The sequence below is a fragment of the Simplicispira sp. GW247-4R2A genome, assembly GCF_059424465.1.
This window is the reverse complement of sequence record NZ_JBWKZM010000005.1, coordinates 39,635-95,968: the sequence shown is the minus strand read 5'-3', so window position 1 is coordinate 95,968 and position 56,334 is coordinate 39,635. Positions and strand designations below refer to the sequence as shown.

General features: G+C 60.9%; 47 protein-coding genes, 6 tRNA genes and 1 CRISPR repeat array (1 of these 54 running past the window's edge). Of the genes, 40 read left to right on the top strand and 13 right to left on the bottom strand.

What is annotated here, in order from left to right:
• The 6 genes from AC07ZH_RS05490 to AC07ZH_RS05465 all read left to right on the top strand — a co-directional run.
• A protein-coding gene (locus AC07ZH_RS05490; RefSeq protein WP_119110011.1) for a F0F1 ATP synthase subunit B crosses the window boundary here: on the top strand, positions 1-73 show its final stretch. 398 nt of this gene lie to the left of the window's left edge; the window shows 73 of its 471 coding nt (coding positions 399-471); its start codon lies off the left edge, out of view; the stop codon is at positions 71-73.
• A 9-nt stretch (positions 74-82) separates the two neighbouring features.
• On the top strand, positions 83-625 hold the full coding sequence (locus AC07ZH_RS05485) for a F0F1 ATP synthase subunit delta (protein WP_119110012.1): 543 nt from the start codon (positions 83-85) through the stop codon (positions 623-625).
• A gap of 47 nt (positions 626-672) precedes the next feature.
• The gene (gene atpA, locus AC07ZH_RS05480; RefSeq protein WP_495198883.1) at positions 673-2,226 is read left to right on the top strand and encodes a F0F1 ATP synthase subunit alpha; all 1,554 of its coding nucleotides are present in this window, start codon (positions 673-675) and stop codon (positions 2,224-2,226) included.
• A gap of 32 nt (positions 2,227-2,258) precedes the next feature.
• Positions 2,259-3,143, top strand: coding sequence for a F0F1 ATP synthase subunit gamma (gene atpG / locus AC07ZH_RS05475; protein WP_119110014.1), 885 nt, complete (start codon positions 2,259-2,261; stop codon positions 3,141-3,143).
• A 47-nt stretch (positions 3,144-3,190) separates the two neighbouring features.
• Complete coding sequence (gene atpD, locus AC07ZH_RS05470) at positions 3,191-4,597, top strand: F0F1 ATP synthase subunit beta (RefSeq protein ID WP_119110015.1); 1,407 nt, start codon at positions 3,191-3,193, stop codon at positions 4,595-4,597.
• An 81-nt stretch (positions 4,598-4,678) separates the two neighbouring features.
• A complete protein-coding gene (locus AC07ZH_RS05465) occupies positions 4,679-5,098 on the top strand; it encodes a F0F1 ATP synthase subunit epsilon (RefSeq protein ID WP_119110016.1) in 420 nt (139 codons plus the stop codon).
• 125 nt (positions 5,099-5,223) lie between these two features.
• On the opposite strand, the gene AC07ZH_RS05460 is transcribed toward AC07ZH_RS05465, so the two are convergent.
• From AC07ZH_RS05460 to AC07ZH_RS05450, 3 genes are read right to left on the bottom strand one after another with little or no spacing between them, the layout of a single operon-like run.
• Positions 5,224-5,748 carry a TPM domain-containing protein gene (locus AC07ZH_RS05460; RefSeq protein ID WP_495198882.1) on the bottom strand — a complete coding sequence of 175 codons (525 nt, stop codon included), beginning with the start codon at positions 5,746-5,748 and terminating at the stop codon, positions 5,224-5,226.
• A gap of 2 nt (positions 5,749-5,750) precedes the next feature.
• Positions 5,751-6,629, bottom strand: a complete 879-nt coding sequence (locus AC07ZH_RS05455) for a TPM domain-containing protein (protein WP_495198881.1) — start codon at positions 6,627-6,629, stop codon at positions 5,751-5,753.
• A gap of 33 nt (positions 6,630-6,662) precedes the next feature.
• Entirely contained in the window at positions 6,663-7,256 is a 594-nt protein-coding gene (locus tag AC07ZH_RS05450) for a LemA family protein (RefSeq protein ID WP_495198880.1), read from the bottom strand.
• A 145-nt stretch (positions 7,257-7,401) separates the two neighbouring features.
• Here AC07ZH_RS05450 and AC07ZH_RS05445 point away from each other — a divergent pair, with 145 nt between their 5' ends.
• Positions 7,402-7,929 carry a DUF2946 family protein gene (locus tag AC07ZH_RS05445; RefSeq protein ID WP_495198879.1) on the top strand — a complete coding sequence of 176 codons (528 nt, stop codon included), beginning with the start codon at positions 7,402-7,404 and terminating at the stop codon, positions 7,927-7,929.
• Positions 7,930-8,028: 99 nt separating this feature from the next.
• Here AC07ZH_RS05445 and AC07ZH_RS05440 read toward each other — a convergent pair whose 3' ends face one another.
• On the bottom strand, positions 8,029-8,898 hold the full coding sequence (locus tag AC07ZH_RS05440) for a c-type cytochrome (protein WP_495198878.1): 870 nt from the start codon (positions 8,896-8,898) through the stop codon (positions 8,029-8,031).
• A 139-nt stretch (positions 8,899-9,037) separates the two neighbouring features.
• Here AC07ZH_RS05440 and AC07ZH_RS05435 point away from each other — a divergent pair.
• The 20 genes from AC07ZH_RS05435 to AC07ZH_RS05340 all read left to right on the top strand — a co-directional run bounded on the left by AC07ZH_RS05435 (position 9,038) and on the right by AC07ZH_RS05340 (position 30,133).
• Positions 9,038-9,113 (top strand) — tRNA-Arg (locus AC07ZH_RS05435).
• 140 nt (positions 9,114-9,253) lie between these two features.
• Positions 9,254-9,339: transfer RNA gene (locus AC07ZH_RS05430), tRNA-Tyr, on the top strand.
• 65 nt (positions 9,340-9,404) lie between these two features.
• A tRNA-Gly gene (locus AC07ZH_RS05425) sits at positions 9,405-9,478 on the top strand.
• Between the two features lie 31 nt (positions 9,479-9,509).
• Positions 9,510-9,584, top strand: a tRNA-Thr gene (locus tag AC07ZH_RS05420).
• Between the two features lie 78 nt (positions 9,585-9,662).
• A complete protein-coding gene (gene tuf, locus AC07ZH_RS05415; RefSeq protein ID WP_119110021.1) occupies positions 9,663-10,853 on the top strand; it encodes an elongation factor Tu in 1,191 nt (396 codons plus the stop codon).
• A gap of 8 nt (positions 10,854-10,861) precedes the next feature.
• A tRNA-Trp gene (locus tag AC07ZH_RS05410) sits at positions 10,862-10,937 on the top strand.
• Between the two features lie 84 nt (positions 10,938-11,021).
• Entirely contained in the window at positions 11,022-11,405 is a 384-nt protein-coding gene (secE, locus tag AC07ZH_RS05405; protein WP_119110151.1) for a preprotein translocase subunit SecE, read from the top strand.
• Positions 11,405-11,998 carry a transcription termination/antitermination protein NusG gene (gene nusG, locus AC07ZH_RS05400; RefSeq protein ID WP_119110022.1) on the top strand — a complete coding sequence of 198 codons (594 nt, stop codon included), beginning with the start codon at positions 11,405-11,407 and terminating at the stop codon, positions 11,996-11,998. The genes secE and nusG overlap by 1 nt, the downstream gene beginning before the upstream one ends.
• 119 nt (positions 11,999-12,117) lie before the next feature.
• Positions 12,118-12,549: a 50S ribosomal protein L11 gene (gene rplK, locus AC07ZH_RS05395; protein WP_119110023.1), complete on the top strand. Its 432-nt coding sequence runs from the start codon at positions 12,118-12,120 to the stop codon at positions 12,547-12,549.
• Positions 12,550-13,245 carry a 50S ribosomal protein L1 gene (gene rplA / locus AC07ZH_RS05390; protein WP_495198877.1) on the top strand — a complete coding sequence of 232 codons (696 nt, stop codon included), beginning with the start codon at positions 12,550-12,552 and terminating at the stop codon, positions 13,243-13,245.
• A 228-nt stretch (positions 13,246-13,473) separates the two neighbouring features.
• Positions 13,474-13,980 carry a 50S ribosomal protein L10 gene (gene rplJ / locus AC07ZH_RS05385; protein WP_495198876.1) on the top strand — a complete coding sequence of 169 codons (507 nt, stop codon included), beginning with the start codon at positions 13,474-13,476 and terminating at the stop codon, positions 13,978-13,980.
• A 42-nt stretch (positions 13,981-14,022) separates the two neighbouring features.
• A complete protein-coding gene (rplL, locus tag AC07ZH_RS05380; RefSeq protein WP_119110026.1) occupies positions 14,023-14,400 on the top strand; it encodes a 50S ribosomal protein L7/L12 in 378 nt (125 codons plus the stop codon).
• A 271-nt stretch (positions 14,401-14,671) separates the two neighbouring features.
• The gene (rpoB, locus tag AC07ZH_RS05375; protein ID WP_495198875.1) at positions 14,672-18,784 is read left to right on the top strand and encodes a DNA-directed RNA polymerase subunit beta; all 4,113 of its coding nucleotides are present in this window, start codon (positions 14,672-14,674) and stop codon (positions 18,782-18,784) included.
• Between the two features lie 77 nt (positions 18,785-18,861).
• Positions 18,862-23,091: a DNA-directed RNA polymerase subunit beta' gene (gene rpoC / locus AC07ZH_RS05370; RefSeq protein ID WP_495198874.1), complete on the top strand. Its 4,230-nt coding sequence runs from the start codon at positions 18,862-18,864 to the stop codon at positions 23,089-23,091.
• 329 nt (positions 23,092-23,420) lie between these two features.
• Entirely contained in the window at positions 23,421-24,806 is a 1,386-nt protein-coding gene (rsmB, locus tag AC07ZH_RS05365) for a 16S rRNA (cytosine(967)-C(5))-methyltransferase RsmB (RefSeq protein WP_495198873.1), read from the top strand.
• Positions 24,807-24,924: 118 nt separating this feature from the next.
• Positions 24,925-25,428, top strand: coding sequence for a DUF4390 domain-containing protein (locus AC07ZH_RS05360; protein ID WP_495198951.1), 504 nt, complete (start codon positions 24,925-24,927; stop codon positions 25,426-25,428).
• On the top strand, positions 25,425-27,719 hold the full coding sequence (locus AC07ZH_RS05355; protein ID WP_495198872.1) for a sensor histidine kinase: 2,295 nt from the start codon (positions 25,425-25,427) through the stop codon (positions 27,717-27,719). The genes AC07ZH_RS05360 and AC07ZH_RS05355 overlap by 4 nt, the downstream gene beginning before the upstream one ends.
• Before the next feature lie 34 nt (positions 27,720-27,753).
• Positions 27,754-28,437, top strand: coding sequence for a response regulator (locus tag AC07ZH_RS05350; protein ID WP_119110031.1), 684 nt, complete (start codon positions 27,754-27,756; stop codon positions 28,435-28,437).
• Between the two features lie 52 nt (positions 28,438-28,489).
• Positions 28,490-28,565, top strand: a tRNA-Phe gene (locus AC07ZH_RS05345).
• Between the two features lie 314 nt (positions 28,566-28,879).
• Entirely contained in the window at positions 28,880-30,133 is a 1,254-nt protein-coding gene (locus AC07ZH_RS05340; RefSeq protein WP_495198871.1) for an Hsp70 family protein, read from the top strand.
• 131 nt (positions 30,134-30,264) lie between these two features.
• Here the strand turns inward: AC07ZH_RS05340 and rsmI are convergent, their stop codons facing one another.
• Positions 30,265-31,206, bottom strand: coding sequence for a 16S rRNA (cytidine(1402)-2'-O)-methyltransferase (gene rsmI / locus AC07ZH_RS05335; RefSeq protein WP_495198870.1), 942 nt, complete (start codon positions 31,204-31,206; stop codon positions 30,265-30,267).
• Between rsmI and AC07ZH_RS05330 the strand changes: the two genes are divergently transcribed.
• From AC07ZH_RS05330 to AC07ZH_RS05320, 3 genes are all read left to right on the top strand, one after another.
• Positions 31,206-31,601 carry a YraN family protein gene (locus tag AC07ZH_RS05330; RefSeq protein WP_495198869.1) on the top strand — a complete coding sequence of 132 codons (396 nt, stop codon included), beginning with the start codon at positions 31,206-31,208 and terminating at the stop codon, positions 31,599-31,601. The genes rsmI and AC07ZH_RS05330 overlap by 1 nt on opposite strands.
• 79 nt (positions 31,602-31,680) lie before the next feature.
• Positions 31,681-32,268: an SIS domain-containing protein gene (locus tag AC07ZH_RS05325; RefSeq protein ID WP_119110035.1), complete on the top strand. Its 588-nt coding sequence runs from the start codon at positions 31,681-31,683 to the stop codon at positions 32,266-32,268.
• Positions 32,265-32,921, top strand: a complete 657-nt coding sequence (locus tag AC07ZH_RS05320) for a BON domain-containing protein (RefSeq protein ID WP_119110036.1) — start codon at positions 32,265-32,267, stop codon at positions 32,919-32,921. Before AC07ZH_RS05325 ends, AC07ZH_RS05320 begins: the two co-directional genes overlap by 4 nt.
• Before the next feature lie 15 nt (positions 32,922-32,936).
• Here the strand turns inward: AC07ZH_RS05320 and AC07ZH_RS05315 are convergent, their stop codons facing one another.
• The 4 genes from AC07ZH_RS05315 to AC07ZH_RS05300 form a co-directional block, all read right to left on the bottom strand.
• Positions 32,937-33,851 (bottom strand): NAD(P)-dependent oxidoreductase, encoded by a 915-nt coding sequence (locus AC07ZH_RS05315; protein ID WP_495198868.1) that lies wholly within the window; start codon positions 33,849-33,851, stop codon positions 32,937-32,939.
• Positions 33,852-33,916: 65 nt separating this feature from the next.
• Entirely contained in the window at positions 33,917-35,053 is a 1,137-nt protein-coding gene (locus AC07ZH_RS05310) for a PilT/PilU family type 4a pilus ATPase (protein ID WP_495198867.1), read from the bottom strand.
• A 101-nt stretch (positions 35,054-35,154) separates the two neighbouring features.
• Positions 35,155-35,787, bottom strand: coding sequence for a cyclic nucleotide-binding domain-containing protein (locus AC07ZH_RS05305; RefSeq protein ID WP_119110039.1), 633 nt, complete (start codon positions 35,785-35,787; stop codon positions 35,155-35,157).
• A 69-nt stretch (positions 35,788-35,856) separates the two neighbouring features.
• Positions 35,857-36,900, bottom strand: a complete 1,044-nt coding sequence (locus AC07ZH_RS05300; protein WP_119110040.1) for a type IV pilus twitching motility protein PilT — start codon at positions 36,898-36,900, stop codon at positions 35,857-35,859.
• Between the two features lie 38 nt (positions 36,901-36,938).
• Between AC07ZH_RS05300 and AC07ZH_RS05295 the strand changes: the two genes are divergently transcribed.
• On the top strand, positions 36,939-37,652 hold the full coding sequence (locus AC07ZH_RS05295) for a YggS family pyridoxal phosphate-dependent enzyme (RefSeq protein WP_495198866.1): 714 nt from the start codon (positions 36,939-36,941) through the stop codon (positions 37,650-37,652).
• Position 37,653: 1 nt separating this feature from the next.
• Here the strand turns inward: AC07ZH_RS05295 and AC07ZH_RS05290 are convergent, their stop codons facing one another.
• Positions 37,654-38,217, bottom strand: coding sequence for a DUF3617 domain-containing protein (locus tag AC07ZH_RS05290; RefSeq protein ID WP_495198865.1), 564 nt, complete (start codon positions 38,215-38,217; stop codon positions 37,654-37,656).
• An 80-nt stretch (positions 38,218-38,297) separates the two neighbouring features.
• The gene (locus AC07ZH_RS05285; protein ID WP_495198864.1) at positions 38,298-39,575 is read right to left on the bottom strand and encodes an Nramp family divalent metal transporter; all 1,278 of its coding nucleotides are present in this window, start codon (positions 39,573-39,575) and stop codon (positions 38,298-38,300) included.
• Positions 39,576-39,746: 171 nt separating this feature from the next.
• Between AC07ZH_RS05285 and AC07ZH_RS05280 the strand changes: the two genes are divergently transcribed.
• The 5 genes from AC07ZH_RS05280 (at position 39,747) to cas3f (ending at position 47,249) form a co-directional block, all read left to right on the top strand.
• Positions 39,747-40,883, top strand: a complete 1,137-nt coding sequence (locus AC07ZH_RS05280; protein WP_495198863.1) for an aminotransferase class V-fold PLP-dependent enzyme — start codon at positions 39,747-39,749, stop codon at positions 40,881-40,883.
• A gap of 65 nt (positions 40,884-40,948) precedes the next feature.
• The gene (locus AC07ZH_RS05275; RefSeq protein ID WP_119110045.1) at positions 40,949-41,371 is read left to right on the top strand and encodes an FKBP-type peptidyl-prolyl cis-trans isomerase; all 423 of its coding nucleotides are present in this window, start codon (positions 40,949-40,951) and stop codon (positions 41,369-41,371) included.
• A 9-nt stretch (positions 41,372-41,380) separates the two neighbouring features.
• Positions 41,381-42,664 (top strand): DUF445 domain-containing protein, encoded by a 1,284-nt coding sequence (locus AC07ZH_RS05270; protein ID WP_495198862.1) that lies wholly within the window; start codon positions 41,381-41,383, stop codon positions 42,662-42,664.
• 101 nt (positions 42,665-42,765) lie between these two features.
• Entirely contained in the window at positions 42,766-43,758 is a 993-nt protein-coding gene (gene cas1f, locus AC07ZH_RS05265; protein WP_495198861.1) for a type I-F CRISPR-associated endonuclease Cas1f, read from the top strand.
• Complete coding sequence (gene cas3f / locus AC07ZH_RS05260) at positions 43,755-47,249, top strand: type I-F CRISPR-associated helicase Cas3f (RefSeq protein WP_495198860.1); 3,495 nt, start codon at positions 43,755-43,757, stop codon at positions 47,247-47,249. The genes cas1f and cas3f overlap by 4 nt, the downstream gene beginning before the upstream one ends.
• Before the next feature lie 5 nt (positions 47,250-47,254).
• Here the strand turns inward: cas3f and AC07ZH_RS05255 are convergent, their stop codons facing one another.
• Both AC07ZH_RS05255 and AC07ZH_RS05250 read right to left on the bottom strand, forming a co-directional pair.
• Positions 47,255-47,566: a HigA family addiction module antitoxin gene (locus AC07ZH_RS05255; RefSeq protein WP_119110049.1), complete on the bottom strand. Its 312-nt coding sequence runs from the start codon at positions 47,564-47,566 to the stop codon at positions 47,255-47,257.
• 54 nt (positions 47,567-47,620) lie between these two features.
• The gene (locus AC07ZH_RS05250) at positions 47,621-47,902 is read right to left on the bottom strand and encodes a type II toxin-antitoxin system RelE/ParE family toxin (RefSeq protein WP_119110050.1); all 282 of its coding nucleotides are present in this window, start codon (positions 47,900-47,902) and stop codon (positions 47,621-47,623) included.
• Between the two features lie 145 nt (positions 47,903-48,047).
• Between AC07ZH_RS05250 and csy1 the strand changes: the two genes are divergently transcribed.
• Genes csy1 through cas6f form a run of 4 tightly spaced genes read left to right on the top strand, consistent with a single transcriptional unit; the run spans position 48,048 to position 52,163 of the window.
• Complete coding sequence (csy1, locus tag AC07ZH_RS05245) at positions 48,048-49,415, top strand: type I-F CRISPR-associated protein Csy1 (protein WP_495198859.1); 1,368 nt, start codon at positions 48,048-48,050, stop codon at positions 49,413-49,415.
• Positions 49,412-50,488: a type I-F CRISPR-associated protein Csy2 gene (csy2, locus tag AC07ZH_RS05240; protein ID WP_495198858.1), complete on the top strand. Its 1,077-nt coding sequence runs from the start codon at positions 49,412-49,414 to the stop codon at positions 50,486-50,488. The genes csy1 and csy2 overlap by 4 nt, the downstream gene beginning before the upstream one ends.
• Positions 50,489-50,544: 56 nt before the next feature.
• Complete coding sequence (gene csy3, locus AC07ZH_RS05235; RefSeq protein WP_495198857.1) at positions 50,545-51,573, top strand: type I-F CRISPR-associated protein Csy3; 1,029 nt, start codon at positions 50,545-50,547, stop codon at positions 51,571-51,573.
• Between the two features lie 14 nt (positions 51,574-51,587).
• Positions 51,588-52,163, top strand: coding sequence for a type I-F CRISPR-associated endoribonuclease Cas6/Csy4 (gene cas6f / locus AC07ZH_RS05230; RefSeq protein ID WP_495198856.1), 576 nt, complete (start codon positions 51,588-51,590; stop codon positions 52,161-52,163).
• A gap of 128 nt (positions 52,164-52,291) precedes the next feature.
• Positions 52,292-56,284: a CRISPR direct-repeat array (repeat unit 28 nt; unit sequence GTTTCCTGCCGCGTAGGCAGCTCAGAAA).
• Between the last annotated feature and the right edge of the window lie 50 nt (positions 56,285-56,334).

The following is a 56,334-nucleotide window of genomic DNA, read 5'->3' as shown; positions in this document are numbered from 1 at the left end:
GCAAATCCTGCGCAAGGAGGTCGATGCCGGCGTCCACGCAGACCTGCTTGGCCGCTTGAAGACCGAACTGTAAGGGGCAACCATGGCCGAAATTGCGACCATTGCACGTCCCTATGCGGAAGCGCTGTTCAAGGCTTGCACCGACCAGGGCGAGGGCGCTTCACGCGCTGCGCTCGACTGGGTGGACCGAATTGGCTCCGTTGCCGCTAGCCCTGCGCTGCTACAACTTGTTGGCAATCCCAAGGTCACATCGGAGCAGATTTTTGATGTGATGTCCGGGGTCGTGGGTGTGGCGCTTCCAGCACTGGCGCAGAATTTTCTGCGCACCGTGATCGATAACGGCCGCGTGGAAGCGCTGCCGGAGATCGCTAGCCAGTTTCGCGCCTTGGTCAATCGCCTGAGAGGCTCTTCCGATGCGGTGGTCTACAGCGCCTTCGCCATGGACGCCTCGGCCTTGAGCGACCTCGGATCCACGCTGGAAAAGCGTTTTGCTCGCAAGCTGAACCTGAGTGTGCAGCGCGACGAATCTCTGATTGGTGGCATTCGCGTGGTGGTGGGCGACGAAGTGCTCGATACCTCGGTCAAAGCCCGTCTTGAACAAATGAAAGCCGCCCTTACCGCCTGAAGTGCGTTCTGGGGCCCTAGGCAAACCAACGAAAGAAGGAAAGAGTCATGCAACTCAATCCCGCAGAAATTTCCGAGCTGATCAAGAGCCGCATTGAAGGTCTCGCGGTCGGTTCCGATATCCGCAACCAAGGCACTGTGGTGTCCGTGTCGGACGGTATCGTGCGCATTCACGGCCTGTCGGACGTGATGCAGGGCGAAATGCTCGAGTTTCCCGCTACGGCCGATGGCACGCCCACCTATGGACTGGCGCTGAACCTTGAGCGCGACTCGGTCGGCGCCGTGGTTCTGGGTGAGTACGAGCACATCTCTGAAGGCAATACCGTCAAGTGCACGGGCCGTATTCTGGAGGTGCCTGTAGGCCCCGAGTTGATCGGCCGCGTGGTCGATGCGCTTGGCCAGCCGATTGACGGAAAGGGTCCGATCAACGCCAAGATGACCGACGTGATTGAAAAAGTCGCGCCTGGCGTGATCGCACGCAAGTCCGTGGACCAGCCAATGCAGACTGGCTTGAAGTCGATTGACTCCATGGTGCCTATCGGCCGCGGCCAGCGCGAACTGATCATTGGCGACCGCCAGACCGGCAAGACCGCGGTGGCGATCGACGCGATCATCAACCAGAAGGGTCAGAACATGACCTGCGTGTACGTTGCGATCGGCCAGAAGGCTTCGTCGATCAAGAACGTGGTGCGCGCACTGGAGCAGGCCGGCGCAATGGAATACACCATCGTCGTGGCTGCCTCCGCTTCCGAATCTGCTGCCATGCAGTACGTGTCGGCCTACTCCGGCTGCACCATGGGTGAGTACTTCCGCGACCGCGGCCAGGACGCTCTGATCGTGTACGACGATCTGTCCAAGCAAGCTGTGGCCTACCGCCAAGTGTCCTTGTTGCTGCGCCGTCCACCAGGCCGCGAAGCCTACCCCGGCGATGTGTTCTATCTCCACAGCCGTCTGCTTGAGCGCGCAGCGCGCGTGAACGACAAATACGTCGAAGATTTCACCAAGGGTGCTGTGAAAGGCAAGACCGGTTCGTTGACGGCGCTGCCTATCATCGAGACGCAGGCTGGCGACGTGTCCGCTTTCGTGCCGACCAACGTGATCTCGATCACCGATGGCCAGATCTTCCTGGAAACCTCGCTGTTCAACGCGGGCGTTCGCCCTGCCATCAACGCCGGTATTTCGGTCTCGCGTGTGGGTTCTTCGGCCCAGACGAAGATTATCAAAGGCCAGTCCGGTGGTATTCGCACCGACTTGGCCCAGTACCGTGAGCTGGCTGCGTTTGCGCAGTTCGCCTCCGATCTGGACGAGTCCACCCGCAAGCAGCTCGACCGGGGCGCCCGTGTGACCGAGCTGCTCAAGCAAGCGCAATACAGCCCGCTGCCCATCAGCCTGATGGGTGCTTCGCTGTTCGCCGTGAACAAGGGTTTCATGGACGACATCGAAGTCAAACAGGTTCTGCCATTCGAGCATGGCTTGCATGGCTGGCTGAAGGACAAGCATGTTGCCCTGTTGGCCAAGCTCGAAGAGAGCAAGGCCCTGGACAAGGATGCTGAGGCCGAACTGACTGCTGCTGTGAGCGCATTCAAGAAGACCTTCGCCTGATTGTTTTCCACCTGACGAACTAGGAGCCATCGATGGCAGCAGGCAAGGAACTACGCACCAAGATCAAATCGGTGGAAAACACCAAGAAGATCACCAAGGCCATGGAGATGATCTCCGTGTCCAAGATGCGCAAGGCGCAGGAGCGTATGCGCGCCGCCCGTCCGTACAGCGAGAAAATCCGCAACATCGCCAGCCATCTGGGCCAGGCCAACCCCGAGTATGTGCACACCTTCATGAAGGCCAACGACGGCAAGTCGGTGGGCTTCATCGTGGTGACCACCGACAAGGGGTTGTGTGGTGGCCTCAACACCAATCTGTTGCGAGCCTTGACGGTCAAGCTGCGCGAGACGCAAGCCGCCGGCAAGACCGTTCAGGCGGTGGCTATTGGCAGCAAGGGACTGGGTTTTCTCAACCGTGTGGGTGCCAAGGTGGTGGCGCATGCGACGCAGCTTGGCGACAAGCCGCATCTGGACCGGCTGATCGGGCCGGTCAAGGTCTTGCTTGATGCCTACGTCAAGGGCGAAGTAAGCGCGGTCTACCTGTGCTACAACGATTTTGTCAGCACCATGAAGCAAGAGCCCACGGTGCGACCTTTGCTTCCGTTGTCGGCAGCGGCGATGCACGAGGAAAGCAAGGCCAGCGGGACGCAGCATGGCTGGGACTACATCTACGAGCCTGATGCGCAGAGCGTTATCGATGAGTTGCTGGTGCGCTATGTCGAGGCACTGGTCTACCAGGCCGTGGCAGAAAACATGGCTTCCGAACACGCGGCGCGCATGGTAGCCATGAAGGCCGCCACTGACAACGCTGGCAACGTGATCGGCGAACTCAAGCTGGTCTACAACAAGACCCGCCAGGCCGCGATCACCAAAGAGTTGTCTGAAATCGTGTCCGGCGCGGCCGCGATCAGCGGCTGATCACCGTGCCCACAGCACCGCAAGATTCAAATTTACTGGAGCAAAAAATGGCTCAAGCCCAAGGAAAAATTGTTCAATGTATCGGCGCCGTGGTGGACGTAGAGTTCCCCCGGGACCGCATGCCGCATATTTACGACGCGCTCAAGCTCGAAGGCACGGCGCTCACGCTCGAAGTGCAGCAGCAGCTTGGCGACGGCATCGTGCGCACCATTGCGCTCGGCTCATCTGACGGCCTGCGTCGCGGCCTGATGGTGTCCAACACCGGCAATCCGATTACGGTTCCCGTGGGCAAGGCCACGCTGGGCCGCATCATGGACGTGCTTGGGACGCCTATTGACGAGCGCGGCCCGGTGAGCGACGAGCTGACGGCCTCCATCCATCGCAAGGCGCCCACGTACGACGAACTGAGCCCTTCGCAGGAACTGCTGGAAACCGGCATCAAGGTGATCGACCTGATCTGCCCGTTTGCCAAGGGCGGCAAGGTGGGTCTGTTCGGCGGTGCTGGTGTGGGCAAGACCGTGAACATGATGGAACTCATCAACAACATCGCCAAGGCGCACAGCGGTCTGTCGGTGTTCGCCGGTGTGGGGGAGCGTACCCGCGAAGGCAACGACTTCTACCATGAGATGGCCGACTCCAAAGTGGTGGATCTCGACGATCTGTCGAACTCCAAGGTGGCCATGGTGTACGGCCAGATGAACGAGCCCCCGGGCAACCGTCTGCGCGTGGCATTGACAGGTCTGACCATCGCCGAGTCGTTCCGCGACGAAGGCCGCGACGTGCTGTTCTTCGTGGACAACATCTACCGCTACACGCTGGCCGGTACCGAAGTGTCCGCACTGCTGGGCCGTATGCCTTCCGCCGTGGGCTACCAGCCGACGCTGGCCGAGGAAATGGGCCGCCTGCAAGAGCGTATCACCTCCACCAAGGTGGGCTCGATCACCTCGATTCAGGCCGTGTACGTGCCTGCGGACGACTTGACCGACCCCTCGCCTGCCACCACGTTCGCTCACTTGGACTCGACCGTGGTGCTCTCGCGTGATATCGCTTCGCTCGGTATCTACCCCGCCGTGGACCCGCTGGACTCCACCAGCCGCCAGCTCGATCCGCTGGTCGTGGGCCAGGACCACTACGACACCGCGCGCGCCGTGCAAGGCACGCTGCAGCGGTACCGCGAGCTGCGCGACATCATCGCCATCATGGGCATGGACGATCTGGCGCCTGAGGACAAGCTGGCCGTGGCCCGCGCCCGGAAAATTCAGCGCTTCCTCTCGCAGCCTTTCCACGTGGCCGAAGTGTTCACGGGTTCGCCGGGCAAGTACGTTCCGCTGTCCGAAACCATTCGTGGTTTCAAGATGATTGTGAATGGCGAGTGCGACCACCTGCCTGAACAAGCCTTCTACATGGTGGGCGGCATCGACGAAGCCATCGAAAAAGGCAAGAAGATGGCGTAAGAGAGGGCAGGGCCGACCTTCCTCCGGAGGGCAGCCCGTCTTTCTTGCTTCCGCTTTTTGACGATTTCCAAAGGAATTCAGATGGCCAACACCCTACATGTCGACGTTGTGAGTGCCGAAGAGTCCATCTTTTCCGGTGAGGCGCGGTTTGTGGCCTTGCCCGGCGAAGCGGGCGAGTTGGGCGTTTACCCACGCCACACGCCGCTGATTACCCGCATCAAGCCGGGCTCGGTGCGTATTGAAATGGCCGATGGCAGCGAAGAATTCGTTTTTGTCGCCGGTGGCATTCTTGAGATTCAACCCGATTGCGTTACCGTCCTGTCCGATACGGCTGTGCGCGGCAAGGATCTTGATGACGAGAAGGCCAACAAGGCCAAGGCCGCTGCCGAAGAGGCGGTGAAGAATGCCAAGAGCGAGCTCGATCTGGCACGCGCACAGTCTGAACTGGCCATCATGGCCGCACAGATTGCCGCTTTGCGCAAGTTCCGCCAGAAGCGCTGAGCAGCGCCGGAGCGAACCCCCGCCACACAAAAGAAAACCGCCCAAGGGCGGTTTTCTTTTGTGTGGCAATAAATGCGTAAAAACAGGCATTGACGCTTACCCATATGCCTGAGAAGCTACTCTTTTTATAGCGCGTCAGAGGCAATGACGGGCGTATCCGGTAGCTCGTTGTCGGTACGTGCCAAGCCTGCACAGTGTGTCTCCAGCAACTCGGACACCTCGTCGATCGCCTGGTTGAGCGCCTCTTCAAAGCGTTCCGACCGAAGCGTCTCGGCCATGCGCGCGATCAGCGCACTCCATACCGGCATCGGCACCTGGCGTGCCAAGGCGCGGTCCGCCACGATCTCGATGGAGCGTTCGGCGAGCAGTAGGTAAATTAAAACGCCGTTGTTGTGCTCGGTGTCCCAGACCCGAAGGGAGCCGAACAAGCTGATGGCCCGTTCCCGGGCGCGCGCATCGCGCCACACATAACGCCAGGGAAGTGATGCCTCCAGACAAATGCGAATTTGGCCGCTGTGGCGTGTTTCACTCTGCGCCACGCGGGCCGCGAGCCGCTGCATGGCGCCACCACACAGGCCTCGTGGCAACCGGCCGCTGCCAAGCCACTGGTGCTTGAGAAGTCTTGCCAGGCGATCGAATAAGCTGCCCATGCTCACCAGTCCCCTGACGCGCCGCCGCCGCCGAAATCACCGCCACCGCCCGAAGAAAATCCACCGCCAGACGAGGAGCCGCCGCCACCCCAATGGGAGCCGCCTCCTCCGCCAACCCATGGCGATCTGCTTGCGCCGGTGACAAGCAGGACGAACAGCGCGGCACCGATCGCTGCCAGCAGCGAGACCAAGAGGCTCGCCCCAAACACAAAAATAGCCAAACCCGTGCCTGCACCCAGCAGCAGTGCCCCGAGGCGCTTGCCAAACAGGGCACTCACTATTTGGCTTGCACCCAGTACGGCAAAAAGCACGATGCCACCTATGTCCAGCCAACTCGACTGCGCGGCCGGGGCCGATCCGCCAGGCGCTGGCTCGGGCAGAGGCTCGCCCGCAATACGCGCGGCAAGCTGGTCAATTGCAGCATTGAGACCGCCAGCAAAATCGTTATCGCGAAACTTGGGCTTCATGGCCTGGTCGATGATGCGGGCCGCAGCCAGGTCGGGAATCGCGCCCTCAAGAGCCTTGGCCACCTCGATGCGCATCTTCCGGTCCCGCTTGGCGACGACGATGATCAAGCCGTCGCCCACGTCAGGCCGGCCAATTTTCCAGGTGTTGCCGACCCGATTGGCAAACGAAGCGATGTCTTCTGGTGCCGTGCTGTCCACCATCAGCACGACCAGTTGCGTGCCTTCGCGCTTTTCAAGCTCGGTGAGCCGAGCTTCCAGGCTGCCAGTCTGCGTCGCGTCCAGGGTGTTTGTCTGATCGAGCACATGGGCTGTGAGAGCGGGGACGGGCAGCAGTGCCTGCGCCCAACCAGAAAGCGGTGAAAATGCTATTAAAAAAATAGCTGCTAGCGTATACCTTATAAGCGCTAGAGGCATATTTTCTTTAAATTTCGTCGCCAAGCCGCGGAGTTATTTCTTCGGCGCCGAGAAATCCACGACAGGCGGCTGCGAGATCTGCGCTTCGTTCTGTACAGCGAAAGTCGGCTTTGCCTCGTAGCTGAACACCTTCGCTGTAAGGTTGGTGGGGAAGCTGCGCGCCAGCACGTTGTACTGCTGCACGGTCTGGATGTAGCGGTTGCGGGCGATGGTGATACGGTTTTCCGTACCCTCCAGTGTCACGCGCAGATCGCGAAAGGCCTGGTTCGCCTGCAAGGTCGGGTAGCGCTCGGAGACTGCCATCAACCGCGACAAAGCGCCAGACAGTTCGCCCTGTGCCTGCTGGAATTTGGCGAATGCTTCGGGGTTGTTGAGTGTTTCGGGTGTGGCTTGAATGGAAGTGGCCTTGGCACGCGCTTCAATTACCTTGGTGAGCGTGTCCTGCTCGAAGTTCGCTTCGCCCTTCACGCTGGCAACGATGTTGGGCACCAGGTCGGCCCGGCGTTGGTACTGGTTGAGAACCTCGCTCCAGGCGGCCTTGGACTGCTCATCCAGTCGCTGGAAGTCGTTGTAGCCGCAGCCGCTGAGCGCGACCACCGTGAACATCAGAATCAAAAAACGCTTCATGGGTATGCGCGCCGGCCCAAGAAGGCGGAAATGCCACAGCTGCGGCGCTGTGAAATTGTGCCGCAACACAGGCGTGCAGCGAGGGAAATATTTCAGCGGGTGTCTCCATGCGGATCGCCCGCGACCTGCAGTGCAAAATCGTGGCATGGACACTATCGTGCGACAGGCCATGGCAAAGTGGCCCAACGTCCCAGCGTGCTACGGCTGGCTTGGGCTCGATGCGCGCGGACACTGGTACCTGCGCGATGACGAGGTGCAGGCCAAAGGCAACTTTGCACAAAGCAAAGGTTCATGGCTGCGCCATGAGAAGCTGCTGGCGTTCATTGGCCGCAATTACCAGGCCGATGCGTGTGGCCTGTGGTACTTCCAAAACGGCCCCCAGCGCGTGTACGTAGAACTCGAGTGCGCTCCCTGGGTTTGGCGCCTGCTGCCAGACCTGCAGTTGCAGTCGCAGATTGGTAGCCACTTACTCGGCACGAAATGCGTGCTGGATACAGAAGGCCGGGTGTATCTGGAGACTGCCGCCGGGCTGGGCCTCGTCCACAGCCTGGATACCGGGCTGGTTGCCGATGCGCTTGAACGTGGCGCGTGGGAGGTGGAAGAAGTCCCCACCGAGAGCTTGCCAGACCGGTATGGTTTTGTGCTCAGCCCGGAACAGGCGCAGCGCCGTTGACAACGCCTGGCGGCGTGGGGCCGAGGCGCCCATGCGGGCAGGCGAAAAAAAGCCGATCACTGATGGATCGGCTTTCTTTGGGTGCCGTAAAGCAAGCGTCTATTTCGCTGCCGCGGTCATGAAATCCACGGCAGCATGAACATCCGCGTCCGATGCACTGGAGCCGCCGCGCGGGGGCATGGCCCCTTTGCCGTTGATCGCACTGTGATAGAGCGCCTCAATGCCGGTCTGCAAGCGGGGCGCCCAGGCGGCCTTGTCACCAAACTTGGGAGAACCTGCCGCACCCGTCGCGTGGCAGGCCTGGCAGGTTTGCTTGTAAAGCGCTTCCCCTGCACCACTTGCAGAAGCGACGACGGGCTTGGCGGCAGCCGCGTTTGAATCTGCGGTCGCAGGAGGTGTGCCGGCAGTGTCTGCCTGTGGCGTGGCAGCAGCGGGCGCCGCTGCGCCTGCACTGCTGGCGGGTGCGGCACCCTTGGCGTCCGCAGGCTCGGCAAACTTCGCACCCGCAGCATTGGCCATGTACACCACAGCTCTGCCAACTTCCGTATCGCTGAAATTGCCACCACCTTGCGGCGACATGGCGCCTTTACCAGTAAGCGCCGAATGCAACAGCGCTTCATAGCCAGTCTTGATGCGTGGCGCCCAGGCGGCGGTATCCTGGAACTTCGGAGAGCCCGCAGCACCCGTTGCGTGGCAGGCGGAGCACTGTGCCTTGAATACCTCTTCGCCCGTTTTCAACGGGCGATTGGCATCGCGAATTTCGACCGACCCCACCTTTTGGATGCGCAATGCGATGGCCCGCTCCGGATTGGCGGATCCTGCCGAAGGAACATCTGCCGAGCTGACGAACATCGCGAGTGCAATGATCGTGAACACAGGGGCGACAAAGCCGAGCAGCACGGCGACCAGCAACTGCTTGGGATTCTTGATGGGCCCCGTGTGGGCTTGTGTGGAGTGTTGCTCGCTCATTTCTTCCTCAAAGTGGCCAAACGGGTCTTGATCTAGATCGTCCAATTATAGGTGCGTGATGCCTTGCACGCTGGCATGCACGTCACGCGAGCCAGGCTGTGTGATAATCATCGGCTGCGCCCAGGCGGGTGCAGCGAGCGCGGCTGTAGCTCAGTGGATAGAGTATTGGCCTCCGAAGCCAAGGGTCGTGGGTTCGATCCCCGCCAGCCGCACCAGCGTTTTCTAGCGCTTGCCAGAGTGGGCGTATCTCGTTGACGCCGTCTTCGCAGAGAGGCGTTTTTCCTGAACCATTTTTTTCATCAAATGGGCATGCTTGATCGGGAGTTCGAAAAAAGGCTATAATTTAAGACTGCGTGGAGGAGTGCCCGAGTGGCTAAAGGGGGCAGACTGTAAATCTGTTGGCGTACGCCTACGCTGGTTCGAATCCAGCCTCCTCCACCAACTGTGATCATGAAGCAGGGTCCTGTTTTCGGTTGCTGTCTTGCCGGATGGTCAGGGTTGCTATCGCGGGAGTAGTTCAATGGTAGAACCCTAGCCTTCCAAGCTAATGACGCGGGTTCGATTCCCGTCTCCCGCTCCATGATTTTGTTGGTTATGTATTTGTGTTAGTTGCCCATGTGGCTCAGTGGCAGAGCACTCCCTTGGTAAGGGAGAGGTCGCGGGTCCGATTCCCGCCATGGGCACCACTTGATTTCTGGATGCGGTTGCGGTTGGTGCGCCGATGTCCTCTTGTTTTGTTGTAGATTTTTTTCGGAGTCGGAAAAATGGCAAAAGGAAAATTCGAACGTACCAAGCCGCACGTCAACGTCGGCACGATCGGCCACGTGGACCACGGCAAGACGACGCTGACGGCGGCGATTGCCACCGTGCTGTCCGCCAAGTTCGGCGGTGAAGCCAAGGCCTACGACCAGATCGACGCGGCTCCGGAAGAAAAGGCCCGCGGCATCACGATCAACACGGCTCACGTGGAATACGAAACGCAGAATCGCCACTACGCCCACGTGGACTGCCCTGGCCACGCCGACTATGTGAAGAACATGATCACCGGTGCCGCCCAGATGGACGGCGCCATCCTCGTGTGCTCGGCCGCTGACGGCCCAATGCCCCAGACGCGCGAGCACATCCTGCTGGCCCGCCAGGTCGGCGTGCCCTACATCATCGTGTTCCTGAACAAGTGCGACATGGTCGACGACGAGGAACTCCTCGAACTCGTCGAAATGGAAGTGCGCGAACTCCTCGACAAATACGATTTCCCTGGCGACGACACCCCGATCATTCGCGGCTCCGCCAAGCTCGCCCTGGAAGGCGACAAGGGCCCTCTGGGCGAGCAGGCCATCATGAAGCTCGCTGAAGCCCTGGACACCTACATCCCCACGCCTGAGCGTGCCGTGGACGGCGCCTTCCTGATGCCCGTGGAAGACGTGTTCTCCATCTCCGGTCGTGGCACCGTGGTCACGGGCCGTATCGAGCGCGGCGTCATCAAGGTCGGCGAAGAAATCGAAATCGTCGGCATCAAGGACACCGCCAAGACCACCTGCACCGGCGTGGAAATGTTCCGCAAGTTGCTCGACCAAGGCCAAGCTGGCGACAACGTCGGCCTGCTGCTGCGCGGCACCAAGCGCGAAGACGTCGAACGCGGCCAAGTGCTGTGCAAACCCGGCTCGATCAAGCCGCACACGCACTTCACCGCTGAGGTGTACGTCCTGTCCAAGGACGAAGGCGGCCGCCATACGCCGTTCTTCAACAACTACCGCCCCCAGTTTTACTTCCGCACGACGGACGTGACGGGCGCGATCGAGTTGCCTGCCGACAAGGAAATGGTCATGCCTGGCGACAACGTGTCGATCACGGTCAAGCTGATCAACCCCATCGCCATGGAAGAAGGTCTGCGCTTTGCTATCCGCGAAGGCGGCCGCACCGTCGGCGCGGGCGTTGTTGCCAAGATCATTGCTTAAAGCAACTTAGGGGTATAGCTCAATTGGCAGAGCGTCGGTCTCCAAAACCGAAGGTTGTAGGTTCGATTCCTACTGCCCCTGCCACCTGATACGGTGGTATTCAAAGCCCGCTACACAATGGCGGGCTTCGGCGTCTTAGGCGATGCTGGGTTTGATAGGAAAAATGGCATGGCCACTTCACAAATAGAAACTGTCAGTACTGGTGTTGACAAGGCTAAGCTGGCCTTGTCTGTTGTGTTGTTGCTGGCTGCTTTGGCGGGGTTTTATTTTCTTGCCAAGCAAGGGGCCATGGTCCAATGGAGCGTGCTCCTTGGTGGACTGGTGTTGGCGGTTGGGGTTTTTCTGGTTTCCGAGAGCGGGAAGCGATTCATTGCTTTTTGCCGAGATTCCTATCGGGAAGTCAAGAAGGTCGTTTGGCCGACCCGCAAGGAAGCCGTCCAGATGACTATGTATGTATTCGGTTTCGTCGTGGTGATGGCATTGTTTCTTTGGTTGACCGACAAGACGCTCGAATGGGTTTTTTATGACCTGATTCTGGGTTGGAGGAAGTAATGACAGTTTCGGCCGATATGGAAGGTGTGAGTGCCTTGGGAACCGCCGATGCTGGCAATCCCGAGCTTCGCTGGTACATCGTGCACGCCTACTCCGGCATGGAAAAAGCTGTTGAGCGAAACATTGCCGAGCGCATCGCCCGCGCCGGTATGCATGCCAAATTTGGTCGTGTATTGGTGCCGACTGAAGAAGTGGTGGAAATGAAGAGCGGACAGCGGAAAACCACGGAGCGGCGCCTGTTTCCTGGGTATGTGTTTGTCGAGATGATCATGGATGACGAGTCCTGGCACCTGGTAAAGCACACCAACAAGGTGACCGGTTTCGTCGGGGGCGCCAAGAATCGGCCAGCTCCCATTTCTGAAGCCGAGGTGCAAAAAATCGTCAGTCAGATGCAAGAGGGCACCGAAAAACCCCGGCACAAGACGGAATTCATGGTGGGCGAACTGGTTCGCGTGAAGGAGGGGCCTTTTACCGATTTCAACGGATCGGTGGAAGACGTCAATTACGAGAAGAATCGTCTGCGCGTCTCCGTGATGATTTTTGGGCGCTCCACCCCAGTGGAATTGGAATTTGGTCAAGTCGAAAAGACCTAAATTGGTATTGGCGCGGTTGCACTTTTCGGCTCGGTGCAATTGTTTATCGAGAGCTGTAAACCCCGGGGAGCCAAGTCTGCACAGCAGACCACGGCGCATGCACCCGCAAGGAGTAAACCATGGCGAAGAAAATCGTCGGTTTTATCAAGCTGCAAGTACCAGCTGGTAAGGCCAATCCCTCACCACCGATTGGTCCAGCACTGGGTCAGCGCGGCCTCAACATTATGGAGTTCTGCAAGGCATTCAATGCGCAGACCCAAGGTGTCGAGCCTGGCCTGCCTCTGCCGGTGGTCATTACCGCTTTTGCGGACAAGAGCTTTACCTTCATCATCAAGACGCCGCCCGCAACGGTTTTGATCAAGAAGGCCATTAAGCTCGACAAGGGTTCTGCCAATCCGCTGAGCACCAAGGTTGGCAAGATCACGCGCGCGCAGCTCGAAGAAATCGCCAAGACCAAAATGAAAGACATGAACGCTGCCGATCTTGACGCAGCAGTTCGTACCATTGCTGGCTCTGCCCGTTCGATGGGTGTGACCGTGGAGGGCGTGTAAATGGCCAAGCTCACGAAAAAGCAAAAAGCTCTCCAGGGCAAGATCGACAGCACCCGTCTATATCCTTTGGCAGAGGCGTTGAGTCTGGTCAAAGTGGGTGCTACGGCAAAATTTGATGAGTCCATCGATGTGGCCGTGCAACTCGGTGTCGACGCGAAGAAGTCTGACCAAGTGGTCCGTGGCGCTGTCGTCCTGCCAAACGGTACCGGCAAAACGACGCGGGTCGCAGTGTTTGCCCAAGGCGCCAAGGCCGAAGAGGCGAAGGCCGCCGGAGCCGACATCGTCGGTATGGACGATCTGGCTGCCATGGTCAAGGCGGGTGATATGCCTTTTGACGTCGTCATTGCTGCCCCCGATGCGATGCGCGTCGTTGGTACCCTCGGTCAGATTCTGGGCCCACGCGGGCTGATGCCCAACCCGAAGGTGGGTACCGTCACTCCCGATGTGGCAACCGCCGTGAAGAACGCCAAGGCCGGCCAGGTCCAGTTCCGTGTGGACAAAGCAGGCATCGTGCACAGCACCATTGGCCGCCGTTCGTTTGACGATGACAAGTTGCAAGGTAACTTGGCCGCTCTGATCGACGCGCTGGCCAAGGCCAAGCCCGCGACCAGCAAAGGGCTGTACTTGCGCAAGGTGGCGGTCTCTTCCACGATGGGCGTGGGTGTCCGCGTCGATACGCAATCGATCGCGGTCTGAAGAAATGTCCAGGTGGGCTGAATGCCTGTCTGAACCGGTGGGCTGCGTGCATTTCCATGCACGCAGGCCATCCAAGACCGCTGGCGTGCAAAGGTGCACTTAAATCCCTTAGGGGCCAGCGCAGATGGCGATCCCGCTGCATAGGGTTTGAACCTGAACAGTTGGTCGCTGCAACCAGAGTGTGCTGTTTGGCCTTTCGGCTGAGTGGCACTTTTTAAGGAGTAGACCTTGAGTCTTAATCGCAGTGAGAAAGAAGCGGTCATCAGTGAAGTGACCGACCTCGCCGCAAAAGCTCAAACGCTTGTGCTTGCGGAATACCGCGGCATCACGGTCGCCGACATGACCAAGTTGCGTTCCGATGCGCGCAGCAAAGGCGTTAGCCTGAGTGTTCTCAAGAACACCCTGGCCCGCCGCGCTGTTGCCGGAAGCAGCTTTGACGTGGTTGCCGACCAGATGACCGGTCCGCTGATCTATGGCTTCTCCGAAGACGCCGTGGCTGCCGCGAAAGTGGTGGCCGACTTCGCGAAAACCAACGACAAGTTGGTCATTCGCGGCGGCGCATTCGGTGGCAAGGCCCTGGACGTGAATGGCGTGAAGCAACTCGCCAACATTCCTTCGCGGGAAGTGTTGTTGGCGCAGGTGTGTGGGCTGTTGATGTCGCCAATTTCCCGTACCGCAGTGGTGCTGGGCGCGCTGGCGGCGAAAAAAGGCGAGAGCGAAGCTGTGGCGGCCTGAAGCCCCGCAGTCGTTCAACCAACCAATTGTTAGGAAATCAAAATGGCATTCGATAAAGACGCATTTTTGACCGCGCTTGACGGCATGACGGTCCTGGAACTCAATGAGCTGGTGAAAGCCATTGAAGAGAAGTTTGGCGTGAGCGCCGCCGCAATGGCGGCCCCTGCTGCGGGCGGTGCTGGTGCTGGTGCTGCTGCTGCCGAAGAACAGACCGAATTCAACGTGATGCTGCTCGAAGCCGGCGCCAACAAGGTGTCCGTCATCAAGGCCGTGCGCGAAATTACGGGCCTGGGCCTGAAAGAAGCCAAGGACGTGGTCGACGGCGCTCCCAAGGCAGTCAAGGAAGGCATGGCCAAGGCCGACGCCGAAGCCGCCAAGAAGAAGCTGGAAGACGCTGGCGCCAAGGCCGAGCTCAAGTAAGCTCGCCCTCTCATGGGCTGGGGTGCTCCGAAAGGAGCCCTCAGCCTTTTGGCGCTTCTGGGCGCCAGGCAGAGTGCACCAAAAAACAACGGCGCCGTTGTTTTTTAGTGTCTTCTGACGAACCCGACAGCAGAAGACGCCTTGGTTCGGGCGATGTGCAACGCATCGCTGTCCGCCATGGTTGGTAGTGGCCAACCGCCAAGCCTGCAGTGCCGCGCGCTGCAGGTCCTACGTCGCAGACCCAGGACTCAAGTCTTTTCCCGGAGATCTCATGGCCTATTCCTTTACCGAACGCAAGCGAATCCGCAAAAGTTTCGGCAGCCGCGACAGCGTGCTCGAGGTTCCCTACCTGCTGCAGATGCAGAAAGACGCGTATACCGCGTTCCTTCAAGCGAATGTATCGCCAAAGAAGCGTTCGATAGAAGGCTTGCAAGCGGCTTTCAACGCGGCCTTTCCGATTGTCTCGCACAACGGTTTCGTGGAAATGAAATTCCTCGAATACAACTTGGCTAAGCCCGCCTTTGATGTGCGCGAGTGCCAGACACGTGGCCTGACCTTTGCGTCGGCCGTCCGTGCCAAGGTGCAACTCATCATTTACGACCGTGAGTCTTCTACGCCCCAATCCAAGGTGGTCAAGGAAGTGAAAGAGCAAGAGGTCTATATGGGCGAAGTTCCGCTCATGACCGACAAGGGCTCGTTCATCATCAACGGTACCGAGCGTGTCATCGTCTCGCAGTTGCACCGCTCGCCTGGCGTGTTTTTCGAGCACGACAAGGGAAAAACGCACAGCTCGGGCAAATTGCTTTTCTCGGCGCGCATCATTCCTTACCGCGGTTCCTGGCTCGACTTCGAGTTCGACCCCAAAGACATTCTTTATTTCCGCGTGGACCGTCGGCGCAAGATGCCAGTCACGATTCTGCTCAAGGCCATTGGCCTGAACCCCGAATCGATCTTGGCAAACTTCTTTGTCAACGACAACTTCCGCTTGATGGACAGCGGGGCACAGATGGAATTCGTGCCCGAGCGCCTGCGCGGCGAAGTGGCACGTTTCGACATTACGGACAAGTCTGGAAAGGTAGTCGTCGCCAAAGACAAGCGCGTGACTGCCCGTCATACCCGTGAACTCGAAGAGAGCAAGACCACGCACATCAGTGTGCCCGAGGACTTTCTCATCGGTCGCGTGATCGCTCGCGCGATCGTCGATCCCGATACTGGTGAGATCCTGGCCAAGGCCAACGAAGAGATCACCGAAGCACTGCTTAAGAAGCTGCGTTCCTCGGGTGTGCAGGAATTGCAGTGCATCTACACCAACGAACTCGATCAAGGCGCGTACATCTCGCAGACCCTGCGCATTGATGAGACCGTTGACGAGTTCGCTGCCCGTGTTGCCATCTACCGCATGATGCGCCCCGGCGAGCCGCCGACCGAAGATGCCGTGCAGGCACTGTTCCAGCGCTTGTTCTACAACCCTGACACCTACGATCTTTCGCGCGTCGGGCGCATGAAGTTCAACGCCAAGATTGGCCGCGATGAGTCGACCGGCCCCATGGTTCTGACCAACGAGGACATCCTCTCCGTGGTCAAGATTCTGGTGGATCTACGCAACGGCAATGGCGAAGTGGACGACATCGACCACCTGGGCAACCGGCGTGTGCGTTGTGTCGGCGAGTTGGCCGAGAACCAGTACCGTACCGGTCTGGCGCGCATCGAGAAGGCGGTGAAGGAGCGTCTGGGCCAGGCCGAGCAGGACCCGCTCATGCCGCACGATCTGATCAACTCCAAGCCGATTTCTGCGGCTCTCAAGGAGTTCTTCGGTGCTTCGCAGCTCTCGCAATTCATGGACCAGACCAATCCGCTGGCCGAAATCACCCACAAGCGCCGCGTGTCGGCTCTCGGCCCGGGCGGTCTGACGCGCGAGCGTGCAGGCTTTGAAGTGCGCGACGTGCACGTCACCCACTACGGCCGCGTGTGTCCTATCGAAACGCCTGAAGGCCCGAACATTGGCCTGATCAACTCGCTTGCTCTGTATGCGCGTCTGAACGAATACGGTTTCATCGAAACGCCGTACCGCCGCGTGATCGACGCCAAGGTGACCAATGAAATCGATTACCTGTCGGCGATTGAAGAAGGCAAGTACATCATTGCACAAGCCAACGCGACCCTGAGCGACGATGGCCGTTTGACCGGCGACTTGGTGTCTGCTCGCGAAAAAGGCGAGTCAATTCTGGTCGGCGCAGAGCGTGTGCAGTACATGGACGTGTCGCCCGCGCAGATCGTGTCGGTGGCCGCGTCGCTCGTTCCGTTCCTGGAGCATGACGACGCCAACCGCGCACTCATGGGCGCCAACATGTCGCGCCAGGCCGTGCCTGTGCTGCGTCCAGAAAAACCCATGGTGGGCACTGGCATTGAGCGCGTGGCCGCGGTGGACTCCGGCACTGTGGTTACTGCGACCCGCGGTGGCGTAGTGGACTACGTAGATGCAACCCGCATCGTGATTCGCGTGAACGACGCTGAGGCGGCCGCAGGTGAAGTGGGTGTGGACATCTACAACCTCATCAAGTACCAGCGCTCCAACCAGAATACGAACATCCACCAGCGACCCATCGTCAAAAAGGGCGACAAGCTGACCAAGGGTGACGTGATCGCGGATGGTGCCTCGACCGATCTGGGTGAGATCGCCATCGGTCAGAACATGCTGATCGCCTTCATGCCCTGGAACGGCTACAACTTCGAAGACTCTATTTTGATCAGTGAACGCGTCGTCGCCGAAGACCGCTACACCTCGATTCACATCGAGGAGCTCGTGGTCATGGCGCGCGACACCAAGCTAGGGGCCGAGGAAATCACGCGCGATATTCCTAACCTCTCTGAGCAGCAGCTCAACCGTCTGGACGAATCCGGCATCATCTATGTGGGTGCCGAAGTCATGCCTGGCGATACGCTGGTGGGCAAGGTCACGCCCAAGGGTGAAACCACGCTGACACCGGAAGAAAAGCTGCTTCGCGCCATCTTTGGCGAAAAGGCATCGGACGTAAAAGATACGTCGCTGCGTGTGGATCAAGGCTCGCAGGGCGTGGTCATTGACGTCCAAGTGTTCACGCGCGAAGGCATTCAGCGCGACAAACGTGCCCAGCAAATCATTGATGATGAGCTCAAGCGTTTCCGTCTCGACTTGAACGACCAACTGCGCATCGTGAGCGACGACGCCTTTGCGCGTCTGGAAAAACTGCTGATTGGTCGCGTTGCCAATGGCGGCCCGCAAAAGCTCGCCAAGGGCAGCAAGATCGACAAGGCGTATCTCGATGCGCTCGACCGCTTCCACTGGTTCGATATTCGCCCCGCCGAAGACGACGTGGCGAGCCAGTTGGAGAGCATCAAGAATTCGCTTGAGCAGACGCGTCACAGCTTTGACCTTTTGTTTGAAGAAAAGCGCAAGAAGCTCACGCAAGGCGACGAATTGCCCGCTGGCGTGCTGAAGATGGTGAAGGTGTACCTGGCTGTCAAACGTCGTCTGCAGCCGGGGGACAAGATGGCCGGTCGCCACGGTAACAAGGGTGTGGTCTCGAAGATCACCCCAGTGGAAGACATGCCGCACATGGCGGATGGCACGCCTTGCGACATCGTGCTCAACCCACTGGGCGTTCCTTCGCGCATGAACATCGGGCAGGTGCTGGAAGTGCATCTGGGCTGGGCTGGCAAGGGCATCGGCCAGCGTATTGGTGACATGCTGCAGCGGGAGGCGGCTACGGTAAAGATTCGGCAATTCCTTGACAAGGTCTACAACAGTGCCGGTCGCAAAGAAGACCTGGAGAAGATGTCGGACGACGAGATCCGTGCCATGGCGCAGGAATTGACGAGCGGCGTCCCATTTGCCACTCCTGTGTTTGATGGGGCGACCGAGCAGGAAATCCTCGACATGCTGAAACTCGCGTATCCCGAAGAGATCGCGAAAGAGAAGGGTCTGACAGCAACACGCACCCAGGCGCAGCTGTACGACGGCCGCACGGGCGAGGCGTTCGAGCGCTTCACTACGGTGGGTTACATGCACTACCTCAAGCTGCACCATCTGGTGGACGACAAGATGCACGCACGCTCGACCGGGCCGTACTCGCTGGTGACGCAGCAGCCGCTCGGCGGCAAGGCGCAGTTCGGCGGCCAGCGTTTCGGCGAAATGGAAGTGTGGGCGCTGGAAGCCTATGGCGCTGCCTACGTGCTGCAGGAAATGCTGACGGTGAAATCCGACGACGTCCAAGGCCGTACCAAGGTGTACGAGAGCATCGTCAAGGGTGAGCACACCATTGAAGCGGGCATGCCCGAATCGTTCAACGTGCTGGTCAAGGAAATCCGCTCGCTGGGCCTCGACATGGAACTGGAACGCTCCTGAACGCCAAGCTCCTGTCGTGCGGGCCGAATGCGCAGCGTATGCGCCGGCCCGTCCCAACCGTTTAAGGAAAGAGTCATATGAAATCCCTACTCGACCTGTTCAAGCAATTCACGCCCGACGAGCATTTCGATGCCATTCGCGTCGGCATGGCCTCGCCCGAGAAGATCCGTTCCTGGTCTTTCGGCGAGGTGAAGAAGCCCGAGACCATTAACTACCGCACCTTCAAGCCTGAGCGCGACGGTCTGTTCTGTGCCAAGATTTTTGGTCCGATCAAGGACTACGAATGCCTGTGCGGCAAGTACAAGCGCCTCAAGCACCGCGGTGTCATCTGCGAGAAGTGCGGCGTTGAAGTCACGCAGACCAAGGTGCGCCGTGAGCGCATGGGCCACATCGACCTGGCCGCTCCGTGCGCCCACATTTGGTTCCTGAAGTCGTTGCCGTCGCGTCTGGGCCTGGTGCTCGACATGACGCTGCGCGATATTGAGCGCGTGCTGTACTTTGAAGCCTATGTGATCACCGATCCCGGTATGACGCCGTTGAAAAAGCGCGACATCATGTCTGAGGATGACCACGACGCGAAGCGCAAGGAATACGGCGATGAATTCGTCGCCAAGATGGGTGCTGAAGGCATCCGCGACCTGCTGGAATCGATCGAGATCGACTCCGAGATTGAGCGCCTGCGTGGTGACCTGACCGGTTCCGAAGTCAAGGTCAAGAAGAACGCCAAGCGCCTGAAAGTGCTTGAGGCGTTCAAGAAGTCGGGCATCAAGCCCGAATGGATGGTGCTGGAAGTGCTGCCCGTGCTGCCGCCGGACCTACGTCCGTTGGTGCCACTCGATGGTGGCCGCTTCGCCACGTCCGACCTGAACGACCTGTACCGCCGCGTCATCAACCGCAACAGCCGTCTGCGCCGCTTGCTGGAACTCAAGGCCCCTGAAATCATTGCGCGCAACGAGAAGCGCATGCTGCAGGAAGCCGTGGACTCGTTGCTGGACAACGGCCGCCGTGGCAAGGCCATGACGGGCGCCAATAAACGCGCCCTGAAGTCGCTTGCTGACATGATCAAGGGCAAGAGCGGCCGCTTCCGCCAAAACTTGCTGGGCAAGCGCGTGGACTACTCGGGCCGGTCGGTCATCGTGGTCGGCCCGACACTCAAGTTGCACCAGTGCGGGTTACCGAAGCTGATGGCGCTGGAGCTGTTCAAGCCCTTTATCTTCTCGCGCCTTGAAGCCATGGGTATTGCGACGACGATCAAGGCGGCCAAGAAGGAAGTCGAATCCGGCACGCCGGTGGTCTGGGACATCCTGGAAGAGGTGATCAAAGAGCACCCGGTCATGCTCAACCGTGCACCTACGCTGCACCGGCTGGGCATTCAGGCGTTCGAGCCCATCCTGATCGAAGGCAAGGCCATTCAGCTGCATCCCCTTGTTTGCGCAGCCTTTAACGCCGACTTTGACGGCGACCAGATGGCGGTGCACATTCCGTTGTCCGTGGAAGCACAGATGGAGGCACGCACATTGATGTTGGCGTCCAACAACGTGCTGTTCCCCGCTTCGGGTGAACCCTCCATCGTGCCGTCGCAAGACGTGGTGCTCGGCCTGTACTACGCTACGCGCGAGCGCATCAATGGCAAGGGCGAAGGACTTATTTTTGCCAACGTTGGTGAAGTTCAGCGCGCATTGGACGCGCGTGAGGTGGAACTCGCGGCGAAGATCAATGTGCGCATGACCGAATGGGTCAAGAACAAGACCACGGGCGAGTTCGAGCCCAGCACCAGCATTGTGGAAACCACCGCAGGCCGTGCCTTGCTGTCGGAAATTCTGCCCAAGGGGCTGCCGTTTTCGAACATGAACAAGGCGCTCAAGAAGAAGGAAATCTCCAAGCTGATCAACGTGTCCTTCCGCAAATGTGGCCTGAAGGAAACAGTGGTGTTTGCCGACAAGCTGCTGCAAAACGGCTTCCGCTTGGCGACGCGCGCCGGCATCTCGATTGCGATCGAAGACATGCTGGTGCCGCCTCAGAAGGCCGGCATCATTGAGGCAGCGGAAAAAGAGGTTAAGGAGATCGAGCAGCAGTACGTCTCGGGTCTGGTGACCTCGGGTGAGCGCTACAACAAGGTGGTGGACATCTGGGGCAAGGCCGGTGACGAAGTCTCCAAGGTCATGATGCAGCAGCTGGCCAAGCAAAAGACCATCGACCGCCATGGCAATGAAGTGGATCAGGAGTCATTCAACTCCATCTACATGATGGCCGATTCGGGCGCGCGCGGTTCTGCCGCCCAGATTCGCCAGCTTGCCGGTATGCGCGGCCTGATGGCCAAGCCCGATGGTTCCATCATCGAGACCCCTATCACGGCGAATTTCCGTGAAGGCCTGAACGTGCTTCAGTACTTCATCTCGACCCACGGCGCTCGAAAAGGCCTGGCTGATACGGCATTGAAGACCGCCAACTCTGGCTATCTCACGCGCCGACTGGTCGATGTGACGCAGGATCTGGTGGTTACCGAAGAGGACTGCGGTACCTCCAACGGCGCCTTCATGCGAGCCATTGTCGAGGGCGGCGAGGTCATCGAATCGCTGCGTGACCGCGTACTCGGCCGCACTGTTGCCGAGGATGTGCTGCATCCGGAAACCCGTGCAGTGCTGGCAGTCGCTGGCCAGATGCTGGAAGAAGACCTGATCGAAGAGCTGGAAGCTGCAGGCGTCGATGAAGTCAAGGTGCGCACGGCGCTGACCTGCGAGACACGCTTTGGCCTGTGCGCATCCTGCTACGGCCGCGACCTGGGCCGTGGGGGTCTCATCAACCTTGGCGAAGCGGTTGGCGTGATTGCCGCACAGTCCATCGGTGAACCTGGTACGCAGCTCACCATGCGGACGTTCCACATCGGCGGCGCCGCTTCCCGTGCGGCCATTGCGGCCAGTGTGCAAGCCAAGTCCAATGGCGTCATTGGCTTCAACGCCACCATGCGCTATGTGACCAACTCGAAGGGTGAGTTGGTGGTGATTTCCCGCTCTGGCGAAATCACGATCCACGATGAGCATGGTCGCGAGCGCGAGCGCCACAAAGTGCCGTACGGCGCGACGCTTGCCGTGAAAGCAGACCAGCAGGTCAAGGCAGGCTTGATTCTGGCCAACTGGGATCCGCTGACCCGCCCCATCATTACCGAGTTCGCCGGCAAGGCGCAGTTCGAGAATGTCGAGGAAGGCCTGACCGTGGCCAAGCAGGTGGACGATGTCACCGGCCTGTCGACATTGGTCGTGATCGACCCCAAGCGCCGCGGCTCGGCCAAGGTGGTCAAGCCCCAGGTCAAGCTGATCGATGCCACGGGCAACGAGGTCAAGATTCCTGGAACGGATCACTCGGTGACCATTGGCTTCCAGATCGGGGCACTGATCCAGGTGCGCGACGGTATGGATGTGGGCCCTGGCGAAGTGCTGGCCCGGATTCCTATCGAAGGCCAGAAGACACGCGACATTACCGGCGGTCTGCCGCGCGTGGCCGAACTGTTCGAGGCGCGTACGCCCAAGGACAAGGGCACGCTGGCTGAAGCCACGGGTACTGTCTCGTTCGGCAAGGAAACCAAGGGCAAGATCCGCCTGCAGATCACCGATCCGGAAGGCAAGGTCTGGGAAGAGCTTATCCCCAAGGAAAAGAACATCCTGGTGCACGAAGGCCAGGTGGTGAACAAGGGTGAGTCCATCGTTGACGGCCCGGCCGATCCGCAAGACATCCTGCGTCTGCTGGGCATTGAAGAGCTCTCGCGCTACATCGTTGATGAAGTGCAGGACGTGTACCGTTTGCAGGGCGTGAAGATCAACGATAAACACATTGAAGTGATCGTGCGCCAGATGCTGCGCCGCGTCGTGGTCGAGAATTCTGGCGATTCGAACTACATCGCCGGCGAACAGGTCGAGCGTTCGGAGATCCTCAACACCAATGAGGCGTTGCAGGCTCAGGACAAGCTGCCGGCGACGTACACCAACCTGCTGCTGGGTATCACCAAGGCATCGCTGTCCACCGACTCGTTCATCTCGGCAGCGTCGTTCCAGGAAACGACGCGCGTGCTGACCGAAGCGGCCATCATGGGCAAGCGCGACGAACTGCGTGGTCTGAAGGAAAACGTCATTGTCGGCCGCCTGATTCCAGCCGGTACTGGCATGGCCTACCACCAGGCGCGCAAGGTGAAGGACGCTATGGATGATGCAGAGCGCCGAGCCATCGCCGAAGCGGAAGCTGAGGAAATGGCCGGTGCTACCGAGACCGAATCGGTCGAGGGCGCTGGCGACGACGCAGCAGCTGCTGACTAACTGTCGGTCGCGGTGGGGGTTCTCACCCTTGCCGTGTCAAACTTCGATCCCGGCCTGCCCTGAATGGACAGGCCGGGATTTTTTCATGGCAAGTCGGCCCTGCTGATGGGTATCCGCGCCGATGACGCTTTGCATCCTAGTGTCGTGAGTTGGAAGTTCGTTTCAGAAAGCTGCCGAGAATCGCCGCCATGCCGCGTTGCAAATCCTCGCGATAGCTCCGGCTATCGCTGTGGTTTGCGCCTTGCCTGACGACGATTTCGACAACTTTCACTTTTTCAACCTACTTCCAACTCACGACACTAGCCAATTTGCAGGTTGAAGGAAACACCATGAAGCCATCGGCGACGACCGATTCGGATCAGACCCCCGCTGCCGGTACGCGCTCGGGCAGCCTGAGTGCGCTGCTGCAGCTTGCTGCAAGCGGCCTGCTCCAAATACGCAAAGGGCGTTCTGGCGCCGTAGCGCTTGACGGCGCCGCGCCTGGCTTGCGTCCAGGCGCGCAGGCCCTCCTGTACCACGTGCTGCGCCACTTGGGACTGGCAGAGGCGCTGCGCAGTCGACTTGCACCGCGCACGCCACCGCCAGCGGCCGACGCTTTGCTCTGCACAGCGCTCGCGCTGGCCGCGGCACCCGAGGACATGCCCTATGAAGGGTTCACGCTGGTCAACCAGGCAGTGGAGGCTGCCAAAGGTGATGTCGCCACACGCAAGCAGGCCGCGTTTATCAATGCCTGCTTGAGGCGATTTTTGCGCGAGCGCGATGCCTTGCAGGCTGCCGTAGCAGCAGACCCCATTGCACGATGGAACCACCCGCGCTGGTGGATTGCCCGCATGCAGAAGGAGTGGCCGGACGATTGGCAAAACGTGCTTGCTGCCAACAACTCCCAAGCACCCATGGTGCTTCGAATTAATGAGCGAAAAACCACACTAGCGCAATACATGAAAGCGCTTGAAGCTATCAATATGAGAGCGATTGCGCAGCCGCCTCATGCCGTGGTACTTGAGCGCGCCGTACCCGTGCACCACCTCCCCGGTTTTCCAGAAGGTGTGGTGTCGGTGCAAGACCTATCGGCACAGAGAGCCGCGCCCTTGCTGCTTGCAGGCTTCCCTCCCGGTGCACCGCTGCGGGTGCTTGATGCCTGTGCAGCGCCTGGAGGAAAAACTGCACACTTGCTTGAGTGCACCGGACCCAGCGCGCAAATCCGCGTTACCGCGCTCGATATAGACCCAGTCCGCTGCGAGCGCATCGAGCAGAACTTGTCCCGTATCGGGCTGCAGGCGCAAGTACTGGCGCACGACGCCGCCAGACCGCAGGATTGGTGGCAGCAGTGTTGCGCGGGGGAGCCCTTCGATGCCATATTGCTGGATGCGCCCTGTACGGCGTCAGGTATCGTGCGGCGCCACCCCGATGTCCGCTGGCTGCGCCGGGAATCTGATATTGCGCAGCTTGCCCAAGTTCAGGCGCGGCTGCTTGAAGCGCTCTGGCCTCTCGTCAAGCCGGGTGGGCGCATGCTGTATTGCACTTGCTCCGTCTTCCACGCCGAGGGTGACGATCAGATTAAATTGTTCCTTGCCCACAACAGCGACGCGCGCCTGTTGCCCTCGCCCGGCCATATCCTGCCTGCTGCGGCAGACAGTCGCAACGGGCTCCCCGACAATGTGCACGGGGGACAGGATGGGTTCTACTTTGCCTTGCTACAAAAAATGGAGCGTTAATTTGCGTCTCGTGCGTGCAAGCCGTCTGTTGCGAGCATTTGTTTGGCTGCTGTGGTGTGCTGCCGCTACGGCGCTTGGGCCCCTCGCGCATGCGCAGGGCGCGCCAGCCGTGGCGCATATGGAGGTTGAGCGAAGTCTGGAGGGCCTCTTCCTGAACGTTTCCATGGAGTTCGGCTTGCCTTCGCTCGTGCAGGAAGCGTTGCAGCAGGGCATTCCCATGACTTTTGTGGCCGATGCCGAAGTCACGCGATCGCGTTGGTACTGGTCTGACGAGAAGGTTTCCTCAGTGCAACGCTTTTTGCGCCTGAGCTACCAGCCGCTGACCCAGCGCTGGCGCTTGAATGTGTCCTCGGCGCCGTTCAGCACGTCTGGTCTTGGCGTGTCGGTGGGGCAATCCTATGACCAGCTCTCCGATGTGCTCGCCGCAATGCAGCGGATTGCACACTGGAATATTGCCGACGCGCAGGTGCTGGATGCAGGCACCCCATACCGTGTTCACTTTCGCTTCCAATTGGATATGTCGCAGTTGCCGCGCCCCTTGCAAATTGGTGCCCTCGGCCGATCTGGCTGGAACCTGACCATTGCACGGACCGAGCGGGCCCCCGCCCTGGTCACGCCATGAGTACCGGCGTGGACTTGTCCCCTCGCTCGCGTGCTACTCAGCCATCGCGCGCAGCGCGCTGGGCGATTGGGGTGGGTGTTGCCATCACCGCCGCCATCGCCCTGGTGTTGATGTTCCTGCTCACACTTTCCACCAACAACCGCGCCCTATACGAGCGCAATTACAGCTGGTTGTTTGCCGTCAATGTCGTGGTGGCGGTGGCGTTCCTGGGCCTGCTGGCATGGATCGTCGCGCGCCTCGCGCTGCGGTTGCGCCGTGGCAAGTTCGGCAGCCGCCTGTTGGTGAAGCTTGCCGCCATCTTTGCCTTGGTTGCGTTGGTGCCGGGGGGCCTGATCTATGTCGTGTCGTACCAGTTCGTCTCGCGCTCCATTGAGAGCTGGTTTGACGTCGAGGTGGAAGGTGCGCTCAATGCGGGCGTGAGCCTGGCCCGCACCACGCTGGAAATGCAGTCGACCGAAGCGGCCTCGCGCACCCGTGCCGCTGCCGTGCAGCTCGCGCAAGTGCCCAACGCTGCCGCTGGACTGGTGCTGGAGCGCATTCGCGACCAGTTGGGCGCCAGCGATGCTGCGCTGTGGAGCAGTTCAGGGACTCTGCTGTCGATCGTTGGCCAGTCGCGATTCCGCCTGGATGCCGAGCGACCGAGTGCACAGCAGCTGCGTCTGGTCCGCCAGCAGGGGGCCTGGTCGCAAATCGAAGGGCTGGACGACTTGGGTGACCATGCCACACCACAGGCCTTGCAAAACATCCACGTGACCGCAATAGCCGTGGTCCCTACCACCAGCCTGGGTCTGTTTTCGGCCGAACCGCGCTATCTGCACGTGACGCTTCCCCTGCCGGCGGTGCTGGTGGGCAATGCGGTGGCTGTCCAGGAGGCGAATCGCGAATACCAGGAGCGCTCCCTGGCCCGCGGGGGGCTGCGTCGCATGTACATCGGCACATTGACCCTGAGTCTGTTTCTTGCGGTGTTTGGCGCAGTGCTGCTGGCGGTGCTCCTGGGCAACCAGCTTGCGCGGCCCTTGCTGGTGTTGGCCGAAGGCGTGCGCGAGGTCGCCCAGGGCAACCTTAGTCCGAAGGCGTCGCTTCAAGGCAGAGACGAGCTGGGAGGCCTGACGCGTTCTTTCGCCTTGATGACTCAGCAACTCGCCGATGCACGTGCTGCAGTGCAGAGCAGCATGCTGGCGGTGGACACGGCGCGCGAGCGTTTGCAGACGATTCTCGACAACCTTACTTCTGGGGTGATCGTGATGGATCCATCCGGGCGTGTGCAATCGTTCAACCCTGGAGCTGAGCGAATACTGCATGTGCCTTTGATGCCTGTGCTGGGGCATACGCTGGGGGAACTGCCGGAACTGGTGGAGTTTGACCGGGCGGTGCAGCGCCAGTTTGACAGCTGGCTGTCGCAACGTGACGGGGCGGGGCCGGCGCATTGGCAGCAAACTTTCGAGTTGCACGCTTCGCCTGATGGCGCTCAGCAGCACGCTACGAGCCTCGTCGCCAGGGGAGCCGGCATGCCAGAAAACGCCAGGTTGCTGGTGTTTGAGGACATTACCGAAATCGTTTCCGCACAGCGCGCACAAGCCTGGGGCGAGGTGGCGCGCCGATTGGCCCATGAGATCAAGAACCCGCTGACGCCCATTCAGCTATCGGCCGAACGAATGGAGATGAAGCTCTTGCCCAAGCTGGCAGCGTCTGATCAGGCCATGCTCGCCAAATCCGTCAAAACTATTGTTCAGCAGGTGGAGGCCATGAAGCGGCTGGTGAACGAGTTTCGCGACTATGCGCGCCTGCCCTCGGCAGACCTGCAAGCGCTGGATCTCAATGCGCTGGTGCGGGATGTACTGCACCTCTATGAGCCCGGTGACGTGCGTGTGCCGGTCCATGCCAGGCTTGATCCGCAGTGCCCGCCCATCCTGGGCGATGCGCAGCAATTGCGCCAGGTACTGCACAATTTGGTTCAAAACGCGCAAGATGCAACCGAGCAGATGCTGGCATCCGACCCACAGACAGAGCGAGCAGTCCTCCTGACCACTTCCTTTACCGCAGAGTCAAAGCGCGTACAGCTGGCGGTGCTGGATCAAGGGGCCGGTTTTCCGCCGCATATTCTCCAGCGTGCGTTTGAGCCCTACGTGACAACCAAGGTACGCGGAACGGGCTTGGGACTCGCCGTTGTCAAGAAAATTGCCGACGAGCACGGGGCAGCAATCAAGCTGGCCAACCGTGAACAAGATGGGCGAATATGTGGCGCGCAAGTGTCGCTATCATTTGCGACTGTGCAAACGGCGGCGACGTGAGGTTGGCACGCTGCAGATTCAAGGCATTTCCCACATGGCAAACTTATTGGTGGTCGACGACGAGCTAGGCATTCGGGATCTTCTTTCCGAGATTCTGAATGACGAAGGCCACAGCGTCGATCTGGCAGAAAACGCAACGCAGGCGCGCATTGCCCGCAACGCCAACGACTACGACTTGGTGTTGCTCGACATCTGGATGCCCGACACCGATGGTGTTTCACTGCTCAAGGAGTGGGCGGCGACCGGCCTCCTGACCATGCCCGTCATCATGATGAGCGGTCACGCGACCATTGACACGGCAGTGGATGCGACGCGTATTGGTGCTTTTGCTTTTCTGGAAAAGCCCATTACCTTGCAAAAGCTGCTCAAGGCAGTCGAGCAAGGATTGGCGAGGCACGCCTCGCGTACAGCGCCATCGGTGGCGGTCGTATCCGCCGCTACCGTTTCAGCACCTGCACCGTGTGCCGATCTCACCGTTCCGCAGCTTGCTGCAAGCATGGAGATGGATGCGGGCCCACATGCACACCAAGGCTTTGATCTTGACCGCCCCTTGCGTGAAGCGCGCGATGGGTTTGAAAAGGCCTATTTCGAATTTCACCTTGCACGCGAAGGCGGCTCCATGACACGTGTAGCGGAGAAGACAGGACTTGAGCGCACCCACCTCTACCGCAAGCTGCGCCAACTGGGCGTGGATTTGGCGCGCGGGAAGCGCAATTAGTTGCCGAACATGGCGGAGGCGTCAAGATTTCGAAGCTATAATTTAAGGCTTAGGCCCGGTAGCTCAGTCGGTAGAGCAGAGGATTGAAAATCCTTGTGTCGGCGGTTCGATTCCGTCCCAGGCCACCAGTCAGTATGCGCCCCAGCGCCCGAAAGGGTTCTGGGGCGTTTCTACATTTCCCTCGTGTTTCTAAAAAACCAATGGGCAGATAGATTGCTGGCTCACAGCTTGTTTATTGCCTCAATGGGCTGCATACAGCGGCAGCATCTTGTTGCTAGAGCTTTCATAGGCGTGGCAACACCGCGGCTTTTCATGCAGTGGGCGATGCATTGCCAGCCAAAAGCCGCTCGGTTTGCGAGTGGCAGCTGGCCTGCTTATTGCTGCGCCCTTGCTGCCGAATGCGGCGGCAATTTCACTTATTCAACACACCGTTGCGCTTCTCATGCCTCTTTTGAAGGAAACCACCCTGGGGATTGACTTCGGTACCTCCAACTCGGCGATGGCCGTGCGCCATGCCAGCGGGCCAGCGCGAATGCTCGCTTTGGAGGGCACTGCCCACACGCTGCCAACAGCGCTGTTCTTCAATGCTGAAGACCACCGTACCCATTTTGGGCGCGATGCGGTCGGGCAGTATCTGTCGGGCACTGAAGGGCGGTTGATGCGCTCGCTTAAAAGCCTGCTGGGCAGTGCCTTGCTGCAAGACAAAACGGCGGTGCACAACAGCTTGGTGAGCTATCAAGACATCATTGGTCTGTTTTTGCGCATGCTGGCGCAAAAGTCCCTTGAAGTGCTGGGAGGCATGCCTGGGAGGGTGGTGATGGGGCGTCCGGTGCATTTTGTGGATGGCGAGGACACCCGTGACCGGCAGGCCGAAGAGGCACTGCGCCAAGCGGCGCTGGCGGCAGGTTTCGAGAACGTGTCGTTCCAGCTTGAGCCCATTGCAGCCGCGCTGGACCATGAGCAGCGCATCACGCGGGAGTCCCTGGTGCTGGTTGTGGACATTGGCGGTGGCACGTCTGATTTCACGGTGGTGCGTCTGGGACCCGAACGCATGCGCTACACCGACCGCCGCCGCGATGTATTGGCCACCACGGGGGTGCACCTAGGCGGCACGGACTTTGATCGCCGCCTCAGCCTGGAGCTGCTCATGCCGCTGCTGGGGTTTCGCCATCTGGGACCTACCGGGCGCGAGGTGCCAAGCAGCGTATTCTTTGATCTCTCGACCTGGCATCTGATCCAGTGGCTGTACGCCCCCAGTGCCCTGCGTGATGCCCAGAAATTGCGAGCCGATTACACCGATGCGCGCCTGCATGGGCGGCTGATGCAGGTGCTCAACGAGCGCCTGGGGCACCGCATGGCCAATACGGTGGAGCTGGCCAAGATTGCCGCCTCCATGGACGGTGCCGATGCGCCCATGCCGCTGGATTGGATCGAGCCGGGGCTCGGTGCTGCGGTCACGGCCCAGGGGCTGGGGCATTGCCTGGCACAGCCGCTTCAACAGGTGGTGGCCTGCGCCCGTGAATGTGTGCAACTGGCTGGATTGGGTCCGCAGGGCCTGGACGCCATCTACCTCACGGGCGGCTCTTCGGCCTTGCGGCCACTGCGCCAAGCCTTGAAATCTGCGTTCCCTGACACGCCGCAGGTCGAGGGTGACCTGTTTGGTGGCGTGGCAGCGGGTTTGGCGGTTTCGGGCTGAAGAACCTTGCAACCGTCCGGTGATGGCGGCGGTGAACGAGCGGCGCGGGTGGCTCAAGGGCGCGAAACACTACTAAATAGATAGCTGTTAGCGCTTATGAACAAAGCGCTAGAGGCTATTTTTGATGAAATTCAGCTCGCCTCGCCGTCTGGCGTGGCACCGTCACGTTTCCATTGCAGGGCCGTGTCGTACAGCGTATTGCGCGATGCCCCCGTAATCTCGGCCGCCAGGCGCACGGCGGTCTTGAGGGGAAGCTCCTGCAGCAGCAGGCGCAGCACCTGCAGGTTTTTGCCGTCGTCGCTGGCCACTGCGGTGGGGTGCAGCAGGACTACAAACTCACCTCGGGAGCGCTGGTGTGAGCCCTCCAGCCATGCCGTCAGCGCCTGTGCGGGCTGGGTGGTGATTTCTTCAAACTGTTTGGTGAGTTCGCGCGCCAATGTCACCGGGCGTTGGCCCAATACCGCCAGGGCCTGGGCCAGTTCGCCGATGCGGTGGGGGGCCTCCAGCAGCACCACGCAGCGGGCCTCATGGGCCAGTTGCTGCGCAATCAGGGTGGCGCGTTCGGCGCTCTTGGCGGGCAGGAACCCGGCAAACACAAAACCGTCTTGTCCGCCACTGTGTGCCACGGCGCCGGCAGCACTCAGCGCGGTGGTAATGCTGCTGGCGCCGGGCAGGGGCACGGCGCGCAGCCCGGCAGCCTGCACCGCAGCGACCAGGCGGGCGCCAGGGTCGCTGATGGCTGGCGTTCCAGCGTCGCTGACATAGGCCACACGCTGTCCCTGCTGCAAGCGCGCAATCACAGTTTGGGCACCCTCCTGCTCGTTGTGCTGGTGCAGCGCCAGCAGCTGGGCGCCGGTTTTCTCAATGCCGTAGCTGCGCAGCAAGCCTTGCGTGTGCCGCGTGTCCTCGCAGGCGATGCTGTCTGCCAGTTGCAGCACGTGCAAGGCGCGCAAGCTGATATCGGCCAAATTGCCAATCGGCGTGGCGACCACATACAAGGTGCCTTGGGGATAATGCTGAGCCGATGCAGCGTCGCTGGCGGCGCGCAGGGCAGAAGCGAAAGAGGCGCTCAATGGGATTCTTTCAAAAGGCGGTGCGCCTCGCACCGACCGCCAAGACCACGCGTGAGCATGGCAACGAGGCTGAAGACTGGGCTCTCGCACACTTGCAAGCTGCCGGGCTGCAGCTCCTGGAGCGCAATTATCGGACGCCAGGGCGTGGCGGCGGCGAAATTGACCTGATACTGCGCGCCCCTGATGGCACGGTCGTGTTCGTCGAAGTGCGGCGCCGTGGCACGGCAAGGTTTGGCGGTGCCGGCGCCAGCATTCAAGCGACCAAGCGGCGGCGGATCGTGTTTGCGGCGCGCCATTACCTGATGCATTTGCGCACGCTCCCCCCTTGCCGTTTTGATGTGGTGCTGGTCGAGGAGGGCATTGAGTGGTTGCAGGCGGCGTTCGATGTCGGCTAAGCCAGCATGTACGTGTTGCTACAAAAGCTGTAACACGGCAGGTTTATGATCTGCGCCTCTGCGCCGCAATTAGATTTTTATGCTTGAGCAACGCATCCAACAGCACTTTATTGACAGCGCCGACCTCAAATACCAGGCGGCGCAATTGCTGTGCAAGCCTGTTTCCGACGCCGTGCAGGCGTTGCTGGTGTGTGTGACCAGCGGCGGGAAGATTCTCGTCTGCGGTAACGGCGCTTCTGCGGGCGATGGCCAGCAGTTTGTTGCGTCGTGCGTCGCGGGTTTTGAGCGCAACCGCCCTGAGCTGGCGGCGCTGGCCTTGAGCGTGGACGGTTCGCTGCTGACCGGTAGCGCCGACCCCAGCCAGCAGTTTGCGCGACAGGTGCGCGCACTCGGTCAGGCCGGAGACGTCTTGTTGTTGCTGTGTATTGCCGGGAACGACGCCAATCTCTTGGCAGCCGTCTCGGCAGCGCATGAGCGCGAGATGATTGTCATAGCGCTTACCGGGCGCATTTCAGGCGCGCTCGGTGGGCTGCTTCGGGAGACCGACATCGGAATCGGCGTGCCGCATGAGCGTGCAGCGCGCGTTCGCGAGGTCCATGCTTTGGTGCTCAATTGTTTGTGCGACGGCATAGATGAGCAATTGTTTGGTGAACAGGAGATTTCATGAAATTTGTCTATCCGACCAGGCTCCTGGTCAGTCTTTTGGCTGCTGCCACGCTGGCAGGTTGCGCCGCACCACTGATTCTTGGCGGTGCTGCAGTGGGCGGAATGGTGGCGATTGACCGTCGCACCACCGGCACCCAGGTGGAGGATGAGGGCATCGAACTGCGTGCCACCAACCAGATTTTTGGCGACTATGGTGACAAGGTGCATATCAACGTCACCAGCTTCAACCGCCAGGTACTGCTGACCGGCGAAGTGCCAACGCAGGAAGTGCGCGATGCGGTTGCGCAAAGGGTCGCCAAGGTGGCGAATGTGCGCTCCATCGTGAACGAGCTGGCGGTGATGCCCAGCACGCCCCTTACGCAGCGCTCCAACGACACCTTCATCACCGGAAAAATGCGCGCCAGCTTGGTCGATGCCAAGGACCTGACAGCCAGTGCGTTCAAGGTCGTGACCGAGCGCGGGGTGATTTACCTGATGGGTATCGTCAGCCAACGCGAAGCGAAGCGGGCAACGGCCATTGCCCGTGGTGTGACCGGCGTGCGCAAGGTGGTGCGGGTGTTCGAGTACGTGAGTGACGACGACTTGGCGCGCATGAATGCGCCTGCTCGTGCTCCCGTGACTGACACCAACAGCGGGACGGCGCCGGCCAAGTAAGGCGCGGCGTGCGGATCAGTCGAACCGCTTGATGAGGCTTGACGTGTCCCAGCGCTGCCCGCCCATGCGCTGCACGTCGGCGTAGAACTGGTCCACCAGTGCGGTGACTGGCAGTTGCGAGCCGTTGCGGCGCGCCTCGGCCAGCACCAGTCCCAGATCCTTGCGCATCCAGTCGACGGCAAAGCCGAAATCGAATTCACGCGCCGCCATGGTTTTGCCACGGTTATCAAGCTGCCAGCTTTGTGCTGCGCCTTTGCCGATGACGTCAAGCACCTGGGGCAAATCAAGGCCTGCGCGCTGGCCGAAGGCGATAGCTTCGGCCAATGCCTGCACCAGGCCGGCAATGCAGATCTGGTTCACCATCTTGGTCAACTGACCGGCCCCCGATTCGCCCAAGCGGGTGAAGGCGCGCGCGAAGGCCATGGCGAGCGGCCGAGCGGCGTCAAAAGCGGCCTGATCGCCACCGCACATCACGGTAAGCTGGCCGTTCCTGGCGCCGGCTTCGCCACCCGAGACGGGGGCGTCGATAAAAGCGAGGCCCAGCGTGCGCGCTGCGCCGTGCAGTTCGCGCGCCACCTCCGCCGAGGCCGTGGTGTGGTCCACAAAGATGGCTCCCGGCGCCATGCCGGCAAAGGCGCCGTCGGCCCCCAAGGTCACGGCACGCAGGTCGTCGTCGTTGCCGACGCAGCAGAATACGAAGTCGGCGCCTTGCGCAGCCTCACGGGGAGAATTGGCGTGTTTTTGGCCGCTAGCGCTTGTGTACTCTGCGCACCATGCTATCGCTTTGGAAGCGGTTCGGTTGTACACCGTGACCGAATGGCCAGCGCGTGCCAAATGTCCGGCCATGGGATAGCCCATGACGCCAAGGCCCAAAAAGGCGATTTTCTTCGCAGGTGTGGCTTCGTAGGTGCGTGCAATGATCGAGGACATAGGCAATAAAAGTAGCGCCGTCGCTGGGACGGCGTGCAACCGCCGTGTGGACGGCGGGGGGTGGATCAGACGATGACGAAGTGCTCGGTGCCGGCTGCCAGATCGGTGGTCTTTGCGCGCTGGCTGCTGAGTTTGATCTGCAGGCGCAGGTCGTTGAGAGAGTCGGCGTTGCGCAGCGCGTCTTCGTAGGTGATGACATTGGCTTCGAACAGGTCGAAGAGCGCCTGGTCAAAGGTCTGCATGCCGAGATTGCGGCTCTTTTTCATGATCTCCTTGATCTCGGCGACCTCGCCCTTGAAGATCAAATCGGAAATGAGCGGTGTGTTCAGCATGATCTCTACCGCTGCAGCGCGGCCCTTGCCGTCCTGCTTGGCGATCAGTCGCTGCGAGACCAGCGCGCGCAGGTTCAGCGACAGATCCATCAGCAACTGCGCGCGGCGCTCTTCGGGGAAGAAGTTGATGATGCGGTCCAGCGCCTGGTTGGCGCTGTTGGCGTGCAGCGTGGCCAGACACAGGTGGCCGGTTTCGGAGAACGCAATGGCGTGCTCCATGGTTTCGCGGTCCCGGATTTCGCCCATCAGAATCACGTCGGGAGCTTGGCGAAGCGTGTTCTTCAGTGCTGCTTCCCAGCTTTCGGTGTCGAGCCCGACCTCGCGCTGAGTCACCACGCAGTTCTTGTGCGGATGCACGAATTCCACCGGGTCTTCCACCGTAATGATGTGGCCGAAGCTGTGCTCGTTGCGCCAGTCGACCATGGCGGCCAGGGTGGTCGATTTGCCCGAACCCGTGGCGCCCACCAGGATGCACAGGCCACGCTTGGTCATGGTCACGTCCTTGAGCACCTGCGGTACGCCGAGGCCGTCAATGGTCGGCAGCGTGAGCGGAATGACGCGCAGCACCATGCCCACGCGGCCCTGCTGGATGAAGGCGTTGACCCGAAAGCGCCCGATCCCGGAGGGCGAAATGGCGAAGTTGCATTCCTTGGTGCGCTCGAAGTCCGCCGCCTGCTTGTCGCTCATGATGGCGCGCGCCAGCGTCAGCGTGTGGCTGGGTGTCAGCGGCTGGGGCGAGACTTTGGCAATGGCGCCATCGACCTTGATGGCGGGCGGGAATTCCGCCGTGATGAACAAATCGCTGCCGCCGCGGCCGACCAACAGCTTGAGCAGATCGTTGATGAATTTACTGGCCTGATCGCGTTCCATCGCATAGTCCTCTCAGCATCGGCGCAGGCGCCGCCCAGTGCAGTGCGAAACACCCTTTCCCGGAAAGGCCCGAGAAGGCGGTGCGCCGCGCATTGCAGTGCTTATTTTTGGTTTTCACTCAAACGCGCGCTCACCGCGCGCAGGCGCAGCGAAAGCTTGCGTGCCAGCAGGGCCACCAGACTGGCGGCCAATTGCGGGTCTTTCACCATCATGTCGTCCATGCCCTCGGCGGAGAGGACGGCGATTTCGCAATCGGTTAGCGTTGTGCAGGCAGAAAAGCGGATGCCGCTGTCGAGCAGCGACATCTCGCCCAGGATGTCGCCTGGACGCGTCTCCGCCAGGCGCAATTGTTCCCCCCAGGGTTGAATGCGGTCTACCGCAATGGTGCCTGTCAGCAGCACCACCATGAAATTGCCATATTCGTCCTGGCGGATCACGTCGCGGTTGGACTGCACGTGGGCAAATTCAAAGAACTGCTCCATGCGCCGCACCGCATCGTTGTCCAGGTGCGCCATGTATTTGTCCTTGGCCCACAGCGCCTGCAGCAGCTTGCCGCCGCGGCTGGCTGGGAGGCGTTTGGCACCCACTTCCACCGCGCGCGCTTCCCAGGGCACCAGCATGTTCGAATCGACACCCTGGTTGGCGAAGGCGGTAGAGAAGAAGACGGAATCGCTGTGCTCCGCCTGGGACTTGGCGCTGCGCGTATTGCGCAGCAGGCCGAGAATGCCTTTCATGGGGTGCTCCGGTGGGCGGCCGCTGGGTCGCCAAAAGACGAAAGAAAACGACGAAGAATGGGCACGGCCTCAACCCGGGAAATTGTCCGGAATCTTGGCTTTGCTGCGGGCTTCGGCGGGGCTGATGATGTTGCGGCGCACCAAGTCGGTCAGGTTCTGGTCCAGCGTCTGCATGCCCACGCTGTTGCTGGTCTGGATGGTGGAATACATCTGCGCCACCTTGGCCTCGCGAATGAGGTTGCGGATGGCACTCGTGCCCAGCATGATCTCGTGCGCCGCCACGCGGCCCGAGCCGTCTTTGAGCTTGCACAGGGTTTGCGAAACCACCGCCTGCAGCGACTCGGACAGCATGGCGCGGACCATTTCCTTTTCTTCGGCGGGGAACACGTCGATGATCCGGTCGATGGTCTTGGCGGCGCTCGACGTGTGCAGCGTGCCGAACACCAGGTGGCCGGTTTCTGCTGCAGTCATGGCAAGGCGAATGGTTTCCAGGTCGCGCATTTCGCCCACCAGGATGGCGTCCGGGTCTTCGCGCAGCGCCGATCGCAGGGCAGCGGCGAACGACAGCGTCATCGGGCCGACTTCGCGCTGGTTGATCAGGCATTTCTTGGATTCGTGCACAAACTCGATCGGATCTTCGATGGTCAGCACATGGCCGTATTCGCTCTCGTTCAGGTGGTTCACCATGCCGGCGAGCGTGGTTGACTTGCCCGAGCCCGTGGGGCCGGTCACAAGCACCAAGCCGCGCGGCTTGAGCGCGAGGTCGGCGAAGATCTTGGGGGCGTTGAGTTGTTCCAGCGTCAGAATCTTGCTCGGAATCGTGCGGAACACGGCGGCGGCGCCGCGGTTCTGGTTGAAGGCGTTGACCCGAAAACGTGCCAGGCCTTCAATCTCGAACGAGAAATCGACCTCCAGGAATTCTTCGTAGCTCTTGCGCTGCGAGTCGCTCATGATGTCGTACACCATGGCGTGGACCGTTTTGTGGTCCAGCGCGTCGACGTTGATGCGCCGCACGTCGCCGTGGACCCGGATCATGGGCGGAAGGCCTGCGGAAAGGTGCAGGTCAGACGCCTTGTTTTTGACGCTGAACGCCAGCAGTTGGGTGATGTCCACGGGATTCCCTCGGTCGTTTGGTACGCTTGGCAAACATTATGACCACGATTGCATGCAAGTTCCAAGAGGTGCGCACCCGTATCGACGCCGCGTGCCGGGCTGTCGGACGCGACCCGTGCGAGGTTGGGTTGCTGGCGGTTTCCAAGACCTTCTCCGCAGACTGTGTTGCCCAGGTGGCACGTCTCGGTCAGCAAGCCTTTGGTGAGAACTACCTCCAGGAGGGAGTGGACAAAATCGCACAGTTGCGCGCAGCCGGGTGGACCTCGCTGGTGTGGCATTGCATTGGTCCGGTGCAGGCCAACAAGACGCGGCTGGTCGCTGAGCACTTTGACTGGCTGCAGACACTGGACCGCGAAAAGATCGCACGGCGCCTTGCGGATCAGCGGCCTGCGCAGCTCGCACCCTTGCAGGTGTGCATTCAGGTCAATGTCGACGGCGGTGCCAACAAAGCTGGCGTAGCGCCGGACGAGGCGCTCGCCCTGGCACGTGTAGTGGCGCAATTGCCGCGTCTGTGTCTGCGGGGGGTGATGAGCATTCCCGAGCCAGCGCCGGATTTCGATACCCAGCGTGCCCTGCATTTGCGCGCCCGCAAGGTGTTCGACGAGATTCGGGCGGCTGCCGTGCCAGGCTGTGAACGCTTCGATACGCTGTCGCTGGGCATGACAGGCGACCTTGAGGCCGCCATCGCTGCGGGGAGCACGCTGGTGAGGGTCGGAAGCGGCCTGTTCGGCACGCGGCCGCAGAGAGCCTGAGTCAGCGCTTCTTGCGCGGCGCTGCGTTCATCGCCCCTGTGCAGTCGTCTTGAAGCCAGCGGCCCTCGGCGTCCATGGTGGTCTTGCGGGGCCTGCCATTTTCCGTCACGGTGCTTTCGTTGTGCATCGTATAGGCCGTGGGGCTGGAGAAGGTGACGGTGGCCTCGCCTTGCACCACGGGATCGGTGCACTGGTAGCTGTAGGCCACGGTATTGCCCGAGCGGTTGGCGGGCGCCGTCTTGCAGTTGCCTTTCTGCAGGGGCACTTCAAGGCGCGATGCCTCCTCTGGCGTGACACAGCTTTTGACGCGCATGCCGCTTTGTCCGTCCATGGACACGCCTTGTCGCGCGAGCATGGCTTGCATCTGCGTTCGCTGCGCTGGCGGCATGCTGGCCATCTGCGCCTGCATTTGTGCCATGGCGTCCTGCGTGGCCTTGTCGGAATGCTGGATGTGCGTGCTGATTTCCCACAACCCAGGCTTGACCGACTGGGCCATGGCAGGTGCGGCCAGGGTGCAGCCGGCGCACAGCAATGCGGCAGGCCAGAAACGGAGAGGGCGGTGCATGGCGGCTCCTTGTGAAAAACGGGGTGAGAGCAATTGTTGCCTTTGACCCCCATTCGGGACAAGCCCTTGGGACGCTGGCGTCAGGATGTATTGCCACTGCTTGCCAGCATGGCCAGTACCGCCAGCAGCATCACGGCAAACGCCAGCCACCCAAAAATCCGGTGGCGCAGGCTGAGCGTGTGCTCGCCCAGAATCGATTCGCGTGAACCAATCACCATCAGTACGGCCATGATAGGGACGGCGATAACGCCATTGACCACGGCACTCCAGACCAGCGCCTTGATGGGGTCCAGCGGCGTGAAATCGAGCAGCGTGCCCACGACAGTGGCGCTGATCAGCACGGCGTAAAACCCCTTGGCTTCCCCCAGGCGGTGGTCCAGCCCTGATCGCCACTCAAACACGTCTGCTACGGCGTAGGCCGCTGAACCTGCGAGCACCGGCACCGCCAGCATGCCGGTTCCCACAATGCCCAGCGCAAACAGCGTGAAAGCAAAATCGCCTGCAATCGGCTTGAGCGCTTGCGCCGCCTGCGCGGTGGTCTGGATGTCGAAATGCCCATTGGTGTGCAGGGTCAGCGTAGTCGCCAGCATCACGCACAGCGCAATGACATTCGAAAACCCCATGCCAAATTGGGTATCCAGCTTGATGCGGGCCAGATGTTCACGCATGAAGCGGGTGCTGTTGATGGGCTCCTCCAATGCCTGGCCGCGCTGGCGTAACTCGGCCTCTTGCGAGGCCTGCCAGAAAAACAGGTAGGGGCTGATGGTGGTGCCCAGCACGGCGACCACCATCATCCAGTACGCACTGCCGGCACCTGCTTCAGGCAGGATCGACTGGTGCAGCAAGGTGGCCCATTGCACATGCAGCACCAGCACCACCACGACATACGAGAGCAATGCCAGCGTCAGCCATTTGAAGACGCGCACCATGCCATCGTAATTGAACCAGACCGGAAACACGGCGCACAGAGCGCCAAACAGCAAGGCGTGGCCGTGCTGGCCACCGCCCACTACAAGCTGTAGCGCTTCGCCCATGGCGGCAATATCTGCTGCGATATTAAGGGTGTTCGCCAGCACCAGCATGACCACCAGCGACAGGCTGAGCCAGCGCGGCAGGACGCGGCACATGGTGGCGGCCAGTCCGCGGCCGGTGACCCAGCCAATGCGTGCGCTGACCATCTGGATGGCGATCATCAGGGGTGTCGTGATCACCAACGTCCATGCCATGCCCACGCCAAACGCGGCGCCCGCTTGAGAGTAAGTCGCAATCCCGCTCGGATCGTCGTCGGCGGCTCCGGTGATCAGGCCGGGGCCCAGCTGGCGGCTGGCGTGGCGGATTTCGTCCGGTAGGAGGTGCATGGCAGCAAAGCGGCTAGGGTGGCGTACGAACAGCGTGGCCCGCGCGATTGTGCAGCCAGGCCTGGCGTGCAACGCAGCTGCCCAGGAGAAATTTTGCCGTGCTAAGCTGGCTTTTTCACAGGGTCGGCCGAACATTCGTGCCGTTGCGAAATCGTTGCTGAAGGAGGCTACATGCCTGGATTGCTTGCTGATATTGACCCGGATGGTTTGCTGGAGTTTTCCGTGGTCTACACCGACCGCGCGCTCAACCACATGTCGCAGCGCTTTGCCGGTGTGATGAAAGACATCCTGGCGACGCTCAAAGACGTCTACCACGCCCAGACCGCCGTGCTGGTGCCCGGCAGCGGCACCTTTGGCATGGAGGCCGTGGCGCGCCAGTTTGCCAACAAGGAAAAGGTACTGATCGTGCGCAACGGCTGGTTCAGCTACCGCTGGAGCCAGATCTTTGACGCTGGCGGCCTGGGCGGCGGCGCGGTCGTCTGCAAGGCGCGGCGCCAGGGCGAGGGTGCGCAATCGCCCTGGGCGCCCTGTCCGGCAAGCGAAGTGGCGCAGGCCATCCGCGCCGAGAAGCCCAAGGTGGTGTTCGCGCCGCATGTCGAGACCGCCAGCGGCATCCTCCTGCCCGACGACTACCTGCGCACCGTGGCCGATGCGGCGCACTCAGTCGGCGCGCTGTTCGTGCTCGACTGCGTGGCCTCGGGTGCGATGTGGGTGGACATGCAAGCCACCGGCGTCGACGTGCTCATCTCGGCGCCGCAAAAGGGCTGGAGCGGCTCGCCCTGCTGCGCCATGGTGATGCTCTCCGAGCGTGCGCGCCAGGCCATCGAGGACACACAGAGTTCGAGCTTTTCCTGTGACCTGAAAAAATGGATGCAGATCGCTGAAGGCTACGAAAAGGGCGCGCACGCCTACCACACCACCATGCCTACCGACGCCCTGGTGCGCCTGCGCGACGTGATGCTGGAAACAAAGGGCTATGGTTTCGAGAAGGTTCGCCAGGAACAGATGGAGCTGGGAGCCAAGGTGCGCGCGCTGCTCGAATCGCGCGGTTTCCCCAGCGTTGCGGCCGACGGCTTCAAGGCGCCTGGCGTGGTGGTGAGCTTCACCACGGACCCCGGCATCCAGAGTGGCAAAAAATTCGTGGAAGTGGGCTTGCAGACTGCTTCTGGCGTACCGCTGCAGTGCGACGAGGGGCCAGACTTCAAGACCTTCCGCCTCGGTCTGTTTGGCCTGGAGAAGTGGCACAACGTGGACCGCACGGTGCAGCAACTGGCCACTGCTCTGGACGCTATTGCGGCCAAGAGTTGATCGGACAAGCAGGCAACTTTTTTCGGTTTGCGCCGTTATTCCACCTTTCCCTTCTTTTATTTTTCATGACCTTCTTCATTCGACCCTGGAGCGCCCTGGGCGCATTGGCGGTTCTGGCCGTTTCTGCCACCACGCCGGCGTTTGCTGCAGCGCCTGTCACCACGGCCAGTGGCCTGATTTACGAAAGCCTCAAGGAAGGCACTGGCCCCAGCCCGAAGGCCAGCGACACCGTGCGCGTGCACTATCGCGGCACCTTCCCCGAATCCGGCAAGGAATTCGACAGCTCCATCGCGCGCGGCCAGCCGATTGAGTTCCCCTTGTCGGGCGTGATCCCTTGCTGGACCGAAGGCGTGCAGAAAATGAAAGTGGGCGGCAAGGCCAAGCTCACCTGCCCGCCAGCCATTGCCTACGGCGCGCGCGGCGCGGGCGGCGTGATTCCGCCCAACGCCACGCTCAACTTCGAAGTCGAGCTGCTGGGAATTAAATAAGGGCAGGGCGTGCAGGACGCCAGCATTGAGCTTGTGCGCGCCAAGCGTCTGGCACTCGCCTTGCTGGTTCTGGCCGCTGCGGTGTTCGTCGGTACGAGCCTGGCGCCGCCGCATCTGGCGGTGCTGGCACTCAAAGCCGTGGCCGAGGCTGCCATGGTGGGCGCGCTGGCCGACTGGTTCGCCGTGCGCGCGCTGTTTCACCGCGTGCCCTTGCCGTTCATCTCGCGGCACACGGCCATCATTCCGCGCAACAAGGACCGCATTGGGCGCAACCTGGCGCAGTTTGTGCGCGAGAAGTTTCTTGACACCGATTCCCTGGTCGCGCTGATCCGCCGCCGCGACCCTGCCGCCCTGGTGGCCAACTGGCTTACCCGCCCGGCCAATGCCCGGTTGGTGGCGGCGCAGGTGGCGCGCATGCTGGCGGCCGCGCTGCAGGCGCTGGAAGACGCGCAGGTCGAGCGCTTTGTGCAGCGCGCGCTGCGCTCGGTGGTGGGGCAGATGGACCTGGCGCGGCTTGGCTCCGAGCTGCTCGCCGCGCTCACCCAGGGCGGGCGCCACCAGCAATTGCTCGATCAGGCGCTCTCGCGGCTCATCGCCGTGTTGCAAGAGGAGGAAACGCGCCAGCTCATCGCCAGCACGCTGGTCGGCTGGCTCAAGCGCGAGCACCCGCGCAAGGAAAAGCTCCTGCCCACCGACTGGCTGGGCGACAAGGGGTCGGCCATGGTGGCCAATGCGCTGGAGAGCCTGCTGGCCGACATTGCCGCGCACCCCGAGCACCGGCTGCGCGCGCAGTTTGACGAAGCGGTGCACGAATGGATAGCGCGCCTGCGCAGCGACCCGGCCTGGCTGCAGCGCGCCGAGGGTTTCCGCCACTACCTCAGCCACGACGCGGCGCTGGCTGAGTATGTGCAATCGCTCTGGCGCAGCGCCCGTAGCGCGTTGCTGGCCGACCTGGCGCGGGAAGACTCGGGAACCGCAGCGCGCGTGCGCCGCATGGCGCTGTGGCTGGGCCACGCGCTGGCGGGCGACGAGCGGCTGCGCGCTTCGCTCAACGTGCGGCTGGAACGCTGGGTGCAGGGCCTGGCGCCTGAGGCGTCGCGCTTCATCGCCCAGCACATCGAGCAGACCGTGAGCGCCTGGGACGCACGCGAGATGTCCGCGCTCATCGAGCTGCACATTGGGCGCGACCTGCAGTTCATCCGCGTCAACGGCACGCTGGTGGGCGGGCTGGTGGGGCTGGTGCTGTTTGTGCTGTCGCACGGGGCGCAAGTGGTGCGCGCGCTAGGCATGTAATCGAAAAAATCGCTACTGGGCGTGCAGTATGTTGTCGACATCTCGCAGGCGATTGCGATGATGTGACTTTGAAGCTTCTGACAAGAAAGGGCAGGGAGCCGATGAACGAAGTCGCGTCATCCGACCTCAAAGCCATACTGCACTCGCAGCGGGCCAACATCTACTATCTGGAACACTGCCGTGTGTTGGTGAATGGCGGGCGTGTCGAATATGTGACCGATGCGGGCAAGAAGAGCCTGTACTGGAACATTCCTATCGCCAACACTACCAGCATATTGCTGGGCACGGGTACTTCGATCACTCAGGCGGCCATGCGCGAGTTGGCCAAGGCGGGGGTTCTGGTGGGGTTCTGCGGTGGTGGTGGCACGCCGCTGTTCAGTGCCAACGAGATCGATATTGAGGTGGCTTGGCTGTCGCCTCAAAGTGAATACCGTCCCACCGAATACTTGCAGGCCTGGGTGAAGTTCTGGTTTGAAGACGAACTGCGCCTGCACGCAGCCAAGGCCTTGCAGGGTTGGCGTCTGCAGCGATTGCTGAAGGAGTGGGGCACACGCACAGTGCGTGAGGCCGGTTTTTCCGTGGATTTGGAGCGACTGCAAACGCTGGTGCAACAGTTTCAGCAGCGGATTGCTCACGCTCCCGATGTGACGGCTCTGTTGACGGACGAAGCTCGCTTGACCAAAGCTTTGTTCAAGCTGGCGGTGGATACCGTGGGCTATGGCGAATTCACCCGTGCCAAACGTGGTAGCGGCACAGATGCGGCCAATCGATTTCTGGACCATGGCAATTACCTGGCCTACGGACTGGGTGCCACGGCCACTTGGGTGCTGGGCCTGCCACACGGCTTGGCCGTGCTGCATGGCAAAACGCGGCGCGGTGGCCTGGTGTTTGATGCCGCCGATCTGGTCAAGGATGCGGCCATATTGCCCCAGGCTTTTTTGTCGGCGATGCGCGGTGACGATGAACAACAGTTTCGCCGCCAGTGCATCGAAGCACTCACGCGCAGTGAGTCGCTGGATTTCATGATCGACACGCTCAAGCAGATTGCGATCGAGACCGCCCGCATGGCCGCCAGCCCAAAGGTCAAAGCATGAACGTGCTGTTCGTTTCGCAATGCAGCAAGCGTGCGCTGACCGAAACCCGCCGCATCCTCGACCAGTTTGCCGAACGCCGTGGTGAGCGCACTTGGCAAACTTCCATCACCCAGGCCGGACTCGATACCGCGCGCAAGCTCTTGCGTGCAACGGCCCGCAAGAACACTGCCGTAGCTTGCCACTGGATACGCGGGCGTGACCACAGCGAGTTGCTGTGGGTGGTGGGCGATGCGCATCAGTTCAATCCCGAAGGTGCGGTGCCCACCAACACCACCGCCAGCAATGTGCTGCGTACAGAAGATGAAAATGCCTGGCACCACCTGCCGCTGATGACGGCTCTGGCCGCGCTAGCCGCCTTGCTGCACGACCTGGGCAAGGCCACACAAGCCTTTCAGGATCGGCTGAAGAATCCTGGCCTGCGCAAGCGCAACCACTACCGGCACGAATGGGTGTCGGTGCGCTTGTTCCAGGCGTTTGTGGGGCAGGATGAAGATCCAGGCTGGCTTCTGCGACTGGCGGCCTGCGCAGATTCAGAGATCGATGCCTCCGCCTTTGAGGCGCAGTGGCTGGACCATGCCGCCAAGCGATTGCTGCGCGATGGGCTGGACACCCATATCGCAAGCGACAGCACTACCAGTCCCCATAATCCGTTTCGCTGCTTGCCCCCACTTGCCCAGGCTGTCGCGTGGCTGGTGCTGACGCACCATCGGCTGCCCTGCAAGCCTGTCCTTAAAAGAGAGCGGGACCACGACGACGAAAGCGAAGAGCCTGGTCTGAAGTGGTGCCGTTTCGGCACCAAGCCACCGTTTCTCAACAGCAATGAGCTGGACGGCCTGCTCACACAAATACATGCCGACTGGAACGCGCCCCGCGAAGCGGCAGATTCCGCCACCGTGCGTACTTATTGGACCTTCCCGCACGGTCTGCCCGTCGCCACGCTGCCCTGGCGCAAGCAGGCGGCACGCTATGCCCGCAAGCTCCAAGAACTGGCCCAGGCACCCGCCAGCACATTTGTGTTGCACGACCCTTTCACCATGCATGTGGCACGCCTGTGCCTGATGCTGGCAGACCACCACTACTCCAGCATCAGCGACGATGCGCGCCGCCAGCCGTATCGCAACCCTGGCTACCCGCTCTACGCCAATACTGTTAAAAATGATAGCTGTAAGCGCTTGTCAGATAAGCGCCATAGCCCTATTTTTAATCAAACTTTGGACGAGCACCTGCTGGGCGTACAAGCCCACGCCACGCTGGTAGCACGCTCGCTGCCCAGTTTGACGCGCAGCCTGCCCGCCCTCAAGAACCACAAGTCCCTCAAAAGGCGCAGCGCCGACGCCCGCTTTTCCTGGCAAGACAAGGCCGCCGATCTGGCTGCCAGCGTGCGGGCTCGTACCGCTGCGCAAGGTGCTTTCATCGTCAACATGGCGTCCACCGGCTGCGGCAAAACCTTGGGCAACGCACGGATCATGAATGCGCTGGCGGACCCTGCCACGGGCATGCGCTGTGCATTTGCCATTGGCCTGCGTACGCTCACGCTGCAAACCGGGCGTGTCTTCCAAAACGATCTGCTTCTGAGCGATGAGCAACTCGCCATTCAGGTCGGTGGCGCGGCCAGCCGGGCCTTGTTTGAATACTGGGAGCAACAAGCCGAGGCCACCGGCTCCGCCTCCAGCCAGCAGCTGTTCGATGAGGGCGGCGCCGTGCTTTACGAAGGCAACAACCAGCATCCCTTGCTACAACGGCTGACGGATGACGCGCAAGTACGTCGCCTGTTGGCGGCCCCGCTGCTCGTCTGCACCGTAGACCATCTCACTCCCGCCACCGAAAGCCTGCGCGGTGGCCGCCAGATCGCCCCCATGCTGCGCCTCATGACCGGTGACCTGGTGCTGGACGAACCCGACGACTTTGACATGGCCGACCTGCCCGCGCTCACGCGGTTGGTGCATTGGGCGGGCCTGTTGGGCAGCCGCGTGCTGCTGTCGTCCGCGACCTTGCCGCCCGCGCTGGTGGAAGGGCTGTTTCTGGCCTACCGCGCCGGGCGCGCTGTGTATCAGAAGCACCGCAGCGAGCGCCCCAGTGAGGCGGCGAACATCTGCTGCCTGTGGATCGACGAGTTCCATCACACCTCGCAAGACTGCGCCGAGGGTGCCGCCTTCCGCGAAGCACACACCCAATACGTGCACAAGCGCGTAGCCAAGCTGAAGCAGGCCGAAGTGCGGCGCCTTGCGCGGATTGCGCTGCTACCCGACACCTGGCACAACTTGAAGGAGCCCGAGCGACGCCAGGACTTTGCCCGCCTGGTGCTGGAGCAGGCATGGCAAATGCACCAGCAGCCCCACAGCCACAGCACAGACCCCGATAGCGGCAAGCACGTCAGCCTGGGCCTGATCCGCATGGCCAATATCGCCCCGTTGTTTGATGTGGCGCTGGCCATCTACCAGCAGGGTGCACCTGCGCCTGGTGTGCGTGTCCACCTGTGCGTGTACCACTCGCAGTTCCCCCTGCTGCTGCGCTCGGCCATCGAGCAACAGCTCGACACCCTGCTCAACCGCCGGAGCCAAGATGGAGTCGATCCGGTGCTGCAGCGCCCAGCCTTGCGTGCGCTCATCGACGCCCACCCTGAGCCCCACCACCTGTTCATTGTGCTGGGCAGCCCCGTCACCGAAGTGGGCCGCGACCACGACTACGACTGGGCCGTGGTTGAGCCTTCGTCCATGCGTTCGCTCATCCAGCTCGCTGGGCGCGTGCGGCGGCATCGGCTGGGTGCCGTGGGCGAGGTAAACATGGTGGTGCTCGACAGCAACTTGCGGCACTTCAAGGACAAGGATGGAGCCGCCTTCTGCAGACCAGGGTTTGAGACGGACTACCCGCCCTTCCAACTCAAGTCCCATCACATGCACGATTTGATGGCGCGGGAAATGCGGGGCGCTGACGCATGGGCCGTAGACGCCCAGCCCCGCGTTGCCTTGGCTCCCGGCAAGTTATTCCCCAGCCGCTGCCTTGTGGACCTAGAGCACGCCCGTATGCACGACACCATGCTGCCTCGGCCAGAGGGCGCCAGTCCAGTACCTCCATTGCGCACTGCAAGTCTGCACTGGGCTCACCCCGATCACCTGTGGCTCACCGGCCTCCTGCCGCAGTACCAGCGCTTCCGATACGATCCTCTGCCGCGTGAAGATGTGGCGCTGCTGCCCGATGAGGATGAAGAAACGCTGCGGCTGCACCGCGTGGAAGACGGAGCGCGCCGTGGCGACAAGCTGTACGTGCCCGTGCACACAAGCCTTTGCCACGATCTGCCGCAGGCGCTGCTGACATCACCGAGCGTCTCACCCTGGCCGCAGGTCGATTTGCTGGACGAATTGACAGACCTGGCCCAGGCGCAAGGCTTGTCGCTGCAGCAATGTGCGCAGCGCTATGCCACCGCCAGCCTGCCTCGCAAACAAAATGGCTGGCTGTTCCACCAAGCGCTGGGTTTCACCGTCAAGACATAAGCCCGTCAGGCCGGATGCAGCGCTATCGGGTGCACCGCCATCACCGCCGTTTGCAGCGCCTCGTCCAGCTCCGCCACACGCAGGTCGTAGGCAGTTTGCAGGTTCAGCCACGACTGCGCATCGCCACCAAAAAAGCGGCTCAGGCGCAGGGCGGTATCAGCCGTGACGCCGCGCCGCTCCAGCACGATGTCGTTGATGCGCGAGGCCGGCACATGCAACTGCTTGGCCAGAGCGTTGGCGCTCATGTCCATGGGCTTGAGGTAGTCCTCACGCAGCACCTCTCCGGGGTGGATGGGGCGCATACCGTTCTTGAACATTGCTTTCTCCTTGCTATCGGCCGCCGCCAAGGCGGCAAGCCATCCATCCCGGCCTCAGTGGTAATCCACGATCTCCACGTCGGCCACGCCTTTATCCATCCAGACAAAGCACACGCGCCATTGGTCGTTGATGCGGATGCTGTGCTGGCCCTGGCGGTTGCCGCTGAGCAGCTCCAACCGGTTGCCCGGCGGGCTGCGCAAGAAATCCAGGGTGGCCGCTGCATCCAACTGGGCCAGCTTGCGCTCTGCCACGCTCTGGATGTTGGCAAAGCGCCGACTCTTGCCGCTGGTGAACAGACGCTGCGTTTCCTGGCACTTGAAAGAGACGATCGCCATGGAGTGGTATTTTATAGCGTTTACCGATATTCGGTATGTTGCCTATGCGATAGGACAAAAGAACATCACGGACGATTTTCTAAGCTGCGTATTGTGCAAATCTTCACGTAGGATGAATTTTCGATTTTCGCCAGAAGGAGACTGCGTGAAAGATGAATCAACGCCACCGGCTGGCCACGCCAGTTACAGAGCAGCCATTGCAGGCTTCTTGCAGGAGCGATTGCAGGCCAAGCTGGACAAGCTCAAACCCGACGATCCGCAACGCGGCGAACTGCTCGCTTCCTTTGCATACGACGTGTGGCTGGCCAGTGCCGCCAAGCGCGTGGAGCAAATCCAGGCCGTCACCCACTCCCTCAAACCGATCCATCCCGACGCACGGGGCACCAACCTCTACGTGGAGCCGGCCAGCCTGTCAGCGCTGGCCGAACTTGGCAGCCACGCACTGGGTGAGCAATTCGTGGGCGATGTGGTGGGCAATGCCGCCGCGCTGGATGTGTACAAATTCCTCAAGCTGGAGGGGCATGGGCGCAGCCTGCTCACCGCCCTGCTGGCCCAGGATGCCGATGCCCTGGTCGCACTGCACACCGACCCGGCGCAAGCCCGGGCGCTGCGCAACGCCTTCGTATCGCTGACCCAACCCCGCGCCGAGGGGCCTAGCAGCCACACCCTGGCCAAGCAGCTGTACTGGCTGACCGGCGACAGGGCTTGCACAGATGCGGACTACACCCTGCTGGCGCCGCTGTACGCCACGTCACTCGCTCATGCCGTACACGCTCAGGTGCAGGAAGGCCGCTTTGGCGAAGCCAACAAGACCGCTCGGCTGGCGAAGAAAGAGCGCAAGGCGCACGACGGCGTATTCCACGACTACCCCGGTCTGGCTGTGCAGAACATGGGCGGCACCAAGCCGCAGAACATCAGCCAGCTCAACAGCGAGCGTCGGGGCATGAACTACCTGCTCTCGTCCCTTCCGCCGCAGTGGAAGGTGAGCGAAAAGCGCCTTCCCGTCTCGACAGATTCCGTGTTTAGCCACTACTTCGGCGGTCGTCCCTTGGTGCGCCAAACCGTGCAGGCATTGCGTGCCTTTTTGGAGTCCAAACCACCGGCAAACGCAGCGACCCGCAGCCAACGTGATGACATGGTGTACAGGCTGGTGGATGAAATGGTGGCGATGGCAGCAAACCTGGAGCACCTGCTCACGCCAGGCTGGACGCTGAGCGACGAGCGATTTTCCAAGCTCAATAGCGACGAGCAATACTGGCTTGACCCGTTGCGTGCAGAACTTCCGGAGGAAGCAGACTTTGCCGAGGCGTGGCTGGCGATGGAATGGCCTGGGGCCATCGGCAGGCGCTTCGGTAACTGGCTCAACGACCGCCTGGATGGCAAGCTGCACTTTGGCGAGATCGAGTTCCGTGCATGGAAGAAAGAACTGCTGGCGGACGAGGACGGCTTTGCCCAGCAATTGCGCGAGCGACGCAACCGCATCCGCACCGCACGCAAGGAGGCCATGCCATGACCCAACCCCAAGCCATCCTGGTGCTACCCCACCTGCGCATCCAGAACGCCAACGCCATTGCCAGCCCGCTCACACATGGGTTCCCCTCCATCACCGCTTTTATCGGCCTGATGTGGGCGCTGGAACGCAAGCTGGCGCAGGCTGGCGTTCCGCTGCGGTTCCAGGCCGTGGGCGTGGTGTGCCACCACCACCAAGAGCAGGTCACACAGGGATATGTGCGCAGCTTCAACTTGACGCGCAACCCGGTGGACAAAGACGGCAGTACCGCCGCCATCGTTGAAGAAGGCCGTATGCACCTGCAGATCACGCTGGTGTTGGCCGTATCAGAAAAGCGCAAACCCGGCACACCCGCAGCGCTGGTGCAGGGCAACGATGCGCAACAGGCCGACTGGGCGCAGATTGCGGGCGACACGCTGGCCGGTATGCGCGTGGCCGGTGGCAGTGTGCTGCCTTCGCGCCCCGTGCCGGGCAAGCGGGTGCGGCCGTGGATGGCCATCGTGCCCGACGACCCCGAGGCCGCTGCCGCCGAGTTCCGCCAATGGCGCAGGCAATGGCTGCCCGGCTTTGCTCTGGTGGGGCGCGACGAGCTGTTGGCCCAGCGCCTGCAGCACCTGCGCACTACCCAGCCCGACGCCACGCTGCTCGATGCCTGGTTGCACGCAGCCCGCTTTAACCACCAACCCCTGCCCAGCGCAGACGGCAGCCCAGCGCCCGACGGCAAGGTGGCCTGGGGAGACCCACTGCGTCCCAAAGGCGGCGGCTGGGTGGTGCCCATCCCCGTCGGTTATGCCGCATTGGCCCCGCAGGCGCACCCCGCAGGAACGGTGCGCAACGCCCGCGATGCCAACGTGCCGCTGCGCTTTGTGGAGTCGGTCTATTCGCTGGGTGAATGGGTCAGCCCGCACCGGCTGCACAGCCTGACCGAACTGCTGTGGCAGGCCGAAACCGACGAAGCCCAGGGCCTGTACCGTTGTTGCAATGGCTACCGGCCCAGTCCACCGCCGGGCGATGGCAGCAATGGAACCGCTACGTCAGCCGACTGGGATGACGCCGACGCCTATGACTACACCTGAGCCGACAGCTTCCCACGCCACTCATTCATGCACCTGATTTTTCAAGGATTGACACCATGACCGACAAACTCACGAACCCTACCGTGCTGGCTTTTGAGCGCAAGCTGGATCCTTCTGATGCCCTGTTTTTTGGAGGCAATTGGAATGATCGACAGTCAGACGCAAATTGGGAGTCCATATCTCTGCGAGAAAAATCGGTACGGGGTACAGCTTCACATCGCAGCAAAGCGAAGGGAGGAGCCGATCCATCAAAGCAAGATATGAAATTTGAGTCCCCAAATCCGCAAACCGTGGACGTGGCCGCACTGCCGCCGCAGGCCGATACGCTCAAGGTGCACTTCACGCTGCGCGTGCTGGGCGGCGCGGGCACGCCATCTGCCTGCAACAGCGCGGCCTACCAGGCCAAGCTGCTGGCCTCCGTGCAGGGCTACAAACAGCAGCACGGCTTTGCCGAGCTGGCGCGGCGCTACGCCGCCAACCTGGCCAATGGCCGCTTTCTGTGGCGCAACCGCGTGGGGGCAGAGAGTGTGGAAGTGACCGTAGAGCAGATGCAGGACGGCAAGGCTCAGAATACATGGTGTTTTGATGCTCTGGCGCTTAATACACGGTCGCTGACAGCTATCAATAATGAAGCAAAAGGAGTGACAGAACTGGGCCAGGCCATGGCTTCAGGGCTGGCGGGTACTTCCCATGTGCTGCTGCGGGTGACAGCCTTTGTGCGCCAGGGCGCCGGGCAAGAGGTGTTCCCCTCGCAAGAGCTGATTCTGGACAAAGGCAGCGCCGGTAAGAGCAAGACGCTGTACGACGTGGGCGGCGTGGCCGCCATCCACTCACAAAAGATCGGCAACGCCATTCGCACCATCGATACCTGGTACGAAGGTGCCGCCGAACTGGGCCCGATTGCGGTGGAGCCCTACGGCTCCGTCACCACCCAGGGCAAGGCCTACCGCCAGCCCAAGCAGAAGCTGGACTTCTACACCCTACTGGACAACTGGCTGCTCAAGGACCAGGTGCCGCCCGTGGAGCAGCAGCACTTTGTGATGGCCGTGCTCATTCGTGGCGGCGTGTTTGGCGATGCCAGCTAAGTGGTGGGCCAGCCATGACCACGCACTACATCGACATCACCCTTTTGCCCGACCCTGAGTTCAGCCACGCGCACTTGCTCAGCGCGCTGGTGGCCAAGCTGCACCGAGCGCTGGTGCAGCGCGCGGCTGGCGATGTTGGCATCAGCTTTCCGCAGCACGTGAATACACCGTTGGCCAAGCGCACTCTGGGTCGTGTGTTGCGCCTCCATGGGACGCAAGCGGCGCTGGAGCAATTGATGGCACTGGACTGGTTGCACGGCATGCGGGACCACACGCAGGTCGGCACTGCGGCTCCGGTTCCCAAGGGCGTACCGCATCGCATCGTGCAGCGCCGCCAGTTCAAAACCAGTGCAGAGCGCCTGCGGCGCCGTCGCATGCGGCGCAAGGGCGAAACGGCTGAACAAGCGGCTGTCGCCATCCCTGATGAGGTAGAGCGAAAGCCCGACCTGCCTTATGTGCAACTGCGCAGCAGCAGCACTGGTGAGCCGTTTTGCCTGTTTGTAGAACATGGAGACCAGCAGCCGACGCCTACGCCAGGTCGGTTCAATAGCTACGGCTTGAGTTCGGGGGCAAGTGTCCCCTGGTTTTGACCCTTTTTTGGGCTGCTCCACAAGCCCCCAATAAATCAAGTAGTTAGCGGCCTTGTGGTGAATTGGGTGTAGACACTGGAAATCGTGTTGTTCCTTAAAAATCAAGTACTTTTTTGGGTTATGGTCTAGTTTCCTGCCGCGTAGGCAGCTCAGAAATTTCGCAGTGACAAGTGATCCGAATGTGGTATGTTTCCTGCCGCGTAGGCAGCTCAGAAAATGTCGTGCTGACGGCGGGAGATATTGTTTTGAGTTTCCTGCCGCGTAGGCAGCTCAGAAAGTCGAATCTTTGCGCGTAGCCGTTGACAAACCGTTTCCTGCCGCGTAGGCAGCTCAGAAATTCGCGCAGGGTAAATATCTCGGTCTTCGCATGTTTCCTGCCGCGTAGGCAGCTCAGAAAAGATGGGACTCGCACAAAGCCCATTTGGGCAAGTTTCCTGCCGCGTAGGCAGCTCAGAAAACGCAGAGCAGGGCCGTGCTTCGGCTGATCGGGTTTCCTGCCGCGTAGGCAGCTCAGAAATGGACGCTGTGGGATAGCGCGCCATTCTTCGCGTTTCCTGCCGCGTAGGCAGCTCAGAAAGCTTCGAGCGTTGTGTTCGACGGCAAACGTATGTTTCCTGCCGCGTAGGCAGCTCAGAAAAGGCGCGCCTGAAAGCCGCGCATGAGTATTACGTTTCCTGCCGCGTAGGCAGCTCAGAAAGACGTACTGCTGCGTAAATTCGTGCAGCGTCAGTTTCCTGCCGCGTAGGCAGCTCAGAAATTTTCAAGCCTCGCCTGCGACTGGTTCAGACGGTTTCCTGCCGCGTAGGCAGCTCAGAAATGTCAAGGAAGCCGGCAACGAAGACTTCCACCGTTTCCTGCCGCGTAGGCAGCTCAGAAAGCAAAGACGGAAAGATTGTGAAGCTGGACGACGTTTCCTGCCGCGTAGGCAGCTCAGAAAGCCGATTCCAACCTGGCCGGCGTCAGCGCCAGGTTTCCTGCCGCGTAGGCAGCTCAGAAAATATACACCACGTCACCGGGCTTGCTGCTAGCGTTTCCTGCCGCGTAGGCAGCTCAGAAAGAAGCCTTTCAGGTCAGCACTGAGGGAAATTACGTTTCCTGCCGCGTAGGCAGCTCAGAAAATCAAACGCGATTACCGGCAGTCAAGGACCACGTTTCCTGCCGCGTAGGCAGCTCAGAAATTGAGGGCGGGTTGCGGCCGGGAGAACTAGTCGTTTCCTGCCGCGTAGGCAGCTCAGAAATGCGCGCTGCGATGCTGGCGAAGATAGACAAAGTTTCCTGCCGCGTAGGCAGCTCAGAAAACTCACAGATCAAGACAGTCTGCGTGCGCCACGTTTCCTGCCGCGTAGGCAGCTCAGAAAAGTGCGATGTCAGGCATTGGCCGACCTCCGATGTTTCCTGCCGCGTAGGCAGCTCAGAAATAGCAGAATCGTCCGCGATGGAATTCTGACAAGTTTCCTGCCGCGTAGGCAGCTCAGAAAAATACCAGCCGCCAGCGCCGCGCAGGCCAGGGGTTTCCTGCCGCGTAGGCAGCTCAGAAAAGCGGGGCGGGGATGAACTCGCCGCTGTTTTTGTTTCCTGCCGCGTAGGCAGCTCAGAAAGATACGGTAGGGGTGTTGGTGGGGGTCATTTAGTTTCCTGCCGCGTAGGCAGCTCAGAAAACAGTGGAAGAAGCCGCCCGCGATGTTGGCAAGTTTCCTGCCGCGTAGGCAGCTCAGAAAACGCTGGCCTGCGCTTGGGCACGTGACTCGATGTTTCCTGCCGCGTAGGCAGCTCAGAAAAAGCTGCTGCGCGCAGCGTGCTACCCATTACAGTTTCCTGCCGCGTAGGCAGCTCAGAAAATAGGGAGGTCTTGCGCCCATCGCTCAAGGATGTTTCCTGCCGCGTAGGCAGCTCAGAAAACAAGAGAAGCCGCCACGTCCCGGCTATACGGGTTTCCTGCCGCGTAGGCAGCTCAGAAAGCAGCAAAGGCTACGCGGACGTGCCGGTGAAGGTTTCCTGCCGCGTAGGCAGCTCAGAAAAGCTGATTGAGGCCGTACTGCTTGATGATCGCGTTTCCTGCCGCGTAGGCAGCTCAGAAATCGCGGACCATCCACACCTTGCCGTCCCCATTGTTTCCTGCCGCGTAGGCAGCTCAGAAAATCGCAAGGACATCCAACGCGCTCGAGCGCTGGTTTCCTGCCGCGTAGGCAGCTCAGAAATACGCTGGAATCGACTTGGAGAAGACCACATGGTTTCCTGCCGCGTAGGCAGCTCAGAAACAGCGCGCCGCATCTAGCGCTGGCTCTGCGGTGTTTCCTGCCGCGTAGGCAGCTCAGAAAAAGGCGCGCCAAGTGGCTGCGTCAATGCGCGCGTTTCCTGCCGCGTAGGCAGCTCAGAAATGAACGAGCAGTTATCGCGAGGCAGTACTGGGGTTTCCTGCCGCGTAGGCAGCTCAGAAATCACCACCTTGGCCGCGCTGGTGGCCGTGTTCGTTTCCTGCCGCGTAGGCAGCTCAGAAAATAAGGACTTAGCGCCTTAACGCCTGGCGGGGGTTTCCTGCCGCGTAGGCAGCTCAGAAAGCAAGCGCTCAAATTCGTGCCGTCGTCAAATAGTTTCCTGCCGCGTAGGCAGCTCAGAAAAGCGGCGTCAGATAGCCAGCCGTCAGGCTCGAGTTTCCTGCCGCGTAGGCAGCTCAGAAAAAGGAAAAGGCAGAGTTCCTGACCGACGTTACGTTTCCTGCCGCGTAGGCAGCTCAGAAACGCCCCGCGTCCTGCTTGGCGGGTTTTTTCATGTTTCCTGCCGCGTAGGCAGCTCAGAAATCAAGGGCGGTCGGTTTGGGGTTACACAAATCGTTTCCTGCCGCGTAGGCAGCTCAGAAATTCTGGCGCAGCAGTTCGTCGCGGGTGGGGTAGTTTCCTGCCGCGTAGGCAGCTCAGAAAATGGGGAACCAACGGCATCCGCGCGTACTGGCGTTTCCTGCCGCGTAGGCAGCTCAGAAAAGGAGAGCCATGCCTTCCACCTCACGCGTTGCGTTTCCTGCCGCGTAGGCAGCTCAGAAATTGGGGAACTACCCGATCTACTTGCCCAACGGGTTTCCTGCCGCGTAGGCAGCTCAGAAACGATCTACTTGCCCAACGGTGTTGCACCAGGCGTTTCCTGCCGCGTAGGCAGCTCAGAAATCGTCGGTGCGCGGCAGCAAGGCGCCATCGCTGTTTCCTGCCGCGTAGGCAGCTCAGAAAAGATCACTTCGTCCATCAGGTCGATTCCATCGAGTTTCCTGCCGCGTAGGCAGCTCAGAAAATTGGAGGGCAGCGACTCGCCCGCCACCGCGCGTTTCCTGCCGCGTAGGCAGCTCAGAAAAACTCAGGCGTGAGCGCTGGGAACTCCCACCCGTTTCCTGCCGCGTAGGCAGCTCAGAAACCGAGAAATCGCGGCGGGTTTTTTTACACCTGGTTTCCTGCCGCGTAGGCAGCTCAGAAACAAAATAGCGACTGTCTCGCCTTGCCAGATCGGTTTCCTGCCGCGTAGGCAGCTCAGAAATGCACTGTGCTCGCCTCGCAATCGAGCATGGCGTTTCCTGCCGCGTAGGCAGCTCAGAAAAAGAACTGGTCCATGGCCGCCTTGAATTCGGCGTTTCCTGCCGCGTAGGCAGCTCAGAAAATGGGGGGCGCCGGGGCTTTCGTGACCCCGTTTGTTTCCTGCCGCGTAGGCAGCTCAGAAAGCAAAGGCGGACTGCGCGGCGGCGGCTTCTGCGTTTCCTGCCGCGTAGGCAGCTCAGAAAAATATGGGTCAACCAGCACCCATCCTTGGAACGTTTCCTGCCGCGTAGGCAGCTCAGAAAATATAGCGTGCCGTCTTTGTAATAGACCTGTTGTTTCCTGCCGCGTAGGCAGCTCAGAAACAACAATTCGCGGTATTGCGCTTCCAGCGCTTGTTTCCTGCCGCGTAGGCAGCTCAGAAAGGGGATTGCTTTGACTTGGCAGTAAATCTGCTTGTTTCCTGCCGCGTAGGCAGCTCAGAAAAGCACCCATCCTTGGAACATGCCAGGCTTTACGTTTCCTGCCGCGTAGGCAGCTCAGAAAAATCGTTTTACGGTGCAATTTGCAGATCCTGGGTTTCCTGCCGCGTAGGCAGCTCAGAAAATATAGCGTGCCGTCTTTGTAATAGACCTGTTGTTTCCTGCCGCGTAGGC

What these genes read in the sequence shown, in the direction of transcription:
- cas1f (WP_495198861.1), top strand. Translation starts at nt 42,766, where the DNA reads ATGAACGAAGTCGCGTCATCCGACCTCAAAGCCATACTGCACTCGCAG.
- rplA (WP_495198877.1), top strand. Translation starts at nt 12,550, where the DNA reads ATGGCCAAGCTCACGAAAAAGCAAAAAGCTCTCCAGGGCAAGATCGAC.
- AC07ZH_RS05445 (WP_495198879.1), top strand. Translation starts at nt 7,402, where the DNA reads ATGGACACTATCGTGCGACAGGCCATGGCAAAGTGGCCCAACGTCCCA.
- csy3 (WP_495198857.1), top strand. Translation starts at nt 50,545, where the DNA reads ATGACCGACAAACTCACGAACCCTACCGTGCTGGCTTTTGAGCGCAAG.
- AC07ZH_RS05285 (WP_495198864.1), bottom strand. Translation starts at nt 39,575, where the DNA reads ATGCACCTCCTACCGGACGAAATCCGCCACGCCAGCCGCCAGCTGGGC.
- AC07ZH_RS05485 (WP_119110012.1), top strand. Translation starts at nt 83, where the DNA reads ATGGCCGAAATTGCGACCATTGCACGTCCCTATGCGGAAGCGCTGTTC.
- atpG (WP_119110014.1), top strand. Translation starts at nt 2,259, where the DNA reads ATGGCAGCAGGCAAGGAACTACGCACCAAGATCAAATCGGTGGAAAAC.
- cas6f (WP_495198856.1), top strand. Translation starts at nt 51,588, where the DNA reads ATGACCACGCACTACATCGACATCACCCTTTTGCCCGACCCTGAGTTC.
- AC07ZH_RS05295 (WP_495198866.1), top strand. Translation starts at nt 36,939, where the DNA reads ATGACCACGATTGCATGCAAGTTCCAAGAGGTGCGCACCCGTATCGAC.
- secE (WP_119110151.1), top strand. Translation starts at nt 11,022, where the DNA reads ATGGCCACTTCACAAATAGAAACTGTCAGTACTGGTGTTGACAAGGCT.
- tuf (WP_119110021.1), top strand. Translation starts at nt 9,663, where the DNA reads ATGGCAAAAGGAAAATTCGAACGTACCAAGCCGCACGTCAACGTCGGC.
- AC07ZH_RS05290 (WP_495198865.1), bottom strand. Translation starts at nt 38,217, where the DNA reads ATGCACCGCCCTCTCCGTTTCTGGCCTGCCGCATTGCTGTGCGCCGGC.
- AC07ZH_RS05280 (WP_495198863.1), top strand. Translation starts at nt 39,747, where the DNA reads ATGCCTGGATTGCTTGCTGATATTGACCCGGATGGTTTGCTGGAGTTT.
- rpoC (WP_495198874.1), top strand. Translation starts at nt 18,862, where the DNA reads ATGAAATCCCTACTCGACCTGTTCAAGCAATTCACGCCCGACGAGCAT.
- atpA (WP_495198883.1), top strand. Translation starts at nt 673, where the DNA reads ATGCAACTCAATCCCGCAGAAATTTCCGAGCTGATCAAGAGCCGCATT.
- AC07ZH_RS05455 (WP_495198881.1), bottom strand. Translation starts at nt 6,629, where the DNA reads ATGCCTCTAGCGCTTATAAGGTATACGCTAGCAGCTATTTTTTTAATA.
- AC07ZH_RS05320 (WP_119110036.1), top strand. Translation starts at nt 32,265, where the DNA reads ATGAAATTTGTCTATCCGACCAGGCTCCTGGTCAGTCTTTTGGCTGCT.
- rsmB (WP_495198873.1), top strand. Translation starts at nt 23,421, where the DNA reads ATGAAGCCATCGGCGACGACCGATTCGGATCAGACCCCCGCTGCCGGT.
- AC07ZH_RS05450 (WP_495198880.1), bottom strand. Translation starts at nt 7,256, where the DNA reads ATGAAGCGTTTTTTGATTCTGATGTTCACGGTGGTCGCGCTCAGCGGC.
- AC07ZH_RS05465 (WP_119110016.1), top strand. Translation starts at nt 4,679, where the DNA reads ATGGCCAACACCCTACATGTCGACGTTGTGAGTGCCGAAGAGTCCATC.
- atpD (WP_119110015.1), top strand. Translation starts at nt 3,191, where the DNA reads ATGGCTCAAGCCCAAGGAAAAATTGTTCAATGTATCGGCGCCGTGGTG.
- AC07ZH_RS05310 (WP_495198867.1), bottom strand. Translation starts at nt 35,053, where the DNA reads ATGGAACGCGATCAGGCCAGTAAATTCATCAACGATCTGCTCAAGCTG.
- AC07ZH_RS05350 (WP_119110031.1), top strand. Translation starts at nt 27,754, where the DNA reads ATGGCAAACTTATTGGTGGTCGACGACGAGCTAGGCATTCGGGATCTT.
- AC07ZH_RS05330 (WP_495198869.1), top strand. Translation starts at nt 31,206, where the DNA reads ATGGGATTCTTTCAAAAGGCGGTGCGCCTCGCACCGACCGCCAAGACC.
- csy2 (WP_495198858.1), top strand. Translation starts at nt 49,412, where the DNA reads ATGACCCAACCCCAAGCCATCCTGGTGCTACCCCACCTGCGCATCCAG.
- AC07ZH_RS05255 (WP_119110049.1), bottom strand. Translation starts at nt 47,566, where the DNA reads ATGTTCAAGAACGGTATGCGCCCCATCCACCCCGGAGAGGTGCTGCGT.
- AC07ZH_RS05275 (WP_119110045.1), top strand. Translation starts at nt 40,949, where the DNA reads ATGACCTTCTTCATTCGACCCTGGAGCGCCCTGGGCGCATTGGCGGTT.
- nusG (WP_119110022.1), top strand. Translation starts at nt 11,405, where the DNA reads ATGACAGTTTCGGCCGATATGGAAGGTGTGAGTGCCTTGGGAACCGCC.
- AC07ZH_RS05305 (WP_119110039.1), bottom strand. Translation starts at nt 35,787, where the DNA reads ATGAAAGGCATTCTCGGCCTGCTGCGCAATACGCGCAGCGCCAAGTCC.
- rplL (WP_119110026.1), top strand. Translation starts at nt 14,023, where the DNA reads ATGGCATTCGATAAAGACGCATTTTTGACCGCGCTTGACGGCATGACG.
- AC07ZH_RS05250 (WP_119110050.1), bottom strand. Translation starts at nt 47,902, where the DNA reads ATGGCGATCGTCTCTTTCAAGTGCCAGGAAACGCAGCGTCTGTTCACC.
- AC07ZH_RS05340 (WP_495198871.1), top strand. Translation starts at nt 28,880, where the DNA reads ATGCCTCTTTTGAAGGAAACCACCCTGGGGATTGACTTCGGTACCTCC.
- AC07ZH_RS05440 (WP_495198878.1), bottom strand. Translation starts at nt 8,898, where the DNA reads ATGAGCGAGCAACACTCCACACAAGCCCACACGGGGCCCATCAAGAAT.
- AC07ZH_RS05325 (WP_119110035.1), top strand. Translation starts at nt 31,681, where the DNA reads ATGCTTGAGCAACGCATCCAACAGCACTTTATTGACAGCGCCGACCTC.
- rplK (WP_119110023.1), top strand. Translation starts at nt 12,118, where the DNA reads ATGGCGAAGAAAATCGTCGGTTTTATCAAGCTGCAAGTACCAGCTGGT.
- cas3f (WP_495198860.1), top strand. Translation starts at nt 43,755, where the DNA reads ATGAACGTGCTGTTCGTTTCGCAATGCAGCAAGCGTGCGCTGACCGAA.
- AC07ZH_RS05360 (WP_495198951.1), top strand. Translation starts at nt 24,925, where the DNA reads ATGGAGGTTGAGCGAAGTCTGGAGGGCCTCTTCCTGAACGTTTCCATG.
- AC07ZH_RS05460 (WP_495198882.1), bottom strand. Translation starts at nt 5,748, where the DNA reads ATGGGCAGCTTATTCGATCGCCTGGCAAGACTTCTCAAGCACCAGTGG.
- AC07ZH_RS05355 (WP_495198872.1), top strand. Translation starts at nt 25,425, where the DNA reads ATGAGTACCGGCGTGGACTTGTCCCCTCGCTCGCGTGCTACTCAGCCA.
- rpoB (WP_495198875.1), top strand. Translation starts at nt 14,672, where the DNA reads ATGGCCTATTCCTTTACCGAACGCAAGCGAATCCGCAAAAGTTTCGGC.
- AC07ZH_RS05315 (WP_495198868.1), bottom strand. Translation starts at nt 33,851, where the DNA reads ATGTCCTCGATCATTGCACGCACCTACGAAGCCACACCTGCGAAGAAA.